At 39.6% G+C, this 57,671-nt stretch carries 55 protein-coding genes (1 of these 55 running past the window's edge); 39 read left to right on the forward strand and 16 right to left on the reverse strand.

Annotated features, from left to right (window positions below):
* Positions 1-1,421 (forward strand): cellulase family glycosylhydrolase (locus KCG35_RS13110; protein WP_215820171.1); only part of this gene is annotated, 1,421 nt, incomplete at its 5' end.
* A 58-nt stretch (positions 1,422-1,479) separates the two neighbouring features.
* On the opposite strand, the gene KCG35_RS13115 is transcribed toward KCG35_RS13110, so the two are convergent.
* The 5 genes from KCG35_RS13115 to KCG35_RS13135 all read right to left on the reverse strand — a co-directional run bounded on the left by KCG35_RS13115 (position 1,480) and on the right by KCG35_RS13135 (position 6,407).
* The gene (locus KCG35_RS13115) at positions 1,480-1,959 is read right to left on the reverse strand and encodes a hypothetical protein (RefSeq protein ID WP_309227380.1); all 480 of its coding nucleotides are present in this window, start codon (positions 1,957-1,959) and stop codon (positions 1,480-1,482) included.
* A 206-nt stretch (positions 1,960-2,165) separates the two neighbouring features.
* Positions 2,166-2,453: a class I ribonucleotide reductase maintenance protein YfaE gene (gene yfaE, locus KCG35_RS13120; protein WP_215820172.1), complete on the reverse strand. Its 288-nt coding sequence runs from the start codon at positions 2,451-2,453 to the stop codon at positions 2,166-2,168.
* A 225-nt stretch (positions 2,454-2,678) separates the two neighbouring features.
* The gene (gene nrdB, locus KCG35_RS13125) at positions 2,679-3,809 is read right to left on the reverse strand and encodes a class Ia ribonucleoside-diphosphate reductase subunit beta (RefSeq protein WP_215820174.1); all 1,131 of its coding nucleotides are present in this window, start codon (positions 3,807-3,809) and stop codon (positions 2,679-2,681) included.
* A 149-nt stretch (positions 3,810-3,958) separates the two neighbouring features.
* A complete protein-coding gene (nrdA, locus tag KCG35_RS13130) occupies positions 3,959-6,229 on the reverse strand; it encodes a class 1a ribonucleoside-diphosphate reductase subunit alpha (protein ID WP_215820176.1) in 2,271 nt (756 codons plus the stop codon).
* A complete protein-coding gene (locus tag KCG35_RS13135; protein WP_215820178.1) occupies positions 6,198-6,407 on the reverse strand; it encodes a hypothetical protein in 210 nt (69 codons plus the stop codon). The genes nrdA and KCG35_RS13135 overlap by 32 nt, the downstream gene beginning before the upstream one ends.
* A gap of 524 nt (positions 6,408-6,931) precedes the next feature.
* Between KCG35_RS13135 and KCG35_RS13140 the strand changes: the two genes are divergently transcribed.
* Positions 6,932-7,666, forward strand: a complete 735-nt coding sequence (locus KCG35_RS13140) for a response regulator (RefSeq protein WP_215820179.1) — start codon at positions 6,932-6,934, stop codon at positions 7,664-7,666.
* Positions 7,667-8,080: 414 nt separating this feature from the next.
* Positions 8,081-9,685 (forward strand): ATP-binding protein, encoded by a 1,605-nt coding sequence (locus KCG35_RS26955; RefSeq protein ID WP_215820181.1) that lies wholly within the window; start codon positions 8,081-8,083, stop codon positions 9,683-9,685.
* Positions 9,686-10,044: 359 nt separating this feature from the next.
* On the opposite strand, the gene KCG35_RS13150 is transcribed toward KCG35_RS26955, so the two are convergent.
* Positions 10,045-10,962, reverse strand: coding sequence for a LysR family transcriptional regulator (locus KCG35_RS13150; protein WP_215820183.1), 918 nt, complete (start codon positions 10,960-10,962; stop codon positions 10,045-10,047).
* Between the two features lie 146 nt (positions 10,963-11,108).
* Here KCG35_RS13150 and metE point away from each other — a divergent pair, with 146 nt between their 5' ends.
* The 4 genes from metE (at position 11,109) to KCG35_RS13170 (ending at position 15,588) form a co-directional block, all read left to right on the forward strand.
* On the forward strand, positions 11,109-13,415 hold the full coding sequence (metE, locus tag KCG35_RS13155) for a 5-methyltetrahydropteroyltriglutamate--homocysteine S-methyltransferase (protein WP_215820185.1): 2,307 nt from the start codon (positions 11,109-11,111) through the stop codon (positions 13,413-13,415).
* A 139-nt stretch (positions 13,416-13,554) separates the two neighbouring features.
* Positions 13,555-13,770 (forward strand): hypothetical protein, encoded by a 216-nt coding sequence (locus KCG35_RS13160; protein ID WP_215820187.1) that lies wholly within the window; start codon positions 13,555-13,557, stop codon positions 13,768-13,770.
* A 140-nt stretch (positions 13,771-13,910) separates the two neighbouring features.
* Positions 13,911-14,984: an oxidoreductase gene (locus KCG35_RS13165; RefSeq protein WP_215820189.1), complete on the forward strand. Its 1,074-nt coding sequence runs from the start codon at positions 13,911-13,913 to the stop codon at positions 14,982-14,984.
* A gap of 109 nt (positions 14,985-15,093) precedes the next feature.
* Complete coding sequence (locus KCG35_RS13170) at positions 15,094-15,588, forward strand: GNAT family N-acetyltransferase (RefSeq protein ID WP_215820191.1); 495 nt, start codon at positions 15,094-15,096, stop codon at positions 15,586-15,588.
* Positions 15,589-15,766: 178 nt separating this feature from the next.
* Here KCG35_RS13170 and KCG35_RS13175 read toward each other — a convergent pair whose 3' ends face one another.
* From KCG35_RS13175 to KCG35_RS13185, 3 genes are all read right to left on the reverse strand, one after another.
* Positions 15,767-16,288, reverse strand: coding sequence for an exonuclease domain-containing protein (locus tag KCG35_RS13175; RefSeq protein WP_215820193.1), 522 nt, complete (start codon positions 16,286-16,288; stop codon positions 15,767-15,769).
* Positions 16,289-16,311: 23 nt separating this feature from the next.
* Entirely contained in the window at positions 16,312-16,797 is a 486-nt protein-coding gene (locus KCG35_RS13180) for a GNAT family N-acetyltransferase (RefSeq protein WP_215820194.1), read from the reverse strand.
* Between the two features lie 139 nt (positions 16,798-16,936).
* On the reverse strand, positions 16,937-17,413 hold the full coding sequence (locus KCG35_RS13185) for a hypothetical protein (RefSeq protein ID WP_215820196.1): 477 nt from the start codon (positions 17,411-17,413) through the stop codon (positions 16,937-16,939).
* Between the two features lie 750 nt (positions 17,414-18,163).
* Here KCG35_RS13185 and KCG35_RS13190 point away from each other — a divergent pair.
* The 3 genes from KCG35_RS13190 to KCG35_RS13200 all read left to right on the forward strand — a co-directional run bounded on the left by KCG35_RS13190 (position 18,164) and on the right by KCG35_RS13200 (position 25,256).
* The gene (locus tag KCG35_RS13190; protein ID WP_215820198.1) at positions 18,164-19,789 is read left to right on the forward strand and encodes an RCC1 domain-containing protein; all 1,626 of its coding nucleotides are present in this window, start codon (positions 18,164-18,166) and stop codon (positions 19,787-19,789) included.
* 739 nt (positions 19,790-20,528) lie between these two features.
* Positions 20,529-24,035, forward strand: coding sequence for a GMC family oxidoreductase N-terminal domain-containing protein (locus KCG35_RS13195; protein WP_215820199.1), 3,507 nt, complete (start codon positions 20,529-20,531; stop codon positions 24,033-24,035).
* Positions 24,036-24,047: 12 nt separating this feature from the next.
* Positions 24,048-25,256: a metallophosphoesterase family protein gene (locus KCG35_RS13200; protein ID WP_215820201.1), complete on the forward strand. Its 1,209-nt coding sequence runs from the start codon at positions 24,048-24,050 to the stop codon at positions 25,254-25,256.
* Between the two features lie 225 nt (positions 25,257-25,481).
* Here the strand turns inward: KCG35_RS13200 and KCG35_RS13205 are convergent, their stop codons facing one another.
* Both KCG35_RS13205 and KCG35_RS13210 read right to left on the reverse strand, forming a co-directional pair.
* Positions 25,482-26,042: an NADPH-dependent FMN reductase gene (locus tag KCG35_RS13205; RefSeq protein ID WP_215820203.1), complete on the reverse strand. Its 561-nt coding sequence runs from the start codon at positions 26,040-26,042 to the stop codon at positions 25,482-25,484.
* 84 nt (positions 26,043-26,126) lie between these two features.
* Positions 26,127-26,543: a VOC family protein gene (locus KCG35_RS13210; RefSeq protein ID WP_215820205.1), complete on the reverse strand. Its 417-nt coding sequence runs from the start codon at positions 26,541-26,543 to the stop codon at positions 26,127-26,129.
* A 219-nt stretch (positions 26,544-26,762) separates the two neighbouring features.
* On the opposite strand from KCG35_RS13210, the gene soxR reads away from it, so the two are divergent.
* From soxR to KCG35_RS13310, 20 genes are all read left to right on the forward strand, one after another.
* A complete protein-coding gene (gene soxR, locus KCG35_RS13215; RefSeq protein ID WP_215820207.1) occupies positions 26,763-27,203 on the forward strand; it encodes a redox-sensitive transcriptional activator SoxR in 441 nt (146 codons plus the stop codon).
* A 1,449-nt stretch (positions 27,204-28,652) separates the two neighbouring features.
* On the forward strand, positions 28,653-30,011 hold the full coding sequence (locus tag KCG35_RS13220) for a KamA family radical SAM protein (protein WP_215820209.1): 1,359 nt from the start codon (positions 28,653-28,655) through the stop codon (positions 30,009-30,011).
* Positions 29,983-30,858, forward strand: coding sequence for an ATP-grasp domain-containing protein (locus KCG35_RS13225; RefSeq protein WP_215820211.1), 876 nt, complete (start codon positions 29,983-29,985; stop codon positions 30,856-30,858). Before KCG35_RS13220 ends, KCG35_RS13225 begins: the two co-directional genes overlap by 29 nt.
* A 754-nt stretch (positions 30,859-31,612) precedes the next feature.
* Positions 31,613-32,248, forward strand: a complete 636-nt coding sequence (locus KCG35_RS13230; protein ID WP_215820213.1) for a hypothetical protein — start codon at positions 31,613-31,615, stop codon at positions 32,246-32,248.
* Positions 32,245-33,645 carry a sigma-54-dependent transcriptional regulator gene (locus KCG35_RS13235; protein ID WP_215820215.1) on the forward strand — a complete coding sequence of 467 codons (1,401 nt, stop codon included), beginning with the start codon at positions 32,245-32,247 and terminating at the stop codon, positions 33,643-33,645. Before KCG35_RS13230 ends, KCG35_RS13235 begins: the two co-directional genes overlap by 4 nt.
* A gap of 14 nt (positions 33,646-33,659) precedes the next feature.
* Positions 33,660-34,187 (forward strand): Hsp20/alpha crystallin family protein, encoded by a 528-nt coding sequence (locus KCG35_RS13240; RefSeq protein ID WP_215820218.1) that lies wholly within the window; start codon positions 33,660-33,662, stop codon positions 34,185-34,187.
* On the forward strand, positions 34,180-36,324 hold the full coding sequence (locus tag KCG35_RS13245; RefSeq protein ID WP_215820220.1) for a CDC48 family AAA ATPase: 2,145 nt from the start codon (positions 34,180-34,182) through the stop codon (positions 36,322-36,324). Before KCG35_RS13240 ends, KCG35_RS13245 begins: the two co-directional genes overlap by 8 nt.
* A 43-nt stretch (positions 36,325-36,367) precedes the next feature.
* Positions 36,368-37,162 carry a GvpL/GvpF family gas vesicle protein gene (locus KCG35_RS13250; RefSeq protein ID WP_215820222.1) on the forward strand — a complete coding sequence of 265 codons (795 nt, stop codon included), beginning with the start codon at positions 36,368-36,370 and terminating at the stop codon, positions 37,160-37,162.
* 3 nt (positions 37,163-37,165) lie between these two features.
* Complete coding sequence (locus KCG35_RS13255; RefSeq protein ID WP_215820224.1) at positions 37,166-37,852, forward strand: GvpL/GvpF family gas vesicle protein; 687 nt, start codon at positions 37,166-37,168, stop codon at positions 37,850-37,852.
* A gap of 159 nt (positions 37,853-38,011) precedes the next feature.
* A complete protein-coding gene (locus KCG35_RS13260) occupies positions 38,012-39,457 on the forward strand; it encodes an ATP-binding protein (protein WP_215820226.1) in 1,446 nt (481 codons plus the stop codon).
* Positions 39,458-39,486: 29 nt separating this feature from the next.
* On the forward strand, positions 39,487-39,855 hold the full coding sequence (locus KCG35_RS13265) for a response regulator (RefSeq protein ID WP_215820228.1): 369 nt from the start codon (positions 39,487-39,489) through the stop codon (positions 39,853-39,855).
* A 280-nt stretch (positions 39,856-40,135) separates the two neighbouring features.
* Positions 40,136-40,354, forward strand: a complete 219-nt coding sequence (gvpA, locus tag KCG35_RS13270; RefSeq protein WP_215820231.1) for a gas vesicle structural protein GvpA — start codon at positions 40,136-40,138, stop codon at positions 40,352-40,354.
* A 110-nt stretch (positions 40,355-40,464) separates the two neighbouring features.
* Complete coding sequence (locus KCG35_RS13275) at positions 40,465-41,136, forward strand: hypothetical protein (RefSeq protein ID WP_215820232.1); 672 nt, start codon at positions 40,465-40,467, stop codon at positions 41,134-41,136.
* A gap of 12 nt (positions 41,137-41,148) precedes the next feature.
* Complete coding sequence (gene gvpN / locus KCG35_RS13280; RefSeq protein WP_215820234.1) at positions 41,149-42,189, forward strand: gas vesicle protein GvpN; 1,041 nt, start codon at positions 41,149-41,151, stop codon at positions 42,187-42,189.
* Complete coding sequence (locus KCG35_RS13285) at positions 42,189-42,500, forward strand: hypothetical protein (protein ID WP_215820236.1); 312 nt, start codon at positions 42,189-42,191, stop codon at positions 42,498-42,500. The genes gvpN and KCG35_RS13285 overlap by 1 nt, the downstream gene beginning before the upstream one ends.
* Before the next feature lie 74 nt (positions 42,501-42,574).
* Entirely contained in the window at positions 42,575-43,354 is a 780-nt protein-coding gene (locus KCG35_RS13290) for a GvpL/GvpF family gas vesicle protein (protein WP_215820237.1), read from the forward strand.
* Positions 43,355-43,376: 22 nt separating this feature from the next.
* Positions 43,377-43,709: a gas vesicle protein GvpG gene (locus KCG35_RS13295; RefSeq protein ID WP_255561970.1), complete on the forward strand. Its 333-nt coding sequence runs from the start codon at positions 43,377-43,379 to the stop codon at positions 43,707-43,709.
* Between the two features lie 38 nt (positions 43,710-43,747).
* Positions 43,748-43,999: a gas vesicle protein gene (locus tag KCG35_RS13300; protein ID WP_215820239.1), complete on the forward strand. Its 252-nt coding sequence runs from the start codon at positions 43,748-43,750 to the stop codon at positions 43,997-43,999.
* Complete coding sequence (locus KCG35_RS13305; protein WP_215820240.1) at positions 43,983-44,315, forward strand: gas vesicle protein K; 333 nt, start codon at positions 43,983-43,985, stop codon at positions 44,313-44,315. The genes KCG35_RS13300 and KCG35_RS13305 overlap by 17 nt, the downstream gene beginning before the upstream one ends.
* 18 nt (positions 44,316-44,333) lie before the next feature.
* Positions 44,334-44,642 (forward strand): gas vesicle protein, encoded by a 309-nt coding sequence (locus KCG35_RS13310; protein ID WP_215820241.1) that lies wholly within the window; start codon positions 44,334-44,336, stop codon positions 44,640-44,642.
* 18 nt (positions 44,643-44,660) lie between these two features.
* Here KCG35_RS13310 and KCG35_RS13315 read toward each other — a convergent pair whose 3' ends face one another.
* The gene (locus KCG35_RS13315; RefSeq protein ID WP_215820243.1) at positions 44,661-45,563 is read right to left on the reverse strand and encodes a hypothetical protein; all 903 of its coding nucleotides are present in this window, start codon (positions 45,561-45,563) and stop codon (positions 44,661-44,663) included.
* A 270-nt stretch (positions 45,564-45,833) separates the two neighbouring features.
* Between KCG35_RS13315 and KCG35_RS13320 the strand changes: the two genes are divergently transcribed.
* The 4 genes from KCG35_RS13320 (at position 45,834) to yidD (ending at position 47,850) form a co-directional block, all read left to right on the forward strand.
* Positions 45,834-46,178: a hypothetical protein gene (locus KCG35_RS13320; protein WP_215820245.1), complete on the forward strand. Its 345-nt coding sequence runs from the start codon at positions 45,834-45,836 to the stop codon at positions 46,176-46,178.
* Between the two features lie 155 nt (positions 46,179-46,333).
* On the forward strand, positions 46,334-46,651 hold the full coding sequence (locus tag KCG35_RS13325; RefSeq protein WP_215820246.1) for a hypothetical protein: 318 nt from the start codon (positions 46,334-46,336) through the stop codon (positions 46,649-46,651).
* 17 nt (positions 46,652-46,668) lie between these two features.
* Positions 46,669-47,406 (forward strand): hypothetical protein, encoded by a 738-nt coding sequence (locus KCG35_RS13330; protein ID WP_215820248.1) that lies wholly within the window; start codon positions 46,669-46,671, stop codon positions 47,404-47,406.
* A 120-nt stretch (positions 47,407-47,526) separates the two neighbouring features.
* Positions 47,527-47,850, forward strand: a complete 324-nt coding sequence (gene yidD / locus KCG35_RS13335) for a membrane protein insertion efficiency factor YidD (RefSeq protein WP_215820250.1) — start codon at positions 47,527-47,529, stop codon at positions 47,848-47,850.
* 93 nt (positions 47,851-47,943) lie between these two features.
* On the opposite strand, the gene KCG35_RS13340 is transcribed toward yidD, so the two are convergent.
* Positions 47,944-48,237: a putative quinol monooxygenase gene (locus KCG35_RS13340; RefSeq protein WP_215820252.1), complete on the reverse strand. Its 294-nt coding sequence runs from the start codon at positions 48,235-48,237 to the stop codon at positions 47,944-47,946.
* A gap of 989 nt (positions 48,238-49,226) precedes the next feature.
* On the opposite strand from KCG35_RS13340, the gene aroQ reads away from it, so the two are divergent.
* The 5 genes from aroQ (at position 49,227) to dauA (ending at position 54,808) form a co-directional block, all read left to right on the forward strand.
* Positions 49,227-49,745, forward strand: a complete 519-nt coding sequence (gene aroQ / locus KCG35_RS13345; RefSeq protein WP_215820254.1) for a gamma subclass chorismate mutase AroQ — start codon at positions 49,227-49,229, stop codon at positions 49,743-49,745.
* A gap of 32 nt (positions 49,746-49,777) precedes the next feature.
* On the forward strand, positions 49,778-50,533 hold the full coding sequence (locus tag KCG35_RS13350; RefSeq protein WP_215820255.1) for a transporter substrate-binding domain-containing protein: 756 nt from the start codon (positions 49,778-49,780) through the stop codon (positions 50,531-50,533).
* A gap of 54 nt (positions 50,534-50,587) precedes the next feature.
* Positions 50,588-51,268: a response regulator transcription factor gene (locus KCG35_RS13355; protein ID WP_215820257.1), complete on the forward strand. Its 681-nt coding sequence runs from the start codon at positions 50,588-50,590 to the stop codon at positions 51,266-51,268.
* Positions 51,246-52,643 (forward strand): sensor histidine kinase, encoded by a 1,398-nt coding sequence (locus KCG35_RS13360; RefSeq protein WP_215820259.1) that lies wholly within the window; start codon positions 51,246-51,248, stop codon positions 52,641-52,643. The genes KCG35_RS13355 and KCG35_RS13360 overlap by 23 nt, the downstream gene beginning before the upstream one ends.
* A gap of 458 nt (positions 52,644-53,101) precedes the next feature.
* Positions 53,102-54,808, forward strand: a complete 1,707-nt coding sequence (gene dauA / locus KCG35_RS13365; protein WP_215820261.1) for a C4-dicarboxylic acid transporter DauA — start codon at positions 53,102-53,104, stop codon at positions 54,806-54,808.
* 53 nt (positions 54,809-54,861) lie between these two features.
* Here the strand turns inward: dauA and KCG35_RS13370 are convergent, their stop codons facing one another.
* The 3 genes from KCG35_RS13370 to KCG35_RS13380 form a co-directional block, all read right to left on the reverse strand.
* Positions 54,862-55,353, reverse strand: coding sequence for a hypothetical protein (locus tag KCG35_RS13370; protein ID WP_215820264.1), 492 nt, complete (start codon positions 55,351-55,353; stop codon positions 54,862-54,864).
* A 106-nt stretch (positions 55,354-55,459) separates the two neighbouring features.
* Entirely contained in the window at positions 55,460-56,986 is a 1,527-nt protein-coding gene (gene glpD, locus KCG35_RS13375) for a glycerol-3-phosphate dehydrogenase (protein WP_215820266.1), read from the reverse strand.
* Positions 56,987-57,258: 272 nt separating this feature from the next.
* Positions 57,259-57,671 carry the 3' portion of a DeoR/GlpR family transcriptional regulator gene (locus KCG35_RS13380; RefSeq protein ID WP_215820268.1) on the reverse strand. The gene runs 349 nt beyond the window's last position, so only the last 413 of its 762 coding nucleotides appear in the window; the start codon falls outside the window, past its right edge; it ends in the stop codon at positions 57,259-57,261.

Consider the following 57,671-nt stretch of genomic DNA (forward strand, 5'->3'; position numbering starts at 1 on the left):
AAAATAATATTAGCAAGGAGCATAGCATGCGAGTGTTGCACTCAGTTTTGTTATTGAGTCTAATTTTTGTCTTATCTGCATGTAAAATTGTAGCGGAAAAACCACGTTATATAACGGATGATCAGGGGCGTGCACTTATTTTACATGGATTAAATACCAGTAGTAGTGCAAAGCAGCATCCACAGCGATTATCCTGGATCCAACCTGAAGATATTGAAAGAGAAGCGTCTCAATGGGGGTTTAATTTCGTACGGTTACTGATTTTTTGGGATGCGATAGAGCCTTCACCTGGTGTTTATGATGAACACTACTTAAATTTAGTTGCTGAACGTATTCGTTGGTATCAACAACAGAAGATGTATGTTTTATTAGATATGCATCAAGACTTGTATGCTATCCAGTTTGGCGGGGATGGTGCACCTGGTTGGGCTGTTGTTACAGATGGTTTATCCGCTAAACCCCGTTCTCCTTGGTGGCTTACTTACCTTGAACCCGGCGTGACCCGCTCTTTTGATAACTTTTGGCGTTATGATGGTAGCCATAGTTATTTGCAAGACCACTATGCAGCTATGTGGCGGCATGTAGCGCAACGCTTTAAAGATGAGCCAAATGTGATTGGCTATGATGTGATGAATGAACCCTATGGTGGAAGTCTTGCCTGGCCATTGTTTGAACCCGCTTGGTTGAAACCTTTTTATGAGCGGGTAATACGGAAGATTCGAAGTGTAGATAATGACACGTGGATTTTTGTTGAACCTCAGGCTTTAGGTGTTAATTTCGGGGTTGCATCAGCCTTACCCGTTATTAAGGATAGTCGTCAGGGCGAAAAAAGACTTGTTTATGCACCACATTTTTATCCTCCCTTATTGCATGAAGGTGGAGATTATAACGGTGACTTGACTGTTTTTAAGTCTTGGGCATCCGCACGAGCCAGGGAGTTGGATAATCAACAAATGCCTTTAGTGGTTGGCGAGTTTGGTATTAACCCTCAACAGAAAGGGTCTACACAGTTTATTCGTGATGTGACGCAGTTTGCTGATTATATGCAAGCGGGCTGGGCGCTTTGGTCAAATGACCCAGGTAGCTGGTCACCCACAGATCAGCATGGGAATGAAACGGCTTTAGTTGATGAGCTGGTTCGGGTTTACCCAAGAGCAATAGCAGGAAAACCTAAAACTTATCTTTATGATGCGAATACACGACATTTTACTTTGGAGTTTATCACTAGAAAGGGTATTACAGGGCCTACTGAAATTTATATTCCTGAACGTAGACACTTTCCTGAAGGATGGACCCTTACAGTTAATGTACCTAAACAGTTTTGGCGGCAACATTGGGACGAGAAGCGAGAGATTTTGTCACTTATTACTAAGGGGGATGACCTTCGCTATCGGGTTGAAATACGCCCAGCACGAAAATAAACGTATTTAGCAGATAAAGCTTACCCCTGCTTAAATAAGCAGGGGTAAGGTCAATTAATTAGTTCAGTTTAACCAGTTTAGACAAATCTTCAGGTGCAACAGCATCGAGTGTCATAATGCTCAGTTGATTTGAATTTTGTGTCAGGTCTGAGTTTATTTCAGCAGGTAGTTTATACATAGCGCCAGTTGCCGGATCAACAATCAGCATGCCAATTAAACCACCAAATAAAAGATTTCCCCAATACCAGCCATCAACAGTACTTTCTAAATTAATAGTTAAGTCGTTATACCCTTCACGGCTAAAAGTAACGGTATAGTCAGCACCTGAAAAGTAACCGTTGCCAGCATTTAAAGACACTGTTTCAGGTGTCGTACCCTGGTGAATGGTTTGACCTTCTTCGTTTTGGATAATAAAGGTGCTTGATGCAGGCGTACTACTGATTGCTACGGGATAAACATCTTCGCTAACAATGCTGGCACAACCAGAAATAAAGGACGTAGAAATAATGCCTGCTACCGCAAGAGTCTTTTTCAACACAATAAAGCCCCCACTTACTTCTAAATAGTAAGGTAATATGTAGCTAAAAATAATGCGGCCGCATGCGAGGTTTGCTTTGCCAGTTTTGGAACTGACTTGCAAGTTCAAGAGTTTGGGAATTCTATTTATTTTTGTGATACAAGTAAAGTTTTTTATGTGGTAGAGCTATTAAGTTATTGATGAAAGACAACATATTGTTGCATTGATTATTCGCTTTCATTGCCAATGGGGGGAGCAGGATAAGGCAGCTCAATAGTGATGTCTGTTTTTGTTTTACAACAGCAGGGGAGTATTTTTCCTTTACCAATAAAGGCTATGGGGTCTTCTATATAATCAACCTCGCCATCTAATAACGTGACCTGGCAAACACCACAAAACCCTTGGCGACATTGATATTCTGTTGCAATGTTTTGTGCTTCTAATGCTTCAAGTATTGTATGCTCACTACGGGGAATAAAGCTGAATTCGTCTTGTATTTTTATGATTTTTGCCATGGTGACATTAGAAGTGTGTAGACTGTTTTAGTTTATGTGGACCCTTGAAGGCTGTCGTAAAACTACAGTGCTCCTGACCTTTTGCGACAGCCTCCTTGTGGAGGGGTGGTGATAGCATACTATTCTTGAAATGGGATAAGGGTATGGTCTTAAAATACCCTTATCCACTAGGTTTTTTTATCGTTATAAACCTAGTTTGTTATTTGCTTATGGAAGTGTTTAAGGCTATAAGTCAAAATCAGAAAAGTCGCTGTTATCAACCTCATTATCAATAGCACCTACTAGATAAGAACTGATTTCCGCTTCTTGGGGGGCTACTTGAACATTATCACTGACCAGCCATGAGTTCATCCACGGCAGTGGGTTTTGTTTGGTTTCAAAAGCTGCGCTAAAACCGATAGCCTGCATACGTTGATTGGTGATGTATTCAATATATTGGCTCAGTATGTCTTTATTTAAACCAATCATTGATCCATCACGAAACAGATAGCCAGCCCATTCTTTTTCTTGCATTGCAGCATCAGTAAAGATTTTTTCAGCAAGAGGACGAACCTCTTTAGCTATTTCAGCCATTTCAGGGTCATCGTCTCCTGCTGCCATAATTTGCAACATATGCTGCGTACCTGTTAGGTGCAAAGCTTCATCGCGAGCGATTAGCTTGATAATTTTGGCGTTGCCTTCCATTTTGGCGCGTTCAGCAAAAGCGAAACTACAAGCGAAACTCACATAAAAGCGGATGGCTTCAAGTACATTCACAGCAACTAGTGTTAAATAAAGCTTACGCTTTATGTCACGAAGTGAAATGCTAATCGTTTGACCATTAATGACGTGCTGACCAGGGCCAAGCTGTAAGTAGTAATTGGTGCTGGCAATAAGGTCATCATAGTAACGGGTAATATCTGTGGCCCGTTTACCAATGGCTTCATTAACAACAATATCATCAAAAATTTGTGCTGGTTGAGGCAGCACATTGCGAATAATATGGGTGTAACTACGGCTATGAATTGTTTCACTGAATGACCAGGTTTCAATCCAGGTTTCGAGTTCAGGGATTGATACCAGTGGTAGAAATGCAACGTTAGGAGATCGGCCTTGTATTGAGTCCAGTAAGGTTTGGTATTTTAGATTACTGATAAAAATATGTTGCTCATGCTCAGGTAAGCCCATAAAGTCTCGGCGGTCCATTGAGAGATCAACTTCTTCTGGACGCCAAAAAAATGAAAGCTGCTTTTCGATGAGTTTTTCAAAAATAGGGTAGCGTTGTTGATCATAACGAGAGACATTGACGGACTTACCAAAAAACATGGGTTCTTTGGTGGCATCAAACTGTTCGCGATTAAAAGTAGTGTATTTCATAGAAATCATCAGGCCTGTTATCAAGCGAACCCAATTTATACCCCTAAACGAAAGATTTTTAGTGAAGGCTCATGCTAAGCGTGTTCCTTAAAAATCATTTGCAGAGGTTTACTTTTAGGGAATGAGGTAAGGCAATATGCCTTACCCATTTAGATTTTACAGGCACCTCCTGCGCAACCATCATCCAGATCATCTTGAGCGTCTTTTGCTCCATCACGCGTGTTGTGATAGTAAAGCGTTTTTACACCAAGTTTATAAGCTGTTAAGAGATCTTTTAGCAGCAGTTTCATAGGCACTTTGCTGCCTTCAAAACGGCTGGGGTCATAATTGGTATTAGCAGAAATAGTTTGATCAATGAATTTCTGCATAATGGCAACTAATTGTAAGTAGCCATCATTACTGGGGATATCCCACAGTAGTTCGTAATTTTCTTGCAGATTTTGATAGTCAGGAACGACCTGTTTTAAAATACCATCTTTACTGGCTTTAATACTGATATAGCCGCGTGGAGGTTCTATACCATTGGTTGCATTACTGATTTGAGAGGATGTTTCTGATGGCATTAATGCGCTCAGTGTACTGTTACGCAAGCCATACTCTCGAATATCCTGACGTAACATTTCCCAATCTAAGTGAAGTGGTTCGCTACAAATGTTATCAACATCATTTTTGTAGGTATCAATAGGCAAGATACCTTTTGCATAGGTCGTTTCATTAAATTTGGGGCATGCACCAAACTCTTTAGCAAGCTTGTTAGATGCTTTCAGCAAGTAGTATTGAATCGCTTCAAATGTACGATGGGTAAGTGGGTTCGCAGAGCCATCAGAGTATTTCACGCCATGCTTAGCCAAGTAATAAGCAAAGTTAATAACCCCAACACCTAAGGTGCGACGATTTAAACTGGAGTTTTGTGCTGCAGGAACGGGGTAATCTTGATACGAAAGCAAACTATCCAGGGCTCTTACAATAAGATCGGCGAGTGGCTCTAACTCATTTGGATCTTCAATTGCGCCAAGGTTAAATGCAGCCAGTGTACACAGTGCAATTTCACCTTCCGGGTCATCGATGCGGGTCAGTGGCTTAGTGGGTAGCGCAATTTCCAGACACAGATTACTTTGACGAATAGGAGCCTGCTTAGGATCAAACGGACTGTGTGTGTTGCAGTGATCAACATTTTGTAGATAAATTCGACCTGTACTGGCCCGCTCAGCAGCAAACAGTGAAAAGAGTTCTACTGCTTTTACAGTACGTTTTCGGATATTTTCATCATTTTCATACTGTACATACAGCTGTTCAAATTTTTCTTGATCTTCGAAAAAGGCGTCGTATAGACCAGGTACATCTGAAGGGCTAAATAATGTGATGTGTTCACCTTTAATCAGGCGTTGGTACATCAGTCGGTTGAATTGGACACCATAGTCAAGATGGCGTACACGGTTTTCTTCAACGCCACGATTATTTTTTAGCACCAGTAAAGATTCAACTTCAAGGTGCCAAACGGGATAAAATAAGGTTGCAGCACCACCACGAACACCACCTTGAGAACAACTTTTAACGGCTGTCTGAAAGTGTTTGTAAAAAGGAATACAGCCTGTGTGGTAAGCTTCACCACTACGAATAGCACTTCCCAAAGCACGGATACGTCCAGCGTTCACCCCAATACCTGCACGTTGACTGACGTATTTTACAATGGCACCGGCAGTTGCATTAATGGAGTCTAACGAATCATCACACTCAATCAGCACACATGAGCTAAATTGACGTGTAGGTGTGCGAACACCTGCCATAATAGGCGTAGGTAGCGATAGTTTAAATAAAGAAACTGCATCGTAAAAACGCTGAATATAATCCAGCCGAGTTTCTTTTGGGTATGGGCTAAATAAACAAGCGCCAATTAAAATATACAAAAACTGAGGGCTTTCGTAGTACTCGCCTGTAATCCTGTTTTGTACAAGGTACTTGCCTTCTAACTGTTTGACAGCAGCATAGCTGAAGTTCATATCTCGCTGATGCTGGATAAAGCTGTCCATCTGATCAAATTCTTCTTTGGTGTAATCAGATAATAAGTGGCGATCATATTTACCAAGATCTACAACCCGGCAAACATGCTCATAAAGAGTAGGGGGTTCAAATTGCCCGTAGGCTTTCTTACGTAAATGATAAATGGCTAAACGAGCAGCCAAATACTGATAATCAGGAGCCTCAGTGGAGATTAAGTCTGCTGCAGATTTGATAAGTGTTTCATGGATGTCTGCGGTTTTTATACCATCGAAAAACTGTATGTGAGACTTAAGCTCAACCTGTGACACGGAGACATTATTCAAGCCCTCAGAAGCCCAGGTAATAACTCGGTGAATTTTTTCAAGATCAAGTGGGTCTTTACGCCCATCACGTTTGGTAACCAGAAGGTTGTTGTTCATGTAGCCAATTACCTAATAAAGCAGTACCAGGTCGATAAAACATCCACAAAACAACGCCTTGACTACAAATGTAAGTCAATTGATCAGTAAGGTGACAGAAATTCCGTGTCAGTTGACAACAAAGAGGGGAGAAAACCTCTAAGACTGCTGGATAATGCTTGGCTGCATTATCAAACAAGATATTCTACTTAATGATTTGTTGTGCTAGGCGCTGATGTGTGCTCAGTAAAGTTTGTTACATCGTGTAAAGTGATTAAAAACTAGATATTGGGTTTTTTAATCTACTAAACACAAGATAATGCGGTTTTGCGTTTAATGCAAGTTTAATATCCTGGGGAGAGCCTGTGTATAAAATGTGAGTAAACGGTGAGGTGAGTGGCTACATACTCTGAAAATAGCCTATGAAACAGTTAATAAAAATTGCAATACGGCTATTACCAAACATGAATATTGTTTATCCTTGAGAGTCATAGATTAGTTAGTACCATCGTAATGGGGGTACTCAAAGACGTATTCTGATTCGATTAATTTGGTCAAAATAAACATGTGCTAATTGTCTTATTAAGGTAATGACGATACCTTTGTGAATAAATTAGGCTTTTTTTTGTTGAGTGCGTCATAAAGTAGTTATATAACGCAATAGTGATCTATTTTTAGTGTCGGTAAAATGACGGCTCGTCGGCGAAGGATGGAAGAGTTACAGTGGAACATTCAGAAACTGGTCGTATATTGATCGTCGAAGATGATGAAGATTTAGCCAGACTTACCAAGGAATATCTTGAACGTAATGGCATCAGTGCATCTGTTGAAAATGATGGTGCTAAAGCAGTTGACCGTATACTAAGTGAAACACCCGACCTTGTGGTGCTGGACCTTATGTTGCCTGGAGAAGATGGCGTTTCCATATGTCGTCGACTAAGACCAGCTTATAAAGGTCCTATTTTAATGCTGACAGCAAGAACAGACGACCTGGACCAAGTGTTAGGGTTGGAAATGGGGGCTGACGATTATGTCGCTAAGCCTGTACGGCCTCGAGTGCTTTTGGCACGGATTCGGGCATTACTGCGACGCTCACCAGGTGACGTGGTAGAAACTATAGCGCCGAGCGACTCTACGACACGCTTGGTGTTTGGGCCTTTAGTCATTGATAATGCGATGCGTGAAGCTTGGCTAAGGGACGAAAGTATTGAGTTGACAAGCGCTGAGTTTGATTTACTTTGGTTGCTTGCCAGTAATGCAGGACGTGTGCTTAGTAGGGAAGAAATCTTTCTTGCTTTACGCGGTATTGAATACGATGGTCAAGATCGCTCCATTGATGTTCGTGTTTCTCGCATTCGCCCTAAAATTGGTGATGATCCAATACACCCTCGACTGATAAAAACAGTCCGAAGTAAAGGGTATTTGTTTGTTAAAGATGCAGGTGTGATCAACGCTTAATTAAGTGAAGGTGGTTGCACTTTCTGATAAGCATGATGAATATATGCCTTATACAATAAAACCAGACAAACTTTATCGTTTTGTCTGGTTTTTGTGTATTTGGGTAAAGCAAATTTTTTCCTTTATTATTGCTCAATAATGCTTGTTTCTCGTTGAGGCTTGTTCTGTCTTATTTTTAGGGCATGACGGGGTAACTAAAAAGCAGCGCATATACACCTGTATAAGTGAGATCCTAGCACAGCGTAATTATTAAAAGCTGAGTATACTTCGGTGAATAAGCTCTCATTGAGTAAGATTATTCTCACTGATATGGGTATACCCTTGATGAGGGTAAACGGCCTGTGTTTGTTTTTGCTTTGAATTCATTTTTTCTATTCATTTGTTGATGACCCTTGATTCCTTTTAGGAGTGCTTGTGACCAGTATTTTTTTACGTATTTATGGTGGGTTGCTATTTACACTGATTCTGGTCGCAGTGTTATCGGGGTTAGCCGTCACCATTATTAATAGTTTTCGCTTACAGGATTACCAAGAATCTGTAGCTCAAGGCACATTCAATCTTGTGGCAATGCAGTTAGCAGGAAAACCGGAAGATTTACAGTTATTGCTTTTACAACAAGCAGAACATTTATTAGGTATTCCATTAGTGCTTGTTGAGGCTGAACGGACAACATTAAGTCAAGCTGAGTTAGCTCGATTGAAGGAGAAAGAGGTTGTGGTAAGTCAGCTGACACCTGAAAAAGCACACGTATATAGCATGGTGGATGAACATACGTTGTTACGTGGCAGGGTGACTAGCATTTCAGAGCAGTTGGCCTACGGTTCTGTGATGTTAATTAAGCAACATTTGATCAGTATGCCTTTTCATCATCGTCAAGCTCAGGTTGCAGAACTACAACACGTGTTTTCTTACCCTCTATCATACCACCAGGCAGCAGACAGTGGCTTATCAGCACAAAATTTACAGCGTTTACGTGATGGGCATATGGTCATGTTGCTAGGACCCGATGCGCGTTCAATCAGGTTGTTTGTTGGGCTGGAAGGAGGAAGTAATGTTGGGTTAGATGCGACTCAACAAGTACTAGAAGTAGGCCCCATTCGTTTTTTAGAAATGTACCCTTTTAAGTTAGTTTTTACGATTAGCCTCTTTGCTTTTTCATCAATTAGTCTGGCGATTTATATCTTGGTCCGTGGACTGGAAAAGCGCTTGCGTAAAATGGAGCGGGCCGCAACGAAGATCTCTCGGGGCGATCTGGATGCTCGGGTTAATGTTCGAGGTTCTGACTCTGTGGGTAGGCTGGCGAGAGCATTTAATGGAATGGCCTCACATATACAGCGTTTGTTGAGTATTCAGCAAGAAATGATCCGTGGCGTTTCACATGAATTAAGAACGCCTGTGGCTCGATTGAGGTTTGGTTTGCAAATGGTTGAGGATGCGCAATCGGCGGATGAGCGTGAAAATTATTTAGGTGGAATGGATAAAGATATTCAAGAGTTGGATCATCTTATTGATGAGATTTTAACATATGCCAGTTTGGAACAGGGATCACCTGTTTTACATTTTAAACGAATTGATGTGGATGACATCATTACCCAGGTCATTAAAGAACACTTGGCGCTTGCGAATGGTATTGCGCTGGAGCATATCCCTTGTCCAGCTTCTGAGCCTAAACGGCGCGCAGAAGTTGAGCGGCGTTATATGCAGCGTGCTATACAAAACCTGGTGGGTAATGCGCTGCGATATGCAAAAACAAAAGTGACCGTGCGTTATACCGTTACCTCTGAAACATGCCGGGTTGATGTCGAAGATGATGGGCCAGGTATTCCCGAAAATGAGTGGGATCGTGTATTTACTGCATTTGCACGCTTGGATGATAGCCGTACCCGGGCTTCAGGTGGGTATGGACTTGGTTTATCCATCGTACGACGCATAGTGTATTGGCATAATGGACGAGCATTAGTTGGGCATAGTGAAATGGGTGGGGCTCGTTTTAGTATTGTGTGGCCTCGTCGTCAGTAGAGAGATAATTATTTTTTTCTTGAACAAGAATGCATTGCACGACTTATGTTGCATCCATGTTAAAAATGGCTGATTTTAAATGTATAAAATAGTACGTTAATTTCAACTTGTTGATTTAATTACAGATTGTTTCCAACGTTTACAAAGCTATCATAGAAGTGAACAGTGAATTTTGTGACAATACAATTACTTCTATAGGAAACGCCGAGATCGGTAGTAAATAACCATTTGCTGTGGATATTTATCCTATATGAGTGAAAGTGAGGTTGTAGTTAGAACTTTCTCTTTTATCTCCTTGTTAGAGTAAGAGCTCTTTGATAGAGCTCTTTTTTTTAAATAATTATTTTTTTCAGTTATTTTTATTTTAGCAGCGTAATGCCTTGTAGTGTTTCTACACAGGTATCTTTGGCTGTTAGAATAAAATCCTGCATATAAGGTGCATTAAGTTGGTCATCTCTAGCCGCGAAATAGAGTGTTGACCAAACGCCTTCTTTGCCTAAAGGTTTTGCTGTGATATAGGCTTTTTCTAAATATTCTGTTAAAGCCCAATTGGGTAAAGCACAGACACCTCTGCCACTGGCAATTAATTGAATCATCATCAGTGTTAATTCTGATGTGCGAATTGCTTTTGGTTCAACACCGGCTAAGTCCAAAAACTGTTTAAAAATATCCAGTCGTCCTTGTTCTACTGGATAAATAATTAATGTTTCACTGGCAAGATCTTGTGGCTCAATAAAACGTTTTTTGGTAAGTGGATGTTCTTTAGGCAAAGCCAGCAAACTTTCATATCTAAATAATGGAATATAGCTAATGCCATCGAGCGGTTCAGGGTCAGCGGTGACGACTAAATCCAGATCGGCACGACAGAGGGCGGGTAATGGTGCAAAATTAAACCCGCTGGCTAAGTCTAACTCCACATCTGGCCAGTGCTGGCGATATTGATTGAGAGTTGGCATCAGCCACTGATAACAGCTATGGCATTCAATGGCTATATGTAGCCGCCCAGTTTCCCCCGTTGCTAGTCGTCCTAACTCGCGTTCCACTGCTTTTACTTGAGGCACAACTTCCTGAGCGAGGTGCAGTAATTTATAACCTGCAGTGGTTAAGCGCAGTGGCCGACTTTTGCGAACAAAGAGTGATCCGCTGATTTTATCTTCCAGGTCTTTAATTTGATGAGATAGTGCTGATTGCGTCACATGTAAGCGCTCTGCTGCAGCCACTAAACTTCCACACTCATATAAGGCTAACAAGGTCTTCAGGTGACGGAGTTCAAGCATGTTTATTAGAAATTCTCATGTTAAAGATAAAAAAAATGAGATTGTTTCAAGTTTATCTCTGACTGACACTAATGTCTATGGATGCCGCATCTACGGAAAGCACGGCGTGTAGGCCATCACCTTTTGGGCAATGAGAAGAGAACATCATGAGTGTACATAACCTGGGATTTCCCCGTATTGGTAAACGTCGGGAGTTAAAAAAGCATGTCGAAGCCTTTTGGCGAGGTGATATTGATGAGCAAACACTTCAGACTGAGGGTAAAACATTAAGAAAACTGGCATGGCAGCAACAAGCTGAAGCAGGTGTTGAGTTAATGCCAGTGGGTGATTTTGCCTGGTATGACCATGTTCTAAATATGTCCAATTGGTTGGGTGTTATTCCCCAACGTTTTCATCATCTACCTAAGGGACTCACACAATATTTTGCTATGGCGCGAGGCTACCAGCAGCAGGGAGAAACGCTGGCAGCGTGTAAGATGACGAAGTGGTTTGATACTAATTATCACTACATAGTGCCTGAGCTCGAGGAAGACCAGGGCTTTCAGTTACATGTCGACGACCTGTTGGCTCAAATAAAAGAAGCACAGCAGTTAGGTCATCAAGTGAAGCCTGTATTGGTTGGTCCTGTTACTTACTTGTGGTTAAGTGAAGTGTCTGGGCAAGGAGATAAATTACGCTTGCTGCCTGCGCTGTTGGAAGCATATGGACAACTGTTGCAGCATTTGGCTGATTTGGACATAGCTTGGGTGCAATTAGATGAGCCAGCGTTGACCTTAGACCTTTCTGTTGAATGGCGTCAGGCGTATGAACAAACTTACCATCACTTACAAACAGCGTCTGTTAAAATCCTGTTGGCAACCTATTTTGCTGGGCTAGGCGATAATTTAACGTGTGCTGTTAATTTACCTGTTGCGGGCTTGCATATTGACGCAGTTCGCGCTCCAGAGCAGTTAATAAGTGTGGTAGATCGTTTACCCCGTTACAAAGTGCTTTCAGTGGGTATTATTAATGGACGAAGTGTCTGGCGTGCCGATTTACGTCAGTTGTTGCAGACACTTAAACCTGTTTATCAGGCCTTTGGTGACAATCTATGGTTAGCCCCTAGCTGTTCATTATTGCATGTACCTGTTGATTTAGAGTTGGAAACGCAGCTGGATACAAAGGTTAAGCCAGGGCTTGCCTTTGCAATTCAAAAGTTACATGAGTTATCTGCATTATCCCTCGGTTTATGTGAGGGGGAAGCAAAAATTGCAGCACAGCTTGAGGTTTCAGATCAAGGTGTTCAAGCCAGACAACTTGCTGTGCGTCCAGTAGTACAAAAACGTTTGGCGACTTTAACAGCTCAAGCTGAACAGCGCTCACAACCCTATGCTGAGCGTGCTAAAGTTCAGCGGGCATTACTGCAATTGCCATTGCTACCAACCACCACTATTGGCTCATTTCCCCAAACTTCAGCTATACGTCAGTTGCGTGCAAAATTTCGCAAAGGGGATATCGACATAATGCAGTATCATCAGTCATTACAAAAAGAAATTCAGTTTGTTATTCAAAAACAGGAAGCCCTGGATCTTGATGTATTGGTTCATGGTGAGCCAGAACGAACAGACATGGTGGAATATTTTGCTGAGCAATTAGCAGGATTTGTAACTACTCAGTATGGTTGGGTACAAAGTTACGGCTCTCGTTGTGTACGTCCACCTATTGTCATTGGTGATGTAGAGCGGCAACAACCGATGACGGTAGGTTGGAGTGCCTATGCTCAGTCCTTATCCAATAAGCCTGTGAAAGGCATGTTGACAGGACCCGTGACAATTCTCCAGTGGTCTTATCCTCGTGATGATGTGGCGCCTGAAGTCAGTGCATTTCAGATTGCTCTTGCTTTACGTGATGAAGTGGCTGATCTGGAAAAAGCAGGTATTCACATTGTACAAATTGATGAGCCTGCATTTAGAGAGGGGGTGCCTTTACAAAAAGCAGCACAAGCCCATTATTTACATTGGGCAACACGTGCCTTCCGTATTGCATCAGCGGGTGCTAAACCTACCACACAAATCCACACTCATATGTGTTACAGCGATTTCAACAGTATTATTGAGCATATCGCAGCGATGGATGCGGATGTGATTACTATTGAAAGTACACGAGCAAAAATGCAACTTCTGGCGGCATTTGAAGCCTTTAGTTACCCCAATGAAATTGGGCCTGGTGTATACGACATTCACTCACCCAGTGTGCCTACCGCTGATGATGTTGTTAAGCTCCTACAAGCGGCAATTAAATATATTCCGGTTGAACGGCTATGGGTGAACCCAGACTGTGGACTTAAAACACGGAATTGGGATGAATGTGAACGTGCTTTGGCTGCCATGGTGAATGCGGCTAAGCAATTACGTCAATCACTTGTCTCTGAACAAGCTGAAAAGCAGGCTGATTTAGCATCTTCTACTGCATGAGGTTATTGCTAAAGGTCAGGAGTGATTCATACTACTTGTATCCATTATAAGGTGTATGTATAGACGGTTCTGGTTGTATATATAGGGTGGACTCGATAAAATAGCTGTATCTATATACAGTAAGGAGTGTGTTCACCCTATGCATCAACTTTGGCAAGATATTTCCTGTGCGTTACCTCCTCCATCCAGCCGGGTTGACCTTGTTGTTGATCCGGCTTTTTCATGTTCAGTCGTTCGAGGTTACTTTAAAACAGATGGCGAGTTTTATGTATTTGATGGGTTAAAAATTACGCACTATGTACGGAAGTGGCGATTGATTGAGGAAGGTTTGCAGTTACAGCAAATGGCATCCTAAGTATTCATTAGAAAGGGAGTTGGACTTTAGTATAGAATCTGTCATGTTAAAACAAATAACTAAGTGGATCTATGTAAGCCAATGTTGCTCAGGTGTGCTTAAGTAGGTCCACATGTAATGAGTTAATTGTGGGCTAAGATATGACGATTAAAACAGCAGTTGTCGGTTATGGTTATTCTTCAAAAACATTTCATATTCCCTTTCTGATAAACAGTGACCATTTTGATCTGGTCGCAATTAAGAGCAGTAAGCCTGATGAGATAAACAAAGACCTACCTGCAGTTAAAGCCTATACCGATATGAGTGAGCTGCTGAAAAATACAGCGGTTGAACTGGTGATTATTACTGCACCAAGTCAGTACCACTATGAATTGGCAACATCATGTCTTCAGGCCAAAAAACATGTCATTATTGAAAAACCTATGGTGTCGGATAGTGCTCAAGGCCATGCGTTGGTAGCGCTCGCTAAGCAACAAGGCGTCATTTGTTCTGTTTACCATAATCGTCGTTGGGATGGTGATTTTCTAACCGTTAAGAAGCTTATTAAAAGTGGTAAGTTAGGTGCAGTTCGTTATGTGGAATCACATTTTGATCGTTTTCGTCCGATGGTGAGAGACCGTTGGCGTGAGCAGGCTGGTCCAGGAACAGGTATTTGGTTTGACTTGGGATCACATTTGCTGGACCAGGCTTTGTGTTTATTTGGTCGACCCCAAGCAATAACAGCACGCTGTATTCCTCTGCGAGATAACTCTACGACAACTGACTTCTTTCATGTGTTATTGCACTACCCACAATTAGAAATGGTATTGCATGGCAGCCCTTATTGTGCAGCACCCAATATTCGCTTTCAAGTTCAGGGAAGCAAAGGGGCTTTTATTAAATTCGGCCTAGACCCTCAGGAAGAACAGCTTAAAGCAGGAATAAAACCCATAGAAAACTCTGGGGGTGTGATCCCTAAATGGGGTAAGGATAATGCTGAGCAATACGGTATTTTGTACACTGAAGAACAACAAGAAGTAATAGCGACTGAAGATGGATGTTACCAAAACTATTATCTGGAAATTGCTGAAGCTATTTTAAAAGGTCACGATGTACCTGTGACTGCAGAAGAAGGGCTGAATGTCATTAAACTGGTGGAGTTGGCTATTTTAAGTAGTGATAAAGGTAAAACGCTATCAGTTGATGATTATTGGGAAATGGGGCATTACGAATAATATAATTAAGAAAATATTTTTAGTTATATTCTTATGTACAAGCCAGGGAGTGGCTAGCATCATTAAGCGAATAAAAATTGAATATTTAGGGGTACAGGGTAGCAGTAATATGATTTATACGGATCGATTAGTTTTAAAGAAAGTAACACTGGATGATATTGATATATTTACCGAAATTTTAAGTGACCCTGATTTAACTCGATATTTACCTAAGGGTGAGTCTTATACACAAGAAGAAATTAAAAACTATGTGCAACAGCGTTGTGAACACTGGCAAAAAGGGTTTGGTACTTATGTAGTTACGGCAAAACAGAATCCGTCAGAAAAAATTGGCTATGTGGGTATTGAAACAATAGCTACTACGCATTTTCGTGATATTCGATACAGTATTGCAACGCCTTTTGCAGGGCAGGGCATTGCATTTGAAGCGGCTAAAAATTGTTTGGATAATTATTTTGCTGATGGCATAGGTGAAAAAGTCTTTGGTGCTGCTGTGAGTCAAAATAAAGCATCAATTCGTGTCATGGAAAAACTAGGTATGCAACAGGAAGGTAATATAAAATTATATGAGCGTGATGATATGGTGTATTTTTCGATTAAATAAAAAAGGAAAGCCAATGGCTAATTAACAATATGAGTCAGTAGGCAAAGCAGGGCAATCGTATATAACTTATACCTTTATAAAAAAAGCTATTTTCTAAAGCACCTTTGCCTATAGTCTGCATAACGCCCTTCGAACACGTGGTGAATCCTTCCCTGGAAGGTGTTTCTGAACCAACTTCTTATTTTAAGCTGATCTTAAGACCCATATCATTTTTCATATATAGCAAAGCTTCTGCATTACCCATAGCGTCATCAACGGGATTATGGGTATGTTTGGTTTTTCTAAGGTGTTTAAAATTTTTAAACATATCAGAGACCATGCCTTTATAAAGTGATCCAATATTATTGGAACTAAATCCAAAAGGGTTGTTACCAGTAAAATAATGAAAATACCAGTTAATAAATTGCCAATCAAAGCCATTATTATCGCTAAAAAACAATGGGCGAGACTTTGCGTGATTTGAAATCCATGAAGCGAAGTTTTCTATCACTTTTTTAGGTTCGTCAAAGGTCATAGTTTCTTCCCGAGAAAAGCCTGAGATTGCAAGTGCTTCAGGAATCCACTTATTACTTATCGGTTTCAGCTTACCATAGAATGTTTTATTCAAATCATTATCTACGATAACCGCACCGAAAGAAATCATTGAGTACTCGTAGGGAATGGGGCCATCAGTTTCAACATCAACAACAATGACAGTCATATATTTTCTTATTCCTAAATGGGTTATAGTTTTACTTGCCAGTATCCGACATCAAGCCATTGGTTAAACTTAAATCCAACTTGCTTAAAGTGACCTACCTTTTGCATACCAAACTTCTCATGAAGGGCAATACTGGCTTGATTGGGTAATGTAATAACAGCTATAGCCGTATGCTTTGATAAACCTTTAAGTAGTTCAAACAACATAGTATAAAGTGCTGTGCCCCAACCATGGGAAATAACATCATGTTTTAAATATATTGAGATTTCAACTGTATTTCTGTAAGCACTCCTTGAGTTCCATAATGTTGCATAAGCATAGCCTATGGTTTGATTTTCGTCTTTTGCTACAAGCCAAGGTAGCCCAGCCTCTTTAACATTATTTATACGATATAGAATATCACTTGTTGAAACGGTATCTTCTTCAAATGTTGCTACTGTATTTTGTATATAGTAGTTATAGATAGCAGTAACTTCATCAAGGTCTTCTTCTTGAATATGCACAATCACGAGTACTCCAGTCTACATAACAACGGGTCTTATAAATATTAATGAGCATGTAGTAGAGCGCTCTTATGAAGCTTTTAGTAGACACAGTATTTGGTTACTAATAAATGTTTTAACAATTAATCACAAGTTAAATGATAACTTAATAGATTAAGTGTTTTCTAGCTTTTTGGTAAACCGATAATATAAGCCTCTCATGATCAAATCGGTTGAGAAATTTCTCTGCCCTTTCAATGGGGCTGTGTAAGTATTGATTAGGGCCTAGCATTTTCCGTTGATTTAGGCTAGCTGTTTCGAGCAGAGGAAAATCAACAACTTCTATACAGGCTTCCCATCCTGGATTACGCTCAGCCCAGCCTTTCCAAAAATGAGCAATGAGTTGGCTCTTAAGCGAATATCCATGAAAGTCGAAAGCAACAATCCCATCAGTGACAAAAATGTGGTTTCCATAAAATCCTGCTTTGGGCATAATTCTCAAAGCATAAAAGCCTTTATCTGTAAATTTTTCGAGATAGACACTGGCTAAAATATGGCATGCCCCAAAGCCAAAAAAAGTACGGTCTGGCTGGTTCCACCTTTTTTTAGGGTGTTTTTTTATCCCTGGTTTTGGAAAGTACAATGCAATCTCTCCTATGGTAATCAAAGATGGTTATTATTGGTCACTACGATACAATGATGTTGCTCTTCTCAGCGAGGTTAAAACTAAGGAGTCATAAGTAAGGCCGGTTTGCATCAAAAGCTGTTTAAGCGTCAAGGCTGAAAACCGAAAAGTATCGTTTATTGTAATGGGTAACATATAAATACGCCCTAGACCAGCAGAGGTTTTAATAAACTTACAGTTCTATATTAACACCATTACCTTGATGCTTTAAATGGATGGTAGGGATATTCCCTGTTTTTATTTTGGTTATAGAGATTTTTACACAGAAAACGATCAGCATATCAAAACACTGGTTCAAATTATAGATTTTGAATGTTAATAACCTATAGCTGTATAACACTATATTATTTTTATCAATCCTACATCTGTAGGATATTACTATATACAACTATTTATTACTATTTACATTGCTATCTTCTCTAGTAAACAAGGTTAAATACACATAAGGGCACCTCTAATAAAGCACTTTTTCGTGATAGCTGTGTCAACGTTGAACTCATGGCCCTGCTAGCATTAATATATACTTGACACTACTATCGCAGACATGCAGTAGCCCACAAGTGAGGAAGTAAATCATTGCGCTAAATCTGTACATCACTTTAGAGTAATATATCCTCGAGTTACTTTGAATGTTGCTGTGTTTCTAATACTTAAAAATATAAAAAATAATCTTATTAGTATGTAATAAAAAAATATAGGGATATTATAATGCTAAACCCGCTAAAGGTTTCTGTTTCTCTAGCTACAGTGCTATTTTCTCTAAACTCTTATGCCGCTACTTTTATAGCAGATTTTGAACCAAATAGTTCTTGGTATGGGGATGCTAGTCGAGGATTACCTCCCATACAAATGAAAGAACGAAGGAATAATGTACAAGAGTTTTTAGACGAACTTAGCAAAGAGTTTACATCTAATGCTACAGTTAGAATTTATTTTACTGATGATGGTAATGGAAAAAACTATTCCGCAACAGCGGGTAGTTTTCCTGCAAACTACCTTGGTAGCTATTACGCTACGGTTGCTTGGAGAAGAATTAATCAAAACTACCAAGGGCACGCATTATATAGTAAAGATGGTCGTTTTGAAAAAATCCCCAACAAGGGTGATGGATTTATACACTGGAATTTTGATAAAAATAGAGCGGCTAACCGAAACAGCATAAGAATTTTAGTTCGACATGAAATGACTCATATCTTAGGTATGACATCAGTTCTAGATAGTTGTAGTAGTGGCTTGAGTGGGCCAACCTGTAACCAAGGCAGTAGTATTTATCTACATAAATATGATTTAGGATTGCATTTTGGTGATGATAAAAGACAAATTTATTTAGAAACACAGGTGGATACAAATGGCAAGACCACATACAAAATAGCTAACTTCACAAATGATTTCTGGTTTAAAGGACTAGAAAGTAATGGAAGTACAAGATGGCTAAAAGTTCAAGATAACTATGATTTTTCTCATTTAAACATAGTTTATGGTAAGCCTCCTTACGATATTAATGATGATTTTCGTAGTCTTTTTCGAGCGCTTGGCTATAAACTATCTATAGACTCGTTAGCTAGAAATAATTTAGCGACTCAGCATACCCATAACTGCAAAATTAATGATAATAAAATGTTAGATTGCTGGGGCTATAATTATGATGGTGCATCTGTTCCTCCAGCAGGAGAGTATGTTGATATTGCAGTGAGCAATATGCATTCTTGTGCAATTAATACACAAGGTATCATAAACTGTTGGGGCTCTGAAATCGCTAGTCCTGAGACTCGAAATCCTATTCAGGGGCAATATAAGCGATTAGTTTCAGGCAGCTATAAGTTTTGTGGTATTACCACTGATGATGCGGCAGTGTGCTGGGGCAAAGGGTCAAGCAATCCTCCATCCAATGCAAAAATTAAGCAATTAGATCTCGGTGGATATCATAGCTGTGCAATTTTACAAGATGATAGTATACAATGCTGGGGTAGTAATCATAGCGGAGCAGCTACTCCTCCAAGTGGATCTTTCAAGCAATTAAGTGTGAATTCTTCACAAAACTGTGCAATTGATTTTGTTGGACATATTTCTTGTTGGGGACAAGATACATCAGGTGAAACCAATCCACCAACTGGTACCTTTACACAAGTAAGTATGGGTTGGAGACATGCCTGTGCTATTAAAGCAGAAGGTACAGTTACCTGCTGGGGACTAAATGACAGTGGACAAGCATCACCACCAAATGGACAGTTTATTAATATTAAATCTGGTTTTAAGCATACTTGTGGAACACGACCCAACAAATCCATTGAATGCTGGGGAAGCAATCAAAATGGAGAACTTAATGTGCCATAAGTACTTTAATAAGATCAAAATAACCCAAAGAATTTAACCTACACCTATTCTATCTGTTCAGACTTTTTAACTTGTATTTTCCCTGCCAAGAGTGTTTTAAGACACATTAGAACTTGGTGGGGAATTTACTCAGCAAGAAAACCACCCTCGCGCTCTACTGCTCACGGTGCTCCCCGCGCCTGTTTCACAAACCAATTCAACCACTACAACCCCACATTTTGCTAAAAATAAGGTGTCCTATAATGCTTGCCTAAGAGAACCAATTAATATCAGGAAGATGCATGTAGTAGTTCATGAGCCAATAGCATTAAAGAACACCAAAAAAAGTAAAGCCCCAAAATGCTTTGCTAGTAACTATTTATTTCAGGGAAATTACAGTAGCTTGCCTCTTTGTCATATAAGTCCCAATGGTTACTTTATTCAATGGGTATACCTATAAAGTAGTAAATTTTACTGTTGCTGGCTAGTGAAGGATTTTTAAGCGGGTTATTACATGAATAACGACAGGATGAATTATTAATAATTACTGTTTTTTTACAATATTCGACAAGTTTTTATAAGCAGGCCTGAGTTGATTTTTATAAGCCACCCTAAAAATTAGATTATTTTAATTTTATTTATTTTTCAAAATTATATAAAAAATACTGTTTTTCTAAATGCTAAAGTGCATGCCGTGCAATCATTCCAAAACAAGCTAACCTCAAGGAGAAAAAACAAAAATAAAGCCTATGAGAGAGTCATGATGAACAGAATATCCTTAAGTATTGAATTAATTAAAGAACATTATGATGTGGTCGTTATTGGGTCTGGATATGGTGGAGGTATAAGTGCTTCGAGACTAGCTAGGGCAGGAAAGAACGTCTGTTTATTAGAGCGTGGGCGTGAAATTTTACCTGGTGAGTACCCAAATACTGAGGAAGAAGCACTTAAAGATTTACAATTTCATACACCCGATGGTCACATTGGTTCTAAAACAGGATTATATGATATTTATGTTAATAAAGAGCAAAATGTGGTTATTGGATGTGGTTTAGGTGGTACCTCTCTTATTAATGCGAATGTTTCTCTGGAGCCTGAACCAAAAGTCTTTGAAGATAAACGCTGGCCACAAAAAATACGAGAGCATCAAGATACTTTACTGAAAGAGGGTTTTCAACGTGCCAGAGATATGCTTAAACCCACGCCGTATCCCGAAACATCACCTACATTACCTAAGCTAGAAGCTAATCAAAAATCTGCTGCAGCAATGGGACAAAATTTCTATCGTCCACCTATAAATGTCACTTTTGAGGACCCAGAAAATGGTATTAACCATGTAGGTGTTCCTCAATCAGCTTGTACCAACTGTGGTGATTGTGTTTCAGGCTGTAATTATGGTGCTAAAAACACGACATTGATGAATTATCTACCTGATGCTTGGAATCATGGTGCAGAGATATTCTGTAATGTATTAGTAAAATACATAGAGAAGCATAATGACGGTTGGTTAATACATTATGAACCTATTGATGAGGGTAGAGAAAAATTTGATGCGCCTACTCTTTTTATTAAGGCTAGTTTAGTGGTCATTTCGGCAGGAACGTTAGGTTCTACAGAAATTTTGCTACGTTCAAAAGAGAAAGGTCTTAGCTTATCGAACCAACTAGGACAAAATTTCAGTGGAAACGGTGATATTTTAGGGTTTTGCTACAACTGTGATCAAACAATTAATGGCATTGGTTTTGGGCATTTGCCGGTGGGGGAGATTAACCCTGTTGGACCCTGTATCACCAGCATAATTGACATGCGTAATGAAGACAGTTGGCGTAGTCGTATGGTGATTGAGGAAGGTTCAATTCCTGGCGCAATGGGTAAATTAATGCCTATTTCATTGTCTGCGGCTGCAGAAGAAATTGGTCAAGATACAGATACAGGTTTTATTGATAAAATAAAAGAAAAAACACGTGCTGCTGATAGTTTAATTCGTGGTCCCTACCATGGTGCAATAAATAACACTCAAACCTATTTAATTATGAGCCATGATAACGGTGAAGGTGTTATGAAACTAGAAAACGACCAGCTACGGGTAAACTGGCCTGAGGTTGGTGAGCAAGTTAATTTTAAAGTGGGGAATAAGCGGCTTAAACAAGCGACTGCAGCCCTAGGTGGAGACTATGTTGAAAACCCTATATGGACAAAACTGTTTAACCATAGTCTGATTACAGTACATCCTCTCGGTGGTGCTGTGATGGGAGAAAATGCTGAACAAGGTGTTGTCAATCATAAAGGTCAGGTATTTAGTGGTAATAGTGGCACAGCTGTTTATTCAGACCTTTACGTCACCGATGGTTCTGTAATACCAACTTCACTTGCGGTTAACCCATTACTGACTATTTCTGCTATATCCGAACGGTGTTGTGCATTAATAGCACAGGATCGGGGATGGTCGATTCATTATGATTTACCCTCAAAACCCTCTAAAGAACGATTAGCTGATATCAATAAATCAAAAAAAATTGGAATCACGTTTACAGAGACCATGAAAGGCTATTTTTCTACACAGTTTGAAGCAGGGGAGTCGCTAAATACTTATCATGATGCAGAAAAGATAGCTAAATCGGCTAATTCTACAATGGAATTTACGCTTACCATCAGTTCAGATAATTTAGATGAAATGCTAAAAACACCTGAACATGCGGCTCAAATTATTGGTACATTAAATGCGCCAACACTCTCTGATCAGCCGCTATTGGTTAATAATGGCGTATTTAATTTATTTGAGTTATATCCTGAAACACCTGATACTCGCCACATGAATTATAAAATGCATTTAACAGCTGAAAATAATAAGCAATTTTATTTTAGTGGCTACAAAGTTATTAACGATGATCCTGATGTTTTTGACATATGGCCTGATACATCCACGCTTTATGTAACCGTTTATCATGGTAATAATGATCAGGGAAGTATCGTAGGAAAAGGTATTTTGCATATTGAACCTGAAGACTTTCTTAAGCAAATGACCACAATGAAGGCAACGAACACGACGAGTGCAGTTGAAAAGCTTAGTGCTGAAGCACGTTTTGGAAAATATTTTGCGGGTGTTCTTTGGGAAACTTATGGTGGTATCTTTTATAGTGAATCGCGTTTTAACCCTGATGCCCCTCCTCGTAAAAAGCGCCCGCTCCGTGTTAGGGCACCTGTCATTCACCCTTTTAAAACGGAAGATGATGTTAACCTGCGTCTGACACGTTATCATGGAGGCGATAAAGGCCCTGTGATGTTAGTACATGGTTTAGGTGTTTCTTCGACTATTTTTTCTACTGACACAATTCAGACTAATTTACTGGAGTATCTATATGCTCATTGTTATGATGTTTGGTTGTTGGATTTTAGAGTCAGTATTGCTTTACCAGCGGCTAAGCAACAATCAACGGGTGACCAAGTTGCAAAATATGATTTTCCCGCCGCAGTCGATGTCATTCGAAGTAAAACGGGTTGTGATACTATTCAAGCCGTAGTGCATTGTTACGGCGCTACTACCTTTTTTATGTCTATGTTGGCGGGTTTACAGCATGTACGCTCTATTGTGTGTTCTCAAATTGCTACGAATATTGTAGTGCCTACCGCAACAAAAATAAAAACAGGTATTCATTTACCAAGCTTTTTAGACATGCTGGGTGTCGAGTCATTAACAGCTTATGTCGATAATCATGAAAGTTTGGTGGGTCGACTTTATGATAAAGCCTTAGATATTTATGCAATGAAAGAAGCACAAGGACAATGTAATAACCCAGTTTGTCACCGAATCACATTTCTTTATGCTTCACTGTATCGGCATACACAACTTAATAATTTATTGCATAGTAACCTCCATGAATTATTTGCTGAGGCAAATATTACTACATTTGAGCATTTGGCTGAGATTTGTCGAAAAGGCATTGTGGTTAATTTTGAGGGGCAAGATATTTATATGTCTAATATTGACAGTTTAAATTTACCCATTTGCTTTATTTATGGTGCGGAAAATCAGTGTTATTTACCAGAAAGTACAGAAATCACATATAATATATTACGCGAAAAATTTCCATCACAGCAATACAGTAGAAAAGTTATTCCTGAATATGGGCATATTGATTGTATATTTGGTGCCCATGCAGTAGAAGATGTTTACCCTGAAATTTTAGCACATTTGGAACAAACTGCAGAAGCAAAAAAAATAAAATATATACCCCAAGGAAAGGGTATAAAACAGCCTGTTGAGTAAGGAGACAAAAACATGCCTTTCGAAAAATACCTCAAAAATAGAATTGAGAATGCCTATGATTCTTTTAAAAGTAGAGTGGATAAAAATACTCATGATTCATTGCTGGCATCTTTTGAAAAAATACATAGAAATATTGACAGCCTTATAAAAGGGGAAGATGTATCGAGTAATGGCTCTGAATTTGCACATGCCTTAGCTTTACTGGATAAAGTTCCTGATGATTTAAAAGAGCTTCCACATAAGGCAGAAGAATTAACCACCAGAGTGCATCCTGATGGTGAACTATTAGGTGTAGGAAAGTGGGAATTACTCGATCCTGACTGGGCAGAAGCAATTGAGCAACTACTGTTGCATTTTGACCAGAAAGCACCATTTAACACCAACCCCGTTTGCCAGAAAATTCCTGATACAGTAAGTATTGCTGTTGCTGGAGATTGGGGAACGGGAAATTGGCGTGAGAAATCACCAAGCTCGTTGGTAGGTAAACAAATGGCTAAACTTAATCCTGATTACACGATACACCTTGGTGATGTCTATTATGCAGGTACTAAAGAGCAAGAAATAAATAATTTGGTTGAGTTATGGCCAATGGGCTCTAAAGGTGCATTTACCTTAAACTCAAACCATGAAATGTACAGTGGTGCTATTCCTTATTTTGAGCAGGCTTTAGCCAAACGATTTATTAAGCAAAAGGGATGTAGTTATTTTGCTTTAGAAAACAGTAACTGGCTGATTGTAGGATTAGATACAGCCTATCACGCTAGTGCCAAAGACCTTTACTTAAAAGGAAAACTAGATGATACACAGATTAATTGGTTAAAAACCTTGCCAAATCATAAACGGATTATCGTGCTTTCACATCATGAAGGATATGATATCAAAGGCGTAAATAAAGGTGCGGTCTATAATAGTGTGATTGAAGGTCTTGGTCGTGAACCTGATTTTTGGTATTGGGGGCATTTACACAATGCAATAGCTTACAAACCAAAAGGAAAATTTTATGGCCGTTGTATTGGCCACGGATCTATTCCCTATGGAGATGCTACGCTGTTAAAAGGAGAAGATGCAGTAGCATGGTATGAAAATAAGTCTGCCAATGATCCTGATATTCCACTACGTGTCCTTAATGGCTTTGCCTATATTACTTTGAATGAGCAATTACTGAGTGAAAAGCTAATTGCTGAAAATGGTGATGTGAGATTTGAAAATAAGGGATTATGATGATTTAGTCCTACGAAGGGTATATCGTTAAATGCTGTATTGTTCGATGTACGTCAGTGATAGACAAAGGCTGGATAATGTACATCGGACTGTTTGCCGCAAGAATGCGGCAAATAAGCTTCCAGGAGTGATTCACGGCGTGTTTGAAAGGCGTTATGCCGACGTTGGACAAAGGTGTTTTAGAAAATGGCTTTTATAAAAGTAAAGTTATATGCGATAGCCCTGCTAAATCTGAGTTATCATTGGAACAGCTATGACAGAATTAACCAGTTGTTTTAGAGCCAGTTTTATTTTGGCTTCAAATATTGGATTAATAATACAGTTATTTTCAATATCAAAATTATCAAAGAAGTTTGGAACGGAAACAACACCTTTAAGATTAGCTCCCATAAATGAAGCTGAATTTTTTGCAGTAGCCAGAACACTTTTGGCTCCACTTGAACCTGGTGATGTAGCGAGAAAAATCGTTGGTTTATTACTAAATATTGCTTTACTGATTCGAGAGGTCCAATCGTATAGGTTTTTGAAAGCGGCTGTATAGGTGCCATTATGTTCGGCAAAAGAGACTATGATAGCATCTGCTGCAGCAAGCTTGTTGAAAAAGGTTTTAGCTTCTTTTGGAATACCGAGCTGTTTTTCTCTATCATCACTGAATAGTGGCATTTCGTAATGATTAATATCCAGTGTTTCTACTGTCGCGTTATCGATCAGGCCAGCTGTATACAACGCTAATTGTCGATTAATAGAGTTTTTACTATTACTGGCTGAAAATGCTAAAACTTTCATAAGTACACCTTTTTCTCTTAGGTTTTGCTTGTAGTGCATACGTAGCTTCGTAGTGCTATCTTTTGTATGCACCACCAACAAACATTACCTTGTCAAGTTTCTTTGTTCTGGTATGTCGCTAAGGTATTCAACAAACTCTACTTCATACCCAGCTGGGTCGATGAAGTACACATTTTTTCGGTAAGGCTCTTCAACACCCTCTTTAGCAATTTCAAAACCAGCACTTTTGAGACGGGAAATTGTGGCCTCAATATTATTGGTGACATAGGCAAAGTGGGCGAGGCCAACTTGATGAGCTTCTAAATCTCTGTTTTTTCCCTCACCATGATCACTAAATGCGATGTAGTAGTAATCATCACCAAAATGTAGCCAGTTTCGAGGTTTGCTGTTCCAATGACCACTACCTTCTGTTCGAATTTTCCAATGTGGAAATGCTGCTTGATAAAAAGCTAATACAGCAGGGATGTCAGATACAACCAGGTTGACATGTTCAAGATACATATTGGTTTCTCCTGTGATAAATGAGAATTAATGTTTATGTATTGTTTATTTGAATACTTAACGTTAATTCGTCCAGATTTCCACAATTCTTAATAGTTATGTCATTACTTGTTGGTTCAGATTTTTGTTCTTCACATTGTGTACTTATAGGATAAAACCTCAAGTTAACTTGAGGTAAAGCGTTTTTTTCACTATTCTTCAAAAAACTTTGGAGGATCTATGGAGCAAGCGACTTGGAGTGTTGGCAGAGTTGCCAAACGATGTGGGATTAAGGTAAGTACCTTACATTTTTATGAAGAGAAGGGGTTAATTCGTAGTTGGCGTAATGCAGGTAATCAAAGACGTTACAAGCGTGATGTTTTGCGGAGAATATCGGTGATAAAGGCTGCACAAAAGATGGGGATTAGTTTAGCTGAGATCAAAAATGCATTTGCTGCTTTACCTGATAGTCGAACACCAACAATGGAAGACTGGCAGTTGTTATCAGCCAGATGGCGGGATGATATCAATGCGCGTATTGCCTATCTTGAGCGATTGAGGGACTCTTTGACTAGTTGTATTGGTTGTGGGTGTTTATCGATGGAAAAATGTCCAATTTATAATGAGGATGACAAACTGGCGGTGAGAGGTAGTGGTCCAGTGATTCTGGATAGGAAGTAAGAAAGCTGCAGAGACAGTGTCTCTTTGCAAATGGCGAGTATCATGTGTAGAGATTTTCGTTGCACAGAAATGATGCATACATAATCAGCTAAATCTGTATTGAATTGGTTAAATAAGGCTGATTTGGTAGCAGTATAAATAAGGAAAGTCTTTTTTGTAAATATGATTAAATCAGAGATTATTGGAGTCTAGTGTGTAGATATGAGTATTTATTCAATATACTTAGTAAATTTGGAAGGCTGCGTATATGATAGCTTGCACAATAAAGCACACTATAGATATAACGAACCATTGTTTATATGGTTTGTTATTTAGTTTCTTAACAATACCAATAGTTAGTGAGATAAATCCTAGAATAGCAGGGCCAAAAGTCATAAGAAAAAGAATTAGAATCATCTCACTAGAGAGTCCATGAGCATATACTACAGCAGGCAGAAGGACTATCAGGAATAAGAGTAAATGTTTATAGGTGTTTTCTCTCATCATGATGTGATATAGATTAAATGAAGAAGCTAAACAACAGTAAACAAACACTAGTTTTGGTATAAGATACGATCAAAATTTATTCAAAAACTAGTCTGTCAGTTGAACATCACCTGAAGGCTAGAATCTTCTGAGTTATACATCAAGATAAATAGAGAAATAAGTTTTAAAGCGTTTCATTGAGCTTGAGTGAGCGGAAACATTTCAATTTGTTGTCAGAGTATGTATTTAGTGGAACTGTAAGCAGCACCTCTGTCCAATGTCTACATAACGCCCTTTGAACATGCCGTGAATCCTTCCCTGGAGGCTTGATTACCGCATCCTTGCGGCAAACAGTTCGATGTGGATTATCCAGCCTTTGTCTACCACTGTCGTACATCGAAATACCACAGGTGTTCATTTAATCATGATTGAGGTATAGCAAGATGTGGGTTTGCAGCGCTTGAATTGGTTTGTGAAACAGGTGCTGGGAGCATCGTGAGCAGTAGAGACCAGGGATGGTCTTCTACTGCGGGAGGGACAAATTAATTCATGTGCTGCATTGGCACAATCTATACTCATCACAAACTATTTTTATATGCAATTGCCCTGCAATCAGTCTGAAAGACAATCGTTGAAGTATAACATATTAGTTTTTTGTTATATTGAAAGCAAATTAAGGGAATAGACTTTTGCCAAGTTATGGTGAAAAAGATACTATATCATCCTTACCTGTAATTGGTATAAAAAATATGAGTGATTTATTTTTGTACAATGTTTAATTTGCTTTTAGGAGAAGAGAATAAAATGGGCTTAGGGATTGAGCAGTAAGCCGCTTTGTGAACTATTTTTAGAGGCGCCCTTTGGTTAATCTGATCTATTAAATTATGTAGGCTTTATCAACTGATTTAAGTCAACATCCTGCTCATCAAGAAAGTATAAAAATATAAGTTAATTATAAGTGTGGGCTAAGATTTGTTAATCAAGATGCAGAAAGAGCAGCGAATTAAATATTATAGTATTAATAATTTTGAGTGTATTCCTCAGGTAAAATCATTGAGTGAGGAGTTAAAGTATGCGATTAATGTAGTAGGAAAAGTACTGCCTTTCCGTCTGAATAATTATGTAGTTGATGAACTAATTGATTGGACGAAAGTGCCTGATGATCCAATGTTTAAACTGAGCTTTTTACAGCGCGATTTTCTTTCTCCAGAACAGTTTAAAAGCGTTGAAAATGCCATTAGGCGTAAGGCTAGTGCAACAGAGCTTCAATACCTGATTAGCCAAATCCGACTTCAACTAAACCCACATCCATCAGGACAACTTGAACATAATACGCCAACACTGGAAGGCATTCCAATACCTGGAATCCAGCATAAATATCAAGAAACGGTGTTAGTATTTCCTGCTGCTGGTCAAACTTGCTTTACTTACTGTACCTTTTGCTTTCGCTGGCCACAATTCATTGGAGACCACAATTTAAAATTTGCAAGTAAACAGTCTCCAAGTTTCTTTGAGTATATAAAAAAACATAAGGAAGTTACAGATGTACTGATTACTGGGGGAGACCCTATGGTCATGAACTTTCGAAGAATTGAATCAATTATCAGGCCTTTATTAGGTGTAGGGTTTGAGCATATCCAAAATATTCGCATTGGTAGCAAGGTGTTATCACTGTGGCCATATCGTTTTATCTCCGATCAGGATGCTGATAAGTACTTAAAGCTGTTTGAAGATGTAAACCGGTCTGGCAAGCATTTAGCATTTATGGCTCATTTTAACCATTGGAAAGAGTTAAATACTGAGGCTACACGCAAAGCAGTTCAACGTATCTTATCTACAGGCACGAATATTCGATGCCAATCTCCAATTCTTAAGCATATTAATGATGATGCTGGCATATGGAAAAAAATGTGGCAAACACAAGTTCAACTTGGCATGATTCCTTATTATATGTTTATTGAACGAGATACAGGCCCTAAAGCCTATTTTGAAACACCTTTAGTAAAGGCTTTTGAAATATTTAGAGATGCTTATCAAGATGTATCTGGGCTTGCGCGGACGGTTAGAGGCCCGTCGATGTCTGCGACCCCTGGTAAAATTACCATAGAAGGCATAGACGAAATTGCGGGTGAAAAAATAATACAGCTAAAATTTCTTCAAAGTAGAACGCCTGACTGGTGCAATAAGATTTTTTTCGCTAAATATGATGAGCGAGCTTGCTGGTTTGATGAACTAATACCAGCCTTTGGGAAAAAGGAATTTTTTTTCGAATCGAATGCGTTTAAACCACAATCAAGTAAAAGGAAGCGTTTAGATGTTACCCCAGTTAGTTTGTCTTACTAAAGCATTAAATAATTTAAACATTCCATTCTCACAACTTGATTATGATGGTAATCTCATTAGAGTAGAACTTCCAGATCAACATTATTTGTTCCAAAAAAGCTACACGCCATTTAATTCAGAGTCTGTAGGGAAAATTTGTTTGGATAAGGAACATACTTATCACATACTAAAAAATGTTATTAAAATGCCCAAAACACTGGGTTTTTTAGATTTTAGTGTGGCTGGTAATTACCCAGAGTATGTACGTTTTAATAGTTTAGATAAAATGGTTGAGTCTATTGAGAAACAGCTAATTTACCCGATGATAATAAAGAGAAATAGTGGTGCATTATCAAAAAATGTTTTTCTTTGTAACACTAGGCAAGAACTATTTCTTGCCTTAGAAACTATTTTTGACAAAAAATCAAATTCATACGACTACGTTGCTTTAGCCCAAACATTTGTCCATACTCATGAGGAGTATAGGGCCGTTTTCTTTAACAAAAAACTGGTTTTAGCTTACGAGCGTTATACTGACCAAAAAAACTTTAAAGCGGGTTATTGGAACTTACCTGGTGGTTGTTCAAGACATATAATTGATCCATCACTTTTACAAGAGCTACAGACGTTTATTGAGCCTATCTTTCGGCATATACCAGCCAACATGGTCGGGGTTGATATCATTAGAGATATGACTGGTAAGCTTTTTCTGATTGAACTAAATTCTGGCGCACGTTTTAACCACTTTATTCAGTTTAATGGAGAGTATCCTGTTATACAAATGTATGAAAATATCTTTCAACAGCTGTTAGCCAATAAACAATATAATGATGTTAATGTAACGCGGAATTATGAACAAACTGTGTGATCATAGATTTAATTTCATAATCTATAAGCGGTCATCTCATCAGTTGTTTATTTAAATGGATGTGCGCAGCTCAGGTCTTTTAAGGCCTGAGAATTTAAACTTTATATTATCTCTCCCACTTGTTCAAGATCTCCTGTAGTTTGCCATTTGATTTTATTTTATCTATCGCTTTGGAAATTTTTGAACTGATTTCAGTTGGGAAATTTAAGTTAGCGGCAATATATATCTGCCTTATGTTTCCAATAGGAATAAAGCTTAGATCATTATTAAGAGCTGACCTTTTTGAGTCACCATAATGGCCTATCCTTATACGTTGTTAACATTAAGAATAGGCGGTTACACAGAATCTTTTACAGTCTCGTGATATTCAGTGTTGTTTAGGATGTCTGTTTTTAAAAAGCTAAGTTGACTTTTATATATACCATTTTATGAGTATATAAAAAAATGCTTAAATCTAATTTTTATTGTTTAAGTGTTTTTGTTTGATGGAATTTGTTTTGTTTAGCTCTTATGAATTTATTATGCATTAAAATTTATCAGTAATGCTGCTTTTTTTTTACACGGGGGCATTTTTTTGTTTGCAGCTTCAGTCTAGTATTAGATATAGGTGTTATTCTCTTTTATGTTGTTAACTAATGAGTATTGCATTGGAGATTTTTAGCTAAATGCTCATGCTTAAACTATAACAATAAGTCTTATATACCCTTCGCAAAAATTCAGCGTGAATGGTACTGCTTTATATAGGGAGTCTTCGATGAGTGAGGAAAATGGTAGCGCATCACTAGAAATAAGGCCTCAAGCGCAAAATCGTCGTTTGTTTTATTTTCCTATTGTTCATACTGTTCAGGATATGGGTAGTCTGGCCTCTCATGTTAAGGAAAAACATAAATCTAAAGACAATCATACCCATATAGCATCGATTGCTCGTTTTTGGGATTTGGTGGAAGAGGAAGCGTTGTCACTTTTACCGTGTAAAAGCACAGTGCGTATTTACCAGGATGCATTACCTATTTGTGACCATGAGCTGCAGATCGTCAGTGACTTAGTTAAGCAGGGCAGTCGGAATCATGCCATTGTACAGCATCTGATGGATAACGGAGCGCAAGTGATGGGTACAGAGTCTCCTGATTTATTGTTGGAGGAGTACCATTTGGCTAAACGGGTGATGGAGCAAGGTGGGCAATCAATAGCCGATGGTAAAGCTGCCGCAGAAATTTTACGAAAGCGAGATCAGTTTGTTGCAGAAAGAATTAATAACACCTTGGCTACTGGTGAGGTTGGTATTGTTTTTTTAGGAATGATGCACTGTATTGAAGCAGAACTCAGCAGTGATATTGAGATTATCTATCCTATTGGCAGGCCTGAAGCGAGTCAGGGAACAGCAAAATGATGCAAAAGCCGATATTGATTGTGGATGATGACAGTGATCTATGCCAGATGTTGTCTATGGTTTTAAACCGAGAGGGCATGAAAACCTGTATTGTTCATGATGGTGACGCTGCTTTAAGCTGGTTGGCTAATCGTCAGGCTGCAGCCGTTTTACTGGATGTGAGATTACCCGACAAGAGTGGTTTAGATGTCATACGAGCCATAAAAAGTTTTCATTATGAAGTACCCGTGATTGTGATAAGTGCTTATGCGGGTGTGTTGGATGCTGTGGGTGCTTTTAAAGCCGGGGCTTTTGATTATTTGCCAAAGCCTTTTGAAAATCAGCGACTTATTTTGGCGGTTAATCAGGCGTTATCCAGTTATAAGGCGTCAGTTGATGTAGAACGAGAAAATACAAAACAGTCTGTGCAGTGCGAACCTGGTGAGTCTTTATCTGAATTGATGGGACCAAGTACTGAAGTAAATGTACTGAGTAGAGAACTGGAACGGGTAGTAGCCACCGACTATTCTGTAGTTATTCAGGGTGAGACTGGTACGGGTAAAGAGCTTATCGCCCGTTATATACATCATCATAGCTTACGCGCTGAAGGTCCTTTTGTTGCGGTAGACTGTGGGGCAATTTCAGAAAGCTTAATGGAGAATGAGTTTTTTGGGCATGAAAAGGGTGCTTATACCGGTGCTGACAGGCAGCAATGTGGACGCTTTGAAGCCGCTAATGGTGGTACGTTGTTTCTGGATGAAATTGCTAACCTTTCCTTCAATGCACAGGCTTTGTTATTGCGGGCACTGCAAGAACGGATAATTCGCCGGGTTGGTGGAGTTCGAGATATACCTATCAATGTCCGGGTATTGGCTGCCAGTAATGTGGATTTAGAACAGGCCGAAAGGGAAGGCCATTTTCGAGAAGACCTGCTGTATCGTCTTAATGATTTTAGCTTGCGTTTACCAAGTCTTCGTCAGCGTCGTGACGATATTCTATTTCTAGCTCACCGTTTTTTAAAAGAATGTAACCAAGAATTGAATAAATCCGTAAAAGGGTTTACGCCGGAAGCAGAACAAAAATTGTTGGATTTTTCCTGGCCGGGCAACGTACGAGAGTTGCGTGGTGTAATAAGACGGGCTGTTTTGAATGTGACACGAGAAGTGGATGTGAGTGATATCAGGCTTCGAAAGGATGATCATTGCCTTGATGATGAGGTGCAAGTGTCTCAACACTTACCCATAGAGCTTGGACAGCGATCACTCAGACAAATGGTTGCCGATTATAAACAACGACTTGAAGCTGCCATTCTTAGACAGGCGTTAAATCAAACGGGAGGCAATAAAGCAGAGGCAGCTCGTCTGCTTCATATCGACTATAAAACCATTCATACCAAACTCAAAAAGTTAGGTATTTGAGGGGAGAAAAGAAGATGAGTGATAAAAAACATAAGTCGGTTGGTGGCGTTGAGGGCATTCTGCGCGGGTTGGGAGATTTAGTAGAAAAGTTAGGAGACTTGGCAGAAAAAGGTGAACAGTTAAAGCAAGGTGGTGAATTTGAAAGTAAAACCCATGATGGTCGAGATATTAAAGGCTCCTATGGTGTTTCGGTCAAAGTAGGGCTTACCGAAGATGAACAACAAGTGACGCCTTTTGACAAGGAAGAAGACACATCAAGCATGAATGAGTCAGCAGTGAGAGAAACTGCTGAGCCTTCTGTAGATGTATTTGATGAAGGTGACATCATTCAGATTATTGCTGAGTTACCTGGTATTGGCCCAAATGATGTGACATTAAATCTTCATGGCGATGTGCTGACGATCCATGCAGAAAAAGACAGTAAAAAGTATTACAAGGAGTTGCTACTACCACATGAGTGCAGCAATGAGGGTATTAGCACCCAGTGTAATAATGGGATTTTAGAGGTGTTATTGAAAAAGCGGGTGGAAAGCAATGAGTGATGCAATAAGCTTAAAAGTCGTTGAAGCACTCTCTAAAGATGTGGGAAGAGCCAATGCGCGAATTGACCCGTTGGACATTGAACGGCTTGGGGTAAAAATTGGCGATATTATTCAAGTTAAAGGTGACAGAGGTAGTGCTGTTGCTCGAGTGATGCCTGCTTATCCAGATATGCGTGGACAGGGTGTGATTCAGCTTGATGGTATCTCTCGAGCCAATGCCAGCGTAGGGCTGGGAGAAAAAGTTCAGGTGGAGTCAGTGGCGTGGGTGACAGCGGATAAAATTACGCTTACACCAACAACAGTAACGCCTAAACCAAAAGATATGGATTATATCGGCAGTTTATTAGATGGCTTACCTGTGCGTCAGGGAGATCTTATTCGAGTGTCCCTGTTTGCAAGCCGTTCTGCTGACTTTCGTGTGCAAAAGGTTTCCCCAGGAAGAACTGTCGTTATTCATCCAACGACGACATTAATAGTGGGGCAAGCGGTTGATAAGAGTACGGATACTACACAACGACTGTCTTATGAAGATGTGGGTGGACTCCGTCGTCAGGTTAATCGTATACGGGAAATGATTGAGTTACCGCTGCGCTACCCTGAAGCTTTTGCCAGGCTTGGTATTGATCCTCCCAAAGGCGTATTGATGCATGGACCACCTGGCTGCGGTAAGACGTTAATCGCTCGTATTATTGCCCAGGAAAGTGATGCTCGTTTTTTCTCTGTCAGTGGTCCAGAAATTGTTCATAAGTTTTATGGAGAGAGTGAAGCCCATCTTCGTAAAATTTTTGAAGAAGCCAGTCGTAAAGGTCCCAGTATCATCTTTTTGGATGAGATTGATGCGATTGCCCCACATCGCGAAAAAGTAGTAGGGGATGTAGAAAAAAGGGTAGTTGCACAGTTATTAGCATTAATGGATGGCTTAACCCGGCGCAACAATGTCATTGTGATTGCGGCAACGAACTTGCCCAATAACCTTGATCCAGCATTGCGACGACCCGGCCGGTTTGATCGGGAGATTAGTATTCCTATTCCTGATCGGGATGGACGACGAGAGATACTGGAAATTCACAGTCGTGGTATGCCATTAGCGGACGAAGTGGATTTAGATCACTTGGCCGATCTGACTCATGGCTTTGTGGGTGCGGATTTGGAAGCACTTTGTCGAGAAGCAGCCATGAGTGCTTTAAGAGCGCTGTTGCCAGATATTGACTTTAATCTAGCAGAATTACCCTACCGACAACTCTCGCAAATGTTTGTCTCAATGGATGACTTTCTTTGTGCCTTGCGGGATGTTGAGCCTTCTGCCATTCGGGAGGTGTTTGTCGAAGTGCCCAATGTTTCATGGGACGATGTGGGTGGGCTAAATTATGTGAAGCAGCGATTGGTAGAAGCCGTTGAGTGGCCATTAAAATACCCTGAACTGTTTAAAAAGGCGGGAGTGCAACCACCCAAAGGGCTATTACTTGGAGGGCCTCCAGGCGTCGGTAAGACCTTGATTGCTAAGGCTGTAGCTAATGAAAGTGGCGTCAATGTCATTTCGGTGAAAGGTCCTGCACTAATGTCTCGTTATGTGGGAGAGTCAGAGCGAGGGGTTCGGGAGGTATTTCATACAGCACGCCAGGCTGCACCTTGCATTATCTTTCTGGATGAGGTGGATGCCCTGATTCCAGCCCGTCATGCAGGAGGAGCGGATTCTAATGTCTCTGCACGGGTATTGAGTCAGTTTTTAGCGGAAATGGATGGCTTGGAAGAACTTAAAGGCGTCTTCGTAATGGGGGCAACGAATCGTGTTGATCTAATAGACTCAGCGATGTTGCGACCAGGACGTTTTGATGAAATTGTCTCGCTGCAGTTACCGAATCAAAAAGACCGGGAAGCGATTCTGGCAGTGCACTTGCGCAATAAACCATTAGCGGCAGGTATTCAACCTGAAGCACTGGCAGCTCGTACCCCTGGAGCCAGTGGTGCTGAGCTAGCGGCAGTATGTAATCGTGCGGCACTGTTTGCGATTCGGCGAACAGTGGAGACGTCCTCAACAGGCAAAGTAGAAGATCTACAGATAACGATTTCTGCTGAAGACTTTGAAACAGCTCTGGCAGAGGTATTTCCTGTAAAAGAAGAAGAATCATTACCTTAGTAAGTTAATCCTGCACCAGAGACTGTCGCAAAAGGAGTGCCTAATGCAGGTGATTCAACTTGCACCTGATGAAGCATTATACCTCTATGGTTTTCAATCAGGTGCTCAACCTGTACCCACTGAGTTATATGGATTGAATGAATATCAACCTGTAATGAGCTGCACACATGTCGGTTTAACAGCCTATATCAGTAAAGTAAAAGCCCATGACTTTACTGGGCCTAAGGGAGAGGCCCAGCTGCAAGATGTTCAGTGGTTGACACAAAATGCAAAGCGCCATGATGCAGTGCTGGAAGCCCTTATGGTGCAAGGAGATGTATTTCCGGTAACGTTTGGCTCGTTATTTTCTTCTCTTCAAAAACTGATGGACACGATGCTGGTTCAGCGTCGAAAGATAGCTAATTGTTTAAAACGGGTCGCAGCTTGTCGTGAGTGGGGGGTGCAAGGAATCTTAGATCGTTCTGTTGCGCTTGATGTTCGCCTGGCAGAGGCTTTACAGCAGGCACCCACTCATCTTTCCGACTCCCCTGGTCGTCGTCACTTACAGGTTCAGCGATTAAGACGGGAACTGGAACGAAGTACCGATCGTTGGTTAGCCACTGAAATGGATAGGATAGCTACTGCACTGACAGTTAATGTGCATGGTTTTTATGATCGCCAACGACAAACAGTGGATCAGCAGGTGTTGAACTGGGCTTTTTTAGTCCAGCGACAGCATGAGCAATCTTTCTTCACGGGGTTAGCTGCGCAGCAAGAAGAAGCCAAAAAATATGGGTTAGATCTAAGTTGTAAAGGTCCCTGGCCACCTTATAGCTTTTGCCGTGATGCAGAGGAGTAAATTGTGGCATTACTGCTTTATGGGGTCGTTAGTAATGAAGCGTGTCGTGAAGCTTTATCCTTAAATGCATTGCCATTACCCAATAGCGATGTTGAAAGTGACTGTGCTACACCGCAAAAACCGTTATTTTGGGTTCAACAAGGTCAACTAGCCGCGTTAGTCAGAGAGGTGGGTCAGCTACCAATAGATCAGAAAGCGGTATTGGATTATGGAAGGGTCATTGCTGATATTCATCAGCAAAGAGATATTGTGCCAATTCGTTATGGCAGCTTACTAGCTAATGAAGATGTATTGCGAAATACACTGGAAAAACAGGCTGAGCAGTACCTGACATGGCTAAGGCAGGTACAAGGTTGTGTAGAAATGGGGGTGAGCATTCCCATAGATAAGGACCAACAAGATACACGTCCTGCATCAGGTTTGGCCTATTTACAGTGGCGTCGACAAAAATACCGACCTGATCAGTTAGTACTGGCGGAAGCTGAATTAGAAAATGCAGTAGCAGGGTGTTATCGATGCTGTCTTAGTGAAGTGTCCTCGCGCTTGGTTCAGCGTACACTTTCCATTGTTTACTTAGTGCCAAGAAATCAATTATCACGCTTTCAGATGACTTTAAAAAAGGTCCTTGCGAATAAGCCAGACTGGCAAGTAACAGGACCTTGGCCACCCTATAGTTTTGTTCATTGTTAGCCTCCTATTTTTTACTTAAAGGGCTCTTCTAAAAATAGTGATTTTTTAGCGGTGCCCTTTAAGCAATTAATGACAGCATACGGATATTGTTTTGTAGTGCTAAAAGCATTTATCTAACTATTCAGTGGTAAAAAGGTAAAGACAGCAAAAAGGAATGTTATGGATAACGATTACAATAGTCTGTTTTACCATGCTTTATTGGATGCTATTCAGGCATCAGTGTTGGTAGTGGATGATAAACTCCGTATTCAGTCTGCAAATCGGAATTTTTTGGAAAAAGGGCGTCGTAGTGCCAGCAATACATTGGGCCGGCCGTTGGCAGAAGTTATTCCTCGGGTCATTCTCGAAAATACGGATATTGAAGGTCGTATTCAGGATGTAGCCAAAAGTGGAATTCCTCTGCATGGTCAACGTATGACCTATCGTGCGCCAGGAATCCCCATGCGCATTTATTACTATTCATTACAACCAATTAATGTTGCAGGCCATCGCCCACAAATTATGATCTTGCTTGAAGATATTACCGAGCAAGTTCGGTTATCAGAAGAAGTGAGACGAGTCGAGCGCCACTTGGCTTCTGTGGTTAACAGTGCCAGTGATATGGTGTTATCAATTGATATTGAAGGGCGAATTTTAACTTGGAACTTGGCGGCAGAGCAGTTAACGGGCTTTAATTTTTTCTCGGTAAAAAATACACAATTTTTGGAGCGATGCGCTGAAACTCATCAATCAGATGTACGAAAAATGTTGGCAGAAATGCTGACCGAAGACTCTTCTCGAACGGCTGAATGGCCTCTGATTAAAACTAACGGCAGTAGTATTTTAGTATCCTGGGTGTTGTCTCCGATGAAGGATGATCACGGTAAAACGATTGGTGTGGTTGCAGTAGGGCGTGATTTAACTGAACAAAAGAAAATGGAATTACAATTACGGCAGTCGCAAAAACTGGCTGCGCTTGGAGTAATGGCGGGAGGCATTGCGCATGAAATTCGTAACCCATTGGCCGTATGTTCTTCTGCTGCCCAGTTTTTGCTAGAAGATAATTTAGAAGAAACATTTCGCAAAGAATGTGCTCATAAAATTTGTGTGGGTATTCAGCGAACATCAGCCATTATTGAAAATCTGCTGCGGTTTGCTCGACCGTCTACTAAGACGGATATGGCAGAGGTAGCTTTAGTGGAAGTTATTCATCAAACGTTAACGCTTATTGAAAATGAATCCCGTCTAAAAAAAATTGCAGTCAATAAGCAATTTGATGGTAAAGAAATTATGGTTCGAGGAGAGCCAACTCTGTTACAGCAGGTCTTTATGAATTTATTTTTAAATGCCATAAATGCTATGCCTAATGGCGGAGAGTTAACGATTCGAGTTTTTCAATCAGATACAGAGGTATTTATTGAGGTTAGTGATAATGGCATAGGCATTCCAAGTAATATGTTGGAAAGGGTTTTTGACCCATTTCATACTACTTCTGTTGTAGGTGAGGGTACAGGGCTTGGCTTGTCAATTTGTTATTCGATTGTTCGGCAGCATCTGGGTTCTATTGATGTGGATAGCAGTCCTGATTGGGGAAGCCGTTTTACCATACGACTGCCAAAGCTGTGAGTATAGAAAAGACATAAGGGAATAAAAGGATGTTGCCAGAGAATGCAGCCATTTTACTGATTGATGATGAAGCAGATATGTGCTGGGCTGTTAAGCGTATTCTGACTGGTAAAGGCTACCAGGTCACTATGGTGGATACTGGTATACAAGCTATGGAACAAGTTCAGTGTAAACATTACCCACTTATTTTCCTTGATGCTAAGTTACCTGATGTTGAAGGTTTACAGTTAGCTGAACGTATAAAACAGATATTTCCTGATACTCATATTATTTTTTTGACAGGTTATTATTATCGTGATGACCCTGTGATTACGACCGCTTTATCAAAGGGCATTATTGATGGTTTTATTGCTAAGCCATTTAGAAATGAAGATGTTTTAAATGCACTTATTTATTGATTTAATAAGTGTTGTAGCGCTACACGATAATATATTTCAGATTATGGTGCGTATACCATAAATTGCTATGGAGAAAACACCATAGTATGGCGTCAATACCATACTTTTCAGTGTATGAATAATGAGTCAAATTAAATATTACCTTGGGATTTAAATATTTTCTTTTATTTTTTAGAGGGTTAAATTTCATCTCTAGTAGATTTTGTTATTGGCGTTACTGTTGCAGTAGAGAAGGAGGTTCTTATGAACCTTTCACCTACTCATAATAAGGAGATGGATAATGGCTAATGTTGCAAAATCAACTGATTCATCCGGCTTGGCTGAAGTCGTAGATCGCATCCTTGATAAAGGTATTGTGGTTGACGCTTGGGTTAAAGTATCACTGGTTGGTATTGAATTATTATCTGTTGAAGCTCGTGTAGTTATTGCTTCTGTTGAAACTTATCTCAAATACGCTGAAGCGATTGGCTTAACCGCCAGTGCAGCTGCACCAGCATAATAAAATGGCTTATATAGCGAGCATCCCCCTCTGATATACGTCAGTGGGGGGCGTTCGCCTTTGCTCATTTCTCAATTTGGATTGTAGCAAGTGCTAAGGAGCGGTGTGATATGGGTGTAATCGCAAAAGACATGACCAAGCTGAAGCATGATATTGCAGTGCAGCGACAGCAGCGTCAGGAAATACTAAAAAAAATACGAAATCAAAGTCTTGAGCTTAGTGCTCAGGTAAACCGAAGTATGCAACAGATAAAGGATCAGCGTCTGAGTAAAAGTGGTCGTGAGGCCCGAGATAGGTTGCAGTATGTCACTACTTTGGCTTCTGATGTATCAAGAATGTTGAGATATTTTCAACAACAGCGGGTTGATAGTAGTCGTGCACGAGCAACAGATCGTGCTGAATATCTTACCAATATGCGTGAGGGGATTCACCAGCAACTCAACCATTTTCGTCAGTTTCGCTTAAATGAAGAAGAAAAAAGACATCAGTCAAGTGTGTACAAAGACAAGCCTGTGCAGCATAAAGCAAGCGTTTCACCACAAGAAAATATTACTAAAGACTACATTGCTGAGCAGTTAAAGCAAGAAGTGACTGAGGCTCGGGATCAGCTGCAGGACGAGTTAGCAACGACTAAATCAATTTTAACTGGCGTTGCTGATAATGTCAGAAATACGTTGCAATCTACGGCAGCAGACGTGAATGCAACGCCAGCTGAAAGTACTCGTCGCACCCAAAGTTCCACAAGTCGAAACAAGAAAAATAATAAGCCTGAAACTGAATAAGGAGTGGCGAACATGAGCTTGATAAACGGTGTATCTACTGAAATGACATCAGACAGTGACCAAGTGATACCCGAAGCCAGTGATTCTTATGTTTCCACACCTTATATTGATGCCATTGTTGAGCGTGCACTGATGTATCTTCATAGTGGTTATCCTGTCCATATTGCTGGGCCTTCAGGTACGGGTAAGACGACACTGGCCTTTCATTTGGCAGCTCTGTGGGGGCAACCTGTTACGTTAATTCATGGTAATGCTGAGTTTGATACCTCTGACCTGATTGGTTCGGATAATAGTGGTTTTAATCGCAGTAAACTGGTGGATAATTATATTCACTCAGTGGTAAAAACGCAGGAAGAAATGCGTAAAGTCTGGGTTGATAATCGGCTGACAACAGCTTGTCGTAATGGTGATACGTTGTTGTATGACGAGTTTAATCGTTCTCGGCCTGAAACAAATAATGTTCTGTTATCTGTGCTGTCTGAGGGCATTCTCAATCTCCCAGGGTTAAGGTCAGCTGGCGAGGGCTATTTAACGGTTAGCCCAAACTTTCGGGCAATTTTTACCTCTAATCCCGAGGAATATGCGGGGACACATAAGACACAAGATGCATTGATGGATCGGTTGATCACCTTGCGCTTGGATCATCCTGACCGTAACACAGAACTGAAAGTGATTTGTGCAAAATCAGGACTGGAAGAAAAAGAAGCGACCTATGTCGTGGATACTGTACGCGAGCTGCGGAGTTACCATGATCACCAAGTGCGTCCTTCACTGAGGGCGGGCATTGCGATCGCACGAATTCTCCATCAAGCAGGACATAAGCCTCGTTGTGGTGACCACTTTTTTCATCATGTGTGCTACGACGTTCTAAGCATGGAAACCGCTAAAATCCAGCATGAAAGCTGTTCTGTATTTAACAAAATGGTGAACCAAATTATTGCTCAGGTATGTCCTCCTTTATCGGTAAAAACAAATAGAAGTAAACAAGGGGGGGCTTCGTCGACAAAAAAGACGTTGACTACTCAAGTTAAAAAAGTGATGGGGGATACGTAGTGGCCATAAAAACAAGTCGACCACCTAAAACATTGTCAAATTTAAAATCGGCTACCCATCATAAAGGATGTGATGGTCGCCATTATATCAACTATTTTCAAGTAGGTGCTTTAGAGTTGGAACGGTGGCGTCGAGAATTGGAGCGTGAAGCTGCTTTAAAAAAAGTGGCTGAAATTGACCAGCGTCTAGCAAAGATTAACATTGAAATTAATGAACTGTTACTGGCAGCCGATGTTGTTCCGCAATCAAAAGTGGCGAAAGCCGCTACTACTCGAACAGCGAAAAAAAAGGGTTTCAACATTAAATACTAAATTGCTCGAATAAAATTAGGCAATTAACGATAGGTCAAGTATAACAAAATCATTGACAAGGATGGGTGTTAAAAATGAGTACACAATCCAGCAATAAAAATAAATTTATCTATGCGCTGGTTGACTCAACTGACTTGAGTATTTTCAACGTTAGAGGGGTAAATAAAAGTACGGTTTATAGTTTGGCTAGTAATAATATCGCAGCCATTGTCAGTGATCTGGATAAAAGCAGAGTGAGGCCTGATCGTCGAAACATTATGGCTCACCGCGAAGTCCTTGAACAGCTAATGCGCCAATGCAATGGTGTGTTGCCTATGCGTTTTGGCGTTGTCGCACAAAATAGTATGGCTGTTAAAGGGTTAATGTCAGCAAATGTAATGTTAATTAAGGAGCAGATGCAGCGGGTTTGGGGACAAGTAGAAATGGGACTCCGTGTAACCTGGGATGTAGATAATATCTATGAATATTTTGTGGCAACGCATCCAATATTACGAGAAGCAAGAGATAGCATCATGGTAGGTGGCAGAGAGGCTTCTCGTGCAGAAAAAATTGAGTTAGGGCGAATTTTCGATCGGCTACTGACGGAAGAGCGAAAACAGTATACGGATACTGTTGTTGATGTGTTGCAGAATTATTGCACTGAAATTAGTGTGGGTACACCGAAAGTAAATAATGAAGTCATGAACCTCTCATGTCTTGTTAAAAAAGATGAGCAAGATAATTTTGAAAAAGGTATTTTTGAAGCATCAAAGCTATTTAATAATGATTATCTTTTTAATTACACTGGCCCGTGGGCACCTCATAGTTTTGTCGAATTAGAGTTGCAAAGTCCTCAGAAGCAGACTGTAATCTAAAGTAAGACACAGGAGGTGCATTATGTTACTTCTGGATGACATTTTATTATCCCCGGCAAAAGGGGTTATGTGGATATTTCGCGAAATTCATAAAAAAGCGATGGAGGAACAAGGCCAAGAGAGTGAACGTATTCGGGATGCTCTTGCGGAGCTTTATCGTCAATTAGAGACTCATCGCATCACTGAGGATGAATTTGATAAACAGGAAGAGTTGTTGCTCAATCGTCTCGATGAATTGGAAGCTGAAGAAGAGAATGAACAAATTGAAGACGACGAGCTACAAGAAACAAGTGAGCAAGTAGATTCGGCTCAGCAAGCGTCAACTAAAGAGAAGGAAGAAGAGCTGGTTGATTAAGCTGACTTGTCCAGCTTTGGATATAAGTGGAGTAGATAATGGCTCGTTTTCAGACTGAAGCAGAACAGCAGCATATTTCATTATGTGAGGCGTTGGATAGAATTCTAAATAAAGGTGCTGTTGTTGTGGCTGATATTAGTATTTCAGTGGCTAACATTGATTTAGTTTATATTAGTCTACAGGCATTGATTACATCAGTCGAAACAGGACGTATCTTTGCAAACCAAACAAGAAATGATCATCAGGTAATTTCTAAGAGGACAGGAAGTCAGTATGACCAAGCTGTCTGAGTTACCAGGTGATTTTGCTTCTGCTCAGCGATACAGCACTCCAACGGACACTGATGTTAAGGTGACGTTGGGGGGAGAACCTTTACAAAATGGTTTAGCACAGTTGGCATTGACGTTGATTAAGTTGCTGCATGAATTAATGGAGCTACAAGCAATTCGGCGCATGGATGCGGGGTCGCTAACGGAAGAAGAGGTTGAACGTCTAGGTATGACGTTGATGCAACAGCAGGAGGAAATTGATCGATTAAAGCAGGTGTTTAATCTGAATGATGATGATCTCAATTTAGATTTAGGGCCATTAGGTAAGCTTTTCTAATTTTCAAAGGTAGGTAAAATGAGTGGTCAACCATCGCTGACTCATTCAACGGATAGCACAACAGTTGCTGACTTGTTAGAGCGGGTATTGGATAAAGGTTTGGTCATTAGTGGTGATATTCGTGTTAAGTTGGTGGATGTCGAATTATTGACAATTGAAATCCGCTTATTGATCTGCTCCGTGGACAAGGCTGTGGAAATGGGACTGGATTGGTGGCGCGGTAACCCCGTATTTGCCCCAGGAACACTTGAAAATAAAGATTCCTCGCCACTGGAAAAAAGGCTTGAAAAACTTGAGCAACAATTGGCTGATCAGTCATCACATTAAATTGATAATTACTCATTATTACAGCAAAGATATTTCTTTAAGTCCTGCTAAAACTTCCTGACCTCGACCTTCTTTAGGCCAGCCAATAATTTGTTTTTTTAACTCACCATTATTATAAAAATATAAGGTGGGAGTGCCCCAGTATGTAATTTCTGGCCAGTCTGAGCTGGAATAAGTATATTTAATGTGAATTGGTTTATTTCGTCTATTGCTTTTCTGCATCTCTTCTATATTAAGATAGCCGTCCACTGGTGTTATCCAGATTGAATGCTTGGCAAAAATATTGAACAGGCTGGGTTGCTGTCGTAGCCATTCCATAAAGCGGCGTGAAAAACCACACATGGGGGAGCTTACGACAACCACATAACCACCTTTAGGAAAACTAAAAGTCTCTTGTATCAGTTTTTTACCATTGTCGGCCAGTCTCAGTAGTGTACGCTCGTGCGTTTTGATTAACTCAATACTCGGCGTGATGGGTAGCCCTATATCAGAAAATACATATTCAAGTTGCCTTGCTTGCTCAAATTGACGCACCCTTATATAGGCGCTATGCATTCTTTCAATGGCATCCTTATTTCGATCACCACGCGTTAGTTTCTCGTCAAAAATAGAGCGCATGTAGTCCACGTGATTTTTATTTTTTGTATAAAAAGCAATGGATATCATACTGCGAAAAAGGCTATCCAACGCTTTATTATTTAATGATTTAATCGGTTGGCGGTCCTGAACGCAGCGTTCAAATAAACGCTGGTAGTGTATTGATACTGTAGAGGGCGATGACAACATTTCTTGCGTATCAATGATCTCGATGTATTCTGCTATTTTTTTTGCATTAATATTTTTAGTATCGTTGCAATTGAACTGTATTTTGGCGAAAGCGGTGTTGGCTATAACGAGTAAAATTAAAGTGGAAATACGCATATTTTAATCCAGGCTTGTCCATGCCAATATTTGAAGGTTATCGCAAAAGGTTCGAAGCAAAGAATAGATAGTTCTGCTGAGATTATTTATTCTTTGTCTGTTGCAATCCCATAGTAAAGTAACCACAAAATAAAGCAAAAATAAATTAAAAGCAGCAGTTATTGTGCTTACTTATTGGCTCAATACTTGAAATACTTTCCTAAAATACCATTGTTCAAAGGCTGGATAACGCTCATCGAACACGCCGTGAATCCTTCCCTGGAGGCTTGGTTGCCACATCCTTGCGGCAAACAGTTCGACGAGCATTATCCAGCCTTTGTCTCTCTCCAGCCTACATCGAAATACAACAAGTGTTCATTTGGGCATCCCCCTTTCCTTAAAAAACATCACCTAAAGCAAAATGCGGGCAAAACGATGGATGAGGTTGTTTGCGAAGCAACTGCCGGGAGCAGTGTGAGTGGTAGAGGCCATGGATGGCCTTCTGACACGGGCGGAGTAAATAGCCTTATTCGTCGTGTTTTCCCTCATACCCTTCGCGAATCACTCTGGGCATTTGATTTTATTCAACCGTTTAACATTACGTTATTCATCTGTTACAGAATAAAACCAATATAAACATACTGTTAAGGATACCCCCACAGTTTGAAAGGTCTGTAAAAGCATTGGCACAACCTAAATCGTACAATAGATGCAATTTGATGGGAGGGTCATATCCTTAAAAAGGATCCGTTTCAGCCCCCAACTATACAGCACAACACAATGGAATAGGTATGAATAAGTTTTTTACAGCACTTGCCCTGACAGCATCGGTTTTGCAGGTAGGTTGTCAGCAAGAAGAGCCATCAAAGTCTGTTAATCAGGACAAAAAACAAGAGCAAACCGCATCACAGCAAAAGAAAAGCAAGTGGGGTTATGAACTCGCGGATGAAGTCTGGCAAGATACCAAAAGCTATGATGCTCCGCGTATGGCGTTTATTTGGAGTAAACCACCACACACTGCAGATAAAAAGCGTTTTCGTTATGAAATCTGGAGTACCAAACTTGATCATACCGATTTAAGGCGTCGTGTACCTTATGATGCAATTTAGATAATACTCTGTGGCAGGTGGCGGATACCACACATTTATCTGACACCAAAGATAAACGTCATATTCCTGAATTAATGGCATTATTAAACAGTAAAAACAAGGAAGACCGTCAGCAGATACTGGAGGTTATAAAAAAATCTTTGGAGAACAGCACCAGTATGATCAAGAAATCTTGTGACTATGATATTTACCTGGCAGTGATTCCATTACATTATTTAGCCCCAACAGGCAAAGAAGTAAATGGGTTACGCCCGATGGGCGCAGTTGATAATAAACAATGGGAAAGTATTCTGGGTAAAGTCCTTGACTTTAAACTGGAAAAGTACGGTTTACTTGATGATATGGAAATTTGCTTTAATAAACTGAAAACCGTGGGTGATTCTGGTTTTACTGGAGATGATAAACTGTTGGTAAAAAAAGGGGCAGAAGTCAATATCAAAGATGAAATCCCCATTACGTTTAACTCCCAAAAACAACCCTGGTTTCAAGAGCCAGATGCAGAAGAGCTAAGCTCGGTATTGGAAACGATTGATACCATTGTTGATCAAAAACAGTATTCAAAAGATCGCTCAGAATTACCTAAAGTGACTCAAGAAGGGGTTGAGGTGATTTTAAACTGGAAAGAGATGTGGCAACTTTGTAAGCGATTAGATGGCGATAAAAGCTACGATTATCGATTGTTGCATTTAACTGACTGGATAAAGAGCGCTGATCCTTCAGATGTTCAAACCGATGGGATTACAATACTTAACTAAACTGAAATTGGCACATTTTGGTTAATTTATAAAGTGTACGATGTTTTTGAGTCAGCGTGTTACACTTTCCTCCAAAAAGGTAACACGTTTATTAACCTGCATATTCTGAAGGAACTCTTTTTGCGCCAAACAGTGTTATATTTAATCAAACTTTATCAGCGGTATATTTCACCCTATAAAGGATTCCGCTGTGCTCATGCAGCACTTAGTAAGCGTGATTCCTGTTCTGTTGCTGTCAGCAAAATAATTGCTCGACGAGGGGGTCTTAAAGGTTATCAAGACATAAAAAAACAGTTTTTACGTTGTGCTAACGCCAGCCAGTATCTAGAAGATAGCAAAAGAAAAGATAAAAAACCAAGAAAAAAAGACAACCCTTATTATTGCTGTTTAGATATGCCCGTTGGCTGCTGTGTTTTACCCTGGGATATTTCGTCGGGAAATTAATAACGCTTGTTATACAAACTGTTTGCCGCAAAGATGCGGCAAACAAGCTTTCAGGGAGGAATTCATAGAGTGTATTTAGAGATGTCCTTCAGTTTAGGCTTCGACCTTGTGTAGTTTTTCGATTTCGATGGATTTTAGTTTTTGTTCAGTATTTTTAATAAATGCGGTTAAATGTTCTTGTTTTTCATGCACATCTAATAAAACGTTATTCTCCCAAATTTCATAAAATACAAACTGACATGGGTTATTAATATTTTGGTGTAAATCATATTGAATAGCACCAGCATCTTGCCGGGAGGCTTCAACCAGTTTAAATAGCTCACTTTGGACATACTCCAAATGCGCTGGTAGAGACTCTATTTTTGCTATAACAACAATATTCTTCATTATTTTACCCATTTGATGATAGCTGAATACTAAACACTTGTTTTAAACTAAAAACATTAACATACGAGTGTTTACATTTTGTTGATCTACTTTACTCAATAGTATTCAACATAACAAATTGCATATACCCTTCACGAATCATTTTTAGGGTTTGTTGTTGGCACTCTTGACCACTAAGGATGGTGGAAATGCAGTTTATGCAGGAGCATTTAACTGCCACCCCAGTCACTTATTAATATAACCGCCCAGCAGCGCTGTTATATTAATTAAAGTAGCTACCGCAAGTTTCACAGTAGTAAACTTGCCCTGGGCTTCATCGCTTGACGGCCACCTCTAAAAACCCTTCGTTTTGGGTATAAGTTTCGAAATATTAACGATTTTTAATGAAAGGCCAAATTGAACTAGAAAAGAGTATAAGTTGGACCAAATTGCCTATGAGTAGGTGTTTAGCAAGCCTTGAACTGGATTAACAATTGTTAACTGTCGAGAGGCTTTTAAGGTGCCTGCGGAAATTACTTATAAGGGATGCACTCAGGATTGGTTATGATCTAACCTAGTTTGGTTTTGTGATATGTGTCACTGTTGTTTTGGGTGTTTCCCCATGTGATTATCTGATCTGTGAGATAGTGATGATAGTACTTGGCTTTATGCCAGTAGTTAGCTATCTGAGTGAACTTCTTCTCTATAAGGTGCTCATGTATAGCTTTATCCTTTTGGGATGATTGAATATATAAATTTTACTGAGTAATGAAAATATAGTGTTATTCCTAAGCGATTGATTTTGTCATACATAATTACTTGTACTAATCAGTAGGCAGTGAAATGACTCATATGTGTTAATAGTGATGCTAATGATTGTTATTGCATTGTGTAGGTTAAAAAGTTGTAAAAAATTAAATAGTGTTTTTCATTGTTTTCGGAATAGTTAATATTATCGACTAGTTTGATTTTGAGACTTGACGATTAATGTAATGTTAGAGTTGAAGCTAATGAAAGAGTTTAGTCATCAGATGAGTGAGATGAAAGAGATTTGTAGTGTCATTAATCAACGGTTATTACTTGTATTAGACGTTGCATTATACAAAATACACAACAATCAGCCTATTGAGGATATTCAACAGGAAAAGCGAATATTAGTGCATAGCAAATATGTTGCTTATAAGCGCGGGCTAAATGAAGACTCATTAGCGAATTTTTTTAATATGTTAATGGTTGCAGCTAAGTTGGTGCAATATAGATATTTCGCCCAAACACTGATTTATCAGCCTGTGGTGGATTCTCAGTTAGTGAAAGATTTGAACGGAAACGTACGTCCAGAATTAAATAAACTTGGACAAAAGCTGATTAACTTAATAAAACAAAAGCTTGAAACCAGTGGGCCATTTACAGAAAATGAGTGGGATCAATTTATTCGGATGACCTCAAACGACAGTTTATCTGATGCTGAGAAACGCTATCTTTTTGAAAGTCTGAAACAGATTAGACTGAGTGAAGAAAAGCAAACCTAATCGCTGTTTATTTTTTATAGGTGTTCATTTCTGTGAAAAAAATTATTTTTCTTATGTCTTTGTTGTGTGCAGTTAATGGTTACGGTGATGATTGGTCAATGGTGAAGGAAAGAGGAATACTTCGTGTTGGTACAACAGGAGATTATGCACCCATTAGCTTTACCAATAATGATGGTAAACTCCAAGGGTTTGCTATTGATATGGCCGAATCACTGGGTAAAGCACTCAGCTTGAAGGTGGTTTTTATAAAAACGTCATGGCCTACGTTATCTAAAGACCTTGCAAATAATAAGTTTGATATTGCGATGGGGGGGATCACCTATACTAAAGATCGCGCTAATGCATTTTTACTTACATCAAAAGTGATTGATAATGGTAAAATTGCTTTGGTTCGGTGTGAAGATTCTATTCAGTATACATCAGAAAAAGTGATTAATAATGCTTCTGTGAAAGTGGTTGTTAATCCTGGTGGCACAAATGAGCGGTTTGTAAAATCTCGCCTGATAAATTCAACGGTTATTAATGCAAAAGATAATTTTGTTCCTTTTGGTATGTTACTAAGTAAACAAGCTGATGTGATGGTAACAGACTTAATTGAAGGTCGTTATCAAAGCCGTTTACACCAGAATAAGCTCTGTGTAGCGAATGCACAACCGTTTGTAGGTACAGAGAGTTATAAAGTTTACATGGTACAAAAAGATAGCAAAATACTGTTAACAAAAGTAAATGATTGGCTATCTGTTATGGAGATTGATGCATTAAAACGTAAATGGAAAATAGATCCTTAGTTGCTTTTTGTAATCATTAAAAACTCGATTTAACAGGGTGTTAGAGACCATTCCATGAAGATACTGGTTATAGAAGATGATCCAAAAATAGCAGGTAATATTGTTGATTATTTGATAAATGCTGAACATCAAGTTGACTCCGCGGATACGGGGCCATCAGGTTTGATTCAGTGTGCCTCTATGCAATATGACTTGTTAATTGTTGATCGTATGTTGCCAGGGTTGGATGGAATTGCTCTTATAAAATCAATTCGTCAACAAGGAATTCATACACCCGTCTTGATGGTGACAGCACTAACGGATGTTAATCAACGGGTTGAAGGACTAGAAGTGGGTGCAGATGATTATTTATGTAAACCATTTGCATTTGCCGAATTATTGGCTCGTGCTGAGGCTTTATACCGTCGTTATAAGGCAAATACTGTCGACGAGCCTTTTTTGCAAGTGCATGACTTGACATTAAATCAGATTACCCATGAGGTTGAGCGTGCTGGTGAGAAGATACAGCTGAAGCCAAGGGAGTATAGGCTGCTAGAATATCTAGTCAGAAATGTTAATCAAGTTGTTACCCGCTCAATGCTGCTAGAAAAGGTCTGGGACTATTATTTTGACCCCCAAACTAATATTATCGATGTGCATATTAGCCGACTTAGGCAGAAAATTGATAAAAACCATAAGGTAAAATTAATTCTTACCATTAGGGGAGCTGGTTATGTCATTAAAGCGCCCCGTTAGCTTTATTCGACACTTTCTTTTTCGTCTTCCATTATTTGCTTGTTTGGGATTATGGCTTGTTATAACACTGGCGTGGTGTTTAGTATACCCTCAGGTTAATAATGCTATTCTCGCTGAGTTGGCTGAACGGGTGATGGGGCTGGCTGATCCTGTTATTGATGAACTACTTTATGATGAAAAAAGTAACAAAGTGGTTCGACTTTCTTCTCATGACTTTGTTGAAAAATTAGTTGAAAATTTGAATATTTCACTTAATGCAAAGTATATGATGAGTAATATTTATGTTCAGGTTGTAGACAATAAAAAACAAATTCTCTATTTTAACCTGCATCAGTTTATTTCAAAACCCATTATTCAGCCGTTATGGAAAGATTTTGAAATTATTGAAGTAGCCGATACTCATTTTTTTGTCTATATATTTAAGCTTGCTGATGGTGGTGTTTTTAAAATAGGTAGCAATGCTAATGACGCAATTGAGTTTGTAGAATATATACAGACTTTAATTTACTATATTGTTATCTGTACTTTTATTGTGGCATTGCTACTGGGTATATTTTTACAATATCGTCAGTCAAGAAAGGTTAATGATATACTTCGATACTGTGACTTAGCGAAAGAGTCTCCGCATATACAGCTTCATTTTACTATGGCTACTGGAGAGTTTAAGCAAATCTTCCAAAGAATTAACGAGTTATTGTTATCAGCTAACTCCAAAATCAATGATTTACAGGATTTCTCGGCTAAAATAGCCCATGATATGCGAAGCCCGTTGACTCGATTGAGAGGGCAGCTGGAGTTTCTGCTTAATCAAAAAAATATTAAACATAAAGATATTGAATTATTATTAAGTGAAATTGAACGATTAGAAAAAAACTTTTCATCTTTAATGACCATTTCTCAATTGGAATCAAAGTCCTTTGAACAAAGAGATATAAAATTTGATTACCGACAATTGATGGTTGATTTGAAAGAAATGTATCAACCTGTATGTGAAGATCATGATATAAAGTGTCACTGGCAACTCTGTGATAAGCCAGTATGGCAAATGGGTAATCCCAATTTATGGTTTCAGGCTTTATCTAATATTATTGATAATGCACTTAAGTTTACCCCAACACGTGGTCATATAGCGATCTCGTTAGATGGTCATTATGAACCCATAGTGAGTATCGCTGATAGTGGGTCAGGTATTCCAGAACATGAACGTGAAAATGTGTTTAAACGTTTTTATCGTATGGAAAAGCATTATCGTGTTCAAGGTAGTGGACTTGGACTTAGTATGGTAAAAGCAATATGCAAATATCATAATGCGCAAATTTCGCTAGAAGGGGATCATGGCTTAACAGTGAAAATAAAGTTGGACTCTCTGGTTTGACTGTTTTGGAATAAGCATTGTTTTGATTTTGATGCAATGTTTTAAGATATCAGTTTGGAGTACGTATTTATCTGATGTTTGACGATATGATTGTTACAATATGTTGACGTGTTGTACATTACTTAATGTATATCAAATATTGCTACCACATAAACACAAAGATTTTTGTTATTATATCCCCAGCGGAAGGGGGACTTTTCACAAATGGTTTTAAGGGGAATGATTAGCGTTCTTCTTTACCTGTTACGATTAGCTTATCTTAATACCCTTCACGAATCACTTTTAGGGTTTGTTGTCGGCGCTCTTCACCCCAGTCACTTATTAATATAAGCTTCTGGGGCTTCATCGCTTGACAGTCGTCGCTTAAAAACCTTCGTTATGGGTATACTTAATGGTCATTAAGTGTGCTTTTCAAGAATAGTCGTATCACAAATGCTGTAATTGACTAGGTGTTGCACATGTTTTCTGCTTTAACACGGTCATTCAAAAATGAGCGTTCATGGGGAAGTATTCAGTCTAACCTCATTGCGGGTTTAAGCGTAGGTGTCATCGCTCTCCCATTATCGATGGCATTGGCTATTGCGATTGGAGTGCCGCCGCAGCATGGTTTATATACGGCAATCGTTGCAGGTATTGTTACTTCACTTACTGGTGGCTCAAAAGTTAATATTTCTGGTCCAACAGCTGCATTTGTCGTGGTGTTATTACCCATAGTGCATACTTATGGTCTGGGGGGCTTACTTGTAAGTGGTTTTATGGCTGGGATCATTTTAATTTTAATGGGGAGCACGAAGTTAGGGCGTCTCATTGAAATTGTACCTTATCCTGTGACGGTTGGTTTTACTGCAGGGATAGGGGTTGTTATTGCAACACTACAGATCAAAGATTTTTTGGGATTGCAGCTTGATTCACTAGAAGGGCACTACCTGCATAAGCTGGGCCAAATTGGCCAAGCATTACCCAGTGTTCACTGGCAAGAAGCGTTAATTGGTGGGATAACTTTGGCTGTATTAATCGTTTGGCCTAAGTTGAAGTCAAAAATACCTGGCCATTTGGTAGCACTGTTTGTCGGGGCTATATCTGCTTGGGTTTTAAGTCAGGTTTCTACAGGCTTTTCAATTGAAACAGTCGGTACACGTTTTCATTATGTGATTGATGGGCAGATGGGGTTTGGTATTCCTCCTATACTCCCCGCTTTTAATTGGCCTTGGCATTTACCTGCAGCTGATGGTAAGCCAATAGGAATAAGCTTTGACTTGGTGCATGAGCTGTTATCTGCAGCATTTACAATTGCAGTATTAGGGGCATTAGAGTCTTTGCTGTGTGCTGTTGTGGCTGATGGAATGTCAGGGAAAAAACATAATCCTAATGATGAGTTGATTGGCCAGGGTATTGGCAATATGGTTGCACCATTATTTGGTGGGATTCCAGCAACTGCAGCTATCGCCAGAACGACAGCCAATGTAAAAGCGGGGGGCAGTTCACCATTGGCATCGGTGGTTCATGGGCTGTTTATTTTAGTGTCTATTTTATCGCTTGCACCTCTGCTAGCTTATATTCCTATGGCATCAATGGCGGCATTATTGCTTATGGTTGCTTGGAACATGAGTGAAGCACGACACTTTATTCGAATTGTTCGAGTTGCGCCAAGAGATGATATTATCACTTTGCTCACGTGCTTTGCATTGACGGTGCTATTTGATATGACCATTGCCGTGGCCGTAGGAATGTGTTTGGCGATTATGTTTTTTGTCCGTAAAAGTGTGCGCACAGCAGAAGCTAAACCATTACTTTTTGAACATGATCATACTGAAAATATTACTAAAGAAATATCAATTTATGATATTAATGGACCGTTATTTTTCGGGTCAGCGCAGAAGGCATTAAATAACCTGATGTACATTACCCCTGAGGTGAAAGTAGTTATTCTCGATATGACTGAGGTCTCAATGATTGATATGAGTGCAATTGTTGCGATGGAGTCAATTGCCAAGAACTTGTCAGATCATCAGGTAGGTTTAATTATTAATAATTTACAGCCTAGAATGATTTTGAAGCTTAGACGTGTTGGTATTCGAACCAAAGAGGGCAAGGTTGCATTTTCTCGCCAAATAGACGATGCGGTCGAAAAAGCAAAACGTATGCTTGTACATTCTAACAGCTAAAGCAATGTAGCATCACTGTCTGACAATAATTATTCAGACAGTGATTTTATGGTCTATCGTTCTTCAGGGTTATAGTCACTGTTTAACAATGATTTGGTAAGAGAAGATTCAGACTCGTTATTAATTACTGTAGGATTATAATGTTGATCGATAAGTGGATCTTCGCAGTTTAGCAGGGTACGTAATATCTCATAGGCATCATCAAAAGTAGGGCTTTTACCTTTGAATGTTAACTCCCAAGCAGCGGCATCACCTTCTGATGTATCATCAATCGTTGCAGTGAACTGGTAGTCTTCTGTTACTTCATTAAGCGCTTCTTCTTCTCCATTATCAAGTGCATTAGCTTCAGCTTCACTGGCTGATAAATTATGCTCATCTTCAAAAATAGCATCTTCTTCAATAATGCCTTTGCCTTTGGCGATGAGTCGCTGACGAGGAATTTGCTGATCAGGAATATTAAGCTCAGTAAACTGATGACTTTCTAATTCACAATGGTCAAAGCTTAAAAAGCGTTTTTGATAGAGAATTTGATCTTGACCTGACATATTACGATTACCTTTTAAGTTATCTATACCTTTCGCCAAGGATATAATAGAGCTATTTACGCACAAGCTGTTTTAAATGTCATGGTTAAGTGTCTATATCATTTAGCTAACATGTAATATCGTGATTTTTCTCTAAATAGTAGTGTAAATAATTAAGTTGATTGTGGGTTAACTCAATACCTGCTTTAGTTCGTCGCCAGATAATATCTTCCAGAGAGTTAGCCCATTCATGTGTTATCAGAAAGTCTACTTCTTTTCCATAAAGTCCTGCGCCAAAATACGGGCCAAGGTCTTCGACTTGTTTAATATTGTCTAGCAATGTTATAGCGCGCGTACCATAATTAGTACAGTACCGAGTAATAATTGATTTTTCTAACCAAGGGTAACTGGTGTACATTTTTTCGCAAAATTGCTCAAAGCCGTGAGTAAACTGCCCACCAGGCATTGGCGTATAAGCAGTCCAACTATCAGACATTTTAGGAAAGTAGGAGCGCAAGTTTTCCATTGCTGCATTGGCTAGCTTACGATAGGTGGTTAGTTTTCCGCCAAAAATATTAAGTAAGGGGGCTTTTCCGTCTTCATCATCAACGGTAATGGTATAGTCACGGGTAATGGCTGACGGGTTAGGTGACTCATCATCACACAGCGGTCTAACACCAGAATAACTGTAGACAATATCAGCTGGAGAGATATGACGCTTAAAGTGTGTGTTGGTGATGGATATTAAATAGTCCACTTCTTGAGCTGAAATCTGGATATCTCGGGGGTTACCATGGTACTCAACATCTGTGGTACCAATGAGTGAATAATTATCGAGATAGGGAATAACAAAAATAATTCGTTGGTCTTCATTTTGTAGAATATAGGCTTCATCACCTTCATAAATTTTAGGTACAACAATGTGACTGCCTTTAATGAGTCTTACCCCATATCGTGATTGGGTATGAGTGGTGCCTTTGATAAAGTCAACGACCCATGGTCCTGTTGCATTAACAAGGCCTTTGCTGAACACCTGTTGTGTTTGTTGATTAGAATCCTTTAATTCAATACGCCATAGGTCGTTTTCGCGTTTTGCTGAAGTACAACCTGTGCTGTTTTTGATGATAGCACCATGTTCAGCTGCCGCGAGCACGTTATGGATAACTAACCTGGCATCATCAACCCAGCAGTCCGCATACTCAAATCCTTGTTTGATTTTCTCATCTAAAGCTGAGCTTCCGTTGAATTTTACACCTCGAGATCCTGGTAATGTTTCTCGTTTGCCCAGATGGTCATATAAAAATAGTCCCGTTCTTATCATCCACGCTGGTCGTAAATGCGGTTGGTGAGGTAAAACAAAGCGCATCGGTTTTACAAGGTGTGGTGCTATTTTTAAGAGAACCTCCCTTTCTTGTAATGCTTCTTTCACTAAACGAAACTCGTAGTGTTCTAAGTAGCGTAATCCGCCATGTATTAATTTACTACTTGCTGAGGAGGTGGCTGAAGCAAAGTCTTTTTGTTCACATAATAATACTTTGAGTCCTCTACCTGCTGCATCAGCAGCTACACCTGCACCATTAATACCGCCACCAACAATAACTAAATCCAAAGGGGTTTCTGGTGAAGTGCCTGTGTCTTGTTGTATTTGAGTCATAGATGCATTCCATGTTAAGCCATATCCATGGTCATTGTGGAGTCTTCGAATTCGAACATTTATGTTGTATTTTAAACATTAAGTGTCGTATAGCAAGCTTCTTAGGCCTAACATACAGGAGGGTGGTTTTTATTAAGGTGAGGTTAAAGTATTATGCAAAATAAGCTGTCAGACAATGTGTTGTATGCTTTCTTAGTAAAAAAGAAATATGCTACAAAAAATGAGTAGAAGAGTAGTACACTCGTTAACTAGGGATTTTCGAATACGAAAATTTAGGCTATAACAAGTTCAGTATCGGCTTGCTCAGTGAGCACCAAGTATTCTTCAGGTGGGCTGGTGTTGGTATATAGTCGATCAATTTCACGTAACTGGGCAAGTTTTACTAAGGCGTTGCGGCCAAACTTGGATATATCTGTGGCAAGAAATACTTGTCTAGAGTGCTTAATAATGGCTTGTGCTACACGAACTTCTTGATAGTCGTAATCGAGTAATTGTCCTTCCTGATCAATACCACTAATACCAATAATGCCATAGTCCACGGTAAACTGGCTGATGAAGTCAACGGTTGCCTGGCCGATTATACCTCCATCACGATTTCGCACCTGTCCCCCGCTAAGTAAAATATTAAAATCCTCTTTATTTTTTAGAATGCTGGCGACATGAAGGTTATTGGTAATAACAGTGA

The sequence above is a fragment of the Zooshikella harenae genome, from assembly GCF_018837975.1.
GTDB classification, from domain to species: Bacteria; Pseudomonadota; Gammaproteobacteria; order Pseudomonadales; family Zooshikellaceae; genus Zooshikella; species Zooshikella harenae.

Bases quoted from the DNA above. Each gene is read 5' to 3' on its own strand.
- KCG35_RS13240 (WP_215820218.1), top strand. From the start codon at position 33,660: ATGAGTGATAAAAAACATAAGTCGGTTGGTGGCGTTGAGGGCATTCTG.
- KCG35_RS13355 (WP_215820257.1), top strand. From the start codon at position 50,588: ATGAAGATACTGGTTATAGAAGATGATCCAAAAATAGCAGGTAATATT.
- gvpN (WP_215820234.1), top strand. From the start codon at position 41,149: ATGAGCTTGATAAACGGTGTATCTACTGAAATGACATCAGACAGTGAC.
- KCG35_RS13315 (WP_215820243.1), bottom strand. From the start codon at position 45,563: ATGCGTATTTCCACTTTAATTTTACTCGTTATAGCCAACACCGCTTTC.
- soxR (WP_215820207.1), top strand. From the start codon at position 26,763: ATGGAGCAAGCGACTTGGAGTGTTGGCAGAGTTGCCAAACGATGTGGG.
- KCG35_RS13265 (WP_215820228.1), top strand. From the start codon at position 39,487: ATGTTGCCAGAGAATGCAGCCATTTTACTGATTGATGATGAAGCAGAT.
- metE (WP_215820185.1), top strand. From the start codon at position 11,109: ATGAGTGTACATAACCTGGGATTTCCCCGTATTGGTAAACGTCGGGAG.
- KCG35_RS13275 (WP_215820232.1), top strand. From the start codon at position 40,465: ATGGGTGTAATCGCAAAAGACATGACCAAGCTGAAGCATGATATTGCA.
- KCG35_RS13250 (WP_215820222.1), top strand. From the start codon at position 36,368: ATGCAGGTGATTCAACTTGCACCTGATGAAGCATTATACCTCTATGGT.
- KCG35_RS13205 (WP_215820203.1), bottom strand. From the start codon at position 26,042: ATGAAAGTTTTAGCATTTTCAGCCAGTAATAGTAAAAACTCTATTAAT.
- KCG35_RS13165 (WP_215820189.1), top strand. From the start codon at position 13,911: ATGACGATTAAAACAGCAGTTGTCGGTTATGGTTATTCTTCAAAAACA.
- nrdA (WP_215820176.1), bottom strand. From the start codon at position 6,229: ATGAACAACAACCTTCTGGTTACCAAACGTGATGGGCGTAAAGACCCA.
- KCG35_RS13160 (WP_215820187.1), top strand. From the start codon at position 13,555: ATGCATCAACTTTGGCAAGATATTTCCTGTGCGTTACCTCCTCCATCC.
- aroQ (WP_215820254.1), top strand. From the start codon at position 49,227: ATGAAAGAGTTTAGTCATCAGATGAGTGAGATGAAAGAGATTTGTAGT.
- KCG35_RS13195 (WP_215820199.1), top strand. From the start codon at position 20,529: ATGATGAACAGAATATCCTTAAGTATTGAATTAATTAAAGAACATTAT.
- nrdB (WP_215820174.1), bottom strand. From the start codon at position 3,809: ATGAAATACACTACTTTTAATCGCGAACAGTTTGATGCCACCAAAGAA.
- KCG35_RS13325 (WP_215820246.1), top strand. From the start codon at position 46,334: ATGAATAAGTTTTTTACAGCACTTGCCCTGACAGCATCGGTTTTGCAG.
- KCG35_RS13260 (WP_215820226.1), top strand. From the start codon at position 38,012: ATGGATAACGATTACAATAGTCTGTTTTACCATGCTTTATTGGATGCT.
- KCG35_RS13295 (WP_255561970.1), top strand. From the start codon at position 43,377: ATGTTACTTCTGGATGACATTTTATTATCCCCGGCAAAAGGGGTTATG.
- KCG35_RS13300 (WP_215820239.1), top strand. From the start codon at position 43,748: ATGGCTCGTTTTCAGACTGAAGCAGAACAGCAGCATATTTCATTATGT.
- yfaE (WP_215820172.1), bottom strand. From the start codon at position 2,453: ATGGCAAAAATCATAAAAATACAAGACGAATTCAGCTTTATTCCCCGT.
- KCG35_RS13360 (WP_215820259.1), top strand. From the start codon at position 51,246: ATGTCATTAAAGCGCCCCGTTAGCTTTATTCGACACTTTCTTTTTCGT.
- KCG35_RS13340 (WP_215820252.1), bottom strand. From the start codon at position 48,237: ATGAAGAATATTGTTGTTATAGCAAAAATAGAGTCTCTACCAGCGCAT.
- KCG35_RS13170 (WP_215820191.1), top strand. From the start codon at position 15,094: ATGATTTATACGGATCGATTAGTTTTAAAGAAAGTAACACTGGATGAT.
- KCG35_RS13245 (WP_215820220.1), top strand. From the start codon at position 34,180: ATGAGTGATGCAATAAGCTTAAAAGTCGTTGAAGCACTCTCTAAAGAT.
- KCG35_RS13370 (WP_215820264.1), bottom strand. From the start codon at position 55,353: ATGTCAGGTCAAGATCAAATTCTCTATCAAAAACGCTTTTTAAGCTTT.
- KCG35_RS13220 (WP_215820209.1), top strand. From the start codon at position 28,653: ATGCAGAAAGAGCAGCGAATTAAATATTATAGTATTAATAATTTTGAG.
- KCG35_RS13235 (WP_215820215.1), top strand. From the start codon at position 32,245: ATGATGCAAAAGCCGATATTGATTGTGGATGATGACAGTGATCTATGC.
- KCG35_RS13230 (WP_215820213.1), top strand. From the start codon at position 31,613: ATGAGTGAGGAAAATGGTAGCGCATCACTAGAAATAAGGCCTCAAGCG.
- KCG35_RS13210 (WP_215820205.1), bottom strand. From the start codon at position 26,543: ATGTATCTTGAACATGTCAACCTGGTTGTATCTGACATCCCTGCTGTA.
- KCG35_RS13290 (WP_215820237.1), top strand. From the start codon at position 42,575: ATGAGTACACAATCCAGCAATAAAAATAAATTTATCTATGCGCTGGTT.
- KCG35_RS13225 (WP_215820211.1), top strand. From the start codon at position 29,983: ATGTTACCCCAGTTAGTTTGTCTTACTAAAGCATTAAATAATTTAAAC.
- KCG35_RS13310 (WP_215820241.1), top strand. From the start codon at position 44,334: ATGAGTGGTCAACCATCGCTGACTCATTCAACGGATAGCACAACAGTT.
- dauA (WP_215820261.1), top strand. From the start codon at position 53,102: ATGTTTTCTGCTTTAACACGGTCATTCAAAAATGAGCGTTCATGGGGA.
- KCG35_RS13200 (WP_215820201.1), top strand. From the start codon at position 24,048: ATGCCTTTCGAAAAATACCTCAAAAATAGAATTGAGAATGCCTATGAT.
- gvpA (WP_215820231.1), top strand. From the start codon at position 40,136: ATGGCTAATGTTGCAAAATCAACTGATTCATCCGGCTTGGCTGAAGTC.
- glpD (WP_215820266.1), bottom strand. From the start codon at position 56,986: ATGACTCAAATACAACAAGACACAGGCACTTCACCAGAAACCCCTTTG.
- KCG35_RS13190 (WP_215820198.1), top strand. From the start codon at position 18,164: ATGCTAAACCCGCTAAAGGTTTCTGTTTCTCTAGCTACAGTGCTATTT.
- KCG35_RS13150 (WP_215820183.1), bottom strand. From the start codon at position 10,962: ATGCTTGAACTCCGTCACCTGAAGACCTTGTTAGCCTTATATGAGTGT.
- KCG35_RS13175 (WP_215820193.1), bottom strand. From the start codon at position 16,288: ATGACTGTCATTGTTGTTGATGTTGAAACTGATGGCCCCATTCCCTAC.
- KCG35_RS13305 (WP_215820240.1), top strand. From the start codon at position 43,983: ATGACCAAGCTGTCTGAGTTACCAGGTGATTTTGCTTCTGCTCAGCGA.